This window comes from Bradyrhizobium sp. WSM1743 (assembly GCF_000473065.1).
In the GTDB taxonomy this organism is placed as follows: domain Bacteria; phylum Pseudomonadota; class Alphaproteobacteria; order Rhizobiales; family Xanthobacteraceae; genus Bradyrhizobium.
In genome coordinates this window covers 98,463-148,579 of the sequence record NZ_AXAZ01000016.1, presented here as the reverse complement: position 1 = coordinate 148,579, position 50,117 = coordinate 98,463, and the positions used below count along the sequence as shown (strand labels likewise).

The 50,117-nt window shown below is 64.3% G+C and carries 49 protein-coding genes, 1 tRNA gene and 1 pseudogene (1 of these 51 only partly in view); 22 read left to right on the top strand and 29 right to left on the bottom strand.

What is annotated here, in order from left to right:
• The first annotated feature begins 746 nt into the window (after nucleotides 1-746).
• The gene (locus YU9_RS0113625; RefSeq protein ID WP_027573343.1) at nucleotides 747-1,775 is read left to right on the top strand and encodes an alpha/beta fold hydrolase; all 1,029 of its coding nucleotides are present in this window, start codon (nucleotides 747-749) and stop codon (nucleotides 1,773-1,775) included.
• Nucleotides 1,776-1,848: 73 nt separating this feature from the next.
• Nucleotides 1,849-2,412, top strand: a complete 564-nt coding sequence (locus YU9_RS0113620; RefSeq protein WP_027573342.1) for a cytochrome P460 family protein — start codon at nucleotides 1,849-1,851, stop codon at nucleotides 2,410-2,412.
• A 36-nt stretch (nucleotides 2,413-2,448) separates the two neighbouring features.
• Here the strand turns inward: YU9_RS0113620 and YU9_RS0113615 are convergent, their stop codons facing one another.
• Entirely contained in the window at nucleotides 2,449-5,958 is a 3,510-nt protein-coding gene (locus YU9_RS0113615) for a PAS domain-containing hybrid sensor histidine kinase/response regulator (protein ID WP_027573341.1), read from the bottom strand.
• 313 nt (nucleotides 5,959-6,271) lie between these two features.
• Nucleotides 6,272-7,501 carry a 5-aminolevulinate synthase gene (hemA, locus tag YU9_RS0113610; protein ID WP_027573340.1) on the bottom strand — a complete coding sequence of 410 codons (1,230 nt, stop codon included), beginning with the start codon at nucleotides 7,499-7,501 and terminating at the stop codon, nucleotides 6,272-6,274.
• Nucleotides 7,502-7,828: 327 nt separating this feature from the next.
• Here hemA and aroQ point away from each other — a divergent pair, with 327 nt between their 5' ends.
• Nucleotides 7,829-8,260 (top strand): type II 3-dehydroquinate dehydratase, encoded by a 432-nt coding sequence (gene aroQ, locus YU9_RS0113605; protein ID WP_027573339.1) that lies wholly within the window; start codon nucleotides 7,829-7,831, stop codon nucleotides 8,258-8,260.
• Between the two features lie 121 nt (nucleotides 8,261-8,381).
• On the opposite strand, the gene YU9_RS0113600 is transcribed toward aroQ, so the two are convergent.
• From YU9_RS0113600 to YU9_RS0113585, 4 genes are all read right to left on the bottom strand, one after another.
• Complete coding sequence (locus YU9_RS0113600) at nucleotides 8,382-9,443, bottom strand: MBL fold metallo-hydrolase (protein WP_027573338.1); 1,062 nt, start codon at nucleotides 9,441-9,443, stop codon at nucleotides 8,382-8,384.
• Nucleotides 9,444-9,629: 186 nt separating this feature from the next.
• On the bottom strand, nucleotides 9,630-11,786 hold the full coding sequence (locus tag YU9_RS0113595) for a methyl-accepting chemotaxis protein (protein ID WP_027573337.1): 2,157 nt from the start codon (nucleotides 11,784-11,786) through the stop codon (nucleotides 9,630-9,632).
• A 160-nt stretch (nucleotides 11,787-11,946) separates the two neighbouring features.
• Nucleotides 11,947-12,672: an outer membrane protein gene (locus tag YU9_RS0113590; RefSeq protein ID WP_027573336.1), complete on the bottom strand. Its 726-nt coding sequence runs from the start codon at nucleotides 12,670-12,672 to the stop codon at nucleotides 11,947-11,949.
• Nucleotides 12,673-12,897: 225 nt separating this feature from the next.
• Nucleotides 12,898-13,218: a hypothetical protein gene (locus tag YU9_RS0113585; RefSeq protein ID WP_027573335.1), complete on the bottom strand. Its 321-nt coding sequence runs from the start codon at nucleotides 13,216-13,218 to the stop codon at nucleotides 12,898-12,900.
• A 193-nt stretch (nucleotides 13,219-13,411) separates the two neighbouring features.
• Between YU9_RS0113585 and YU9_RS0113580 the strand changes: the two genes are divergently transcribed.
• Entirely contained in the window at nucleotides 13,412-13,696 is a 285-nt protein-coding gene (locus YU9_RS0113580; protein ID WP_027573334.1) for a hypothetical protein, read from the top strand.
• 35 nt (nucleotides 13,697-13,731) lie between these two features.
• On the opposite strand, the gene YU9_RS0113575 is transcribed toward YU9_RS0113580, so the two are convergent.
• The 9 genes from YU9_RS0113575 to YU9_RS0113540 form a co-directional block, all read right to left on the bottom strand.
• The gene (locus YU9_RS0113575; protein WP_245266373.1) at nucleotides 13,732-14,886 is read right to left on the bottom strand and encodes an AEC family transporter; all 1,155 of its coding nucleotides are present in this window, start codon (nucleotides 14,884-14,886) and stop codon (nucleotides 13,732-13,734) included.
• A 102-nt stretch (nucleotides 14,887-14,988) separates the two neighbouring features.
• Nucleotides 14,989-15,198 (bottom strand): hypothetical protein, encoded by a 210-nt coding sequence (locus tag YU9_RS0113570; RefSeq protein WP_027573332.1) that lies wholly within the window; start codon nucleotides 15,196-15,198, stop codon nucleotides 14,989-14,991.
• Nucleotides 15,195-15,371, bottom strand: a complete 177-nt coding sequence (locus tag YU9_RS48980) for a hypothetical protein (RefSeq protein ID WP_198028238.1) — start codon at nucleotides 15,369-15,371, stop codon at nucleotides 15,195-15,197. The genes YU9_RS0113570 and YU9_RS48980 overlap by 4 nt, the downstream gene beginning before the upstream one ends.
• Before the next feature lie 46 nt (nucleotides 15,372-15,417).
• Nucleotides 15,418-15,732, bottom strand: coding sequence for a hypothetical protein (locus YU9_RS47635; RefSeq protein ID WP_156951861.1), 315 nt, complete (start codon nucleotides 15,730-15,732; stop codon nucleotides 15,418-15,420).
• A 6-nt stretch (nucleotides 15,733-15,738) separates the two neighbouring features.
• On the bottom strand, nucleotides 15,739-17,361 hold the full coding sequence (locus YU9_RS0113560) for an ABC transporter ATP-binding protein (protein WP_036017263.1): 1,623 nt from the start codon (nucleotides 17,359-17,361) through the stop codon (nucleotides 15,739-15,741).
• The gene (locus tag YU9_RS0113555) at nucleotides 17,361-18,200 is read right to left on the bottom strand and encodes an ABC transporter permease (protein WP_027573330.1); all 840 of its coding nucleotides are present in this window, start codon (nucleotides 18,198-18,200) and stop codon (nucleotides 17,361-17,363) included. Before YU9_RS0113555 ends, YU9_RS0113560 begins: the two co-directional genes overlap by 1 nt.
• Nucleotides 18,197-19,168 carry an ABC transporter permease gene (locus YU9_RS0113550; protein WP_027573329.1) on the bottom strand — a complete coding sequence of 324 codons (972 nt, stop codon included), beginning with the start codon at nucleotides 19,166-19,168 and terminating at the stop codon, nucleotides 18,197-18,199. The genes YU9_RS0113555 and YU9_RS0113550 overlap by 4 nt, the downstream gene beginning before the upstream one ends.
• Nucleotides 19,169-19,378: 210 nt before the next feature.
• Nucleotides 19,379-20,929, bottom strand: a complete 1,551-nt coding sequence (locus tag YU9_RS0113545; RefSeq protein ID WP_027573328.1) for an ABC transporter substrate-binding protein — start codon at nucleotides 20,927-20,929, stop codon at nucleotides 19,379-19,381.
• Between the two features lie 271 nt (nucleotides 20,930-21,200).
• A complete protein-coding gene (locus YU9_RS0113540; protein WP_027573327.1) occupies nucleotides 21,201-22,748 on the bottom strand; it encodes a winged helix-turn-helix domain-containing tetratricopeptide repeat protein in 1,548 nt (515 codons plus the stop codon).
• A 133-nt stretch (nucleotides 22,749-22,881) separates the two neighbouring features.
• On the opposite strand from YU9_RS0113540, the gene mddA reads away from it, so the two are divergent.
• Together mddA and YU9_RS0113530 are read left to right on the top strand one after the other, a co-directional pair.
• Nucleotides 22,882-23,670, top strand: coding sequence for a methanethiol S-methyltransferase (gene mddA / locus YU9_RS0113535; RefSeq protein WP_027573326.1), 789 nt, complete (start codon nucleotides 22,882-22,884; stop codon nucleotides 23,668-23,670).
• A gap of 89 nt (nucleotides 23,671-23,759) precedes the next feature.
• Nucleotides 23,760-24,182: a GFA family protein gene (locus YU9_RS0113530; RefSeq protein ID WP_027573325.1), complete on the top strand. Its 423-nt coding sequence runs from the start codon at nucleotides 23,760-23,762 to the stop codon at nucleotides 24,180-24,182.
• Between the two features lie 210 nt (nucleotides 24,183-24,392).
• On the opposite strand, the gene YU9_RS0113525 is transcribed toward YU9_RS0113530, so the two are convergent.
• A complete protein-coding gene (locus YU9_RS0113525; protein WP_027573324.1) occupies nucleotides 24,393-24,617 on the bottom strand; it encodes a cysteine rich repeat-containing protein in 225 nt (74 codons plus the stop codon).
• 229 nt (nucleotides 24,618-24,846) lie between these two features.
• Here YU9_RS0113525 and YU9_RS0113520 point away from each other — a divergent pair, with 229 nt between their 5' ends.
• A complete protein-coding gene (locus tag YU9_RS0113520) occupies nucleotides 24,847-25,137 on the top strand; it encodes a hypothetical protein (RefSeq protein WP_027573323.1) in 291 nt (96 codons plus the stop codon).
• A gap of 134 nt (nucleotides 25,138-25,271) precedes the next feature.
• On the opposite strand, the gene YU9_RS0113515 is transcribed toward YU9_RS0113520, so the two are convergent.
• Complete coding sequence (locus tag YU9_RS0113515) at nucleotides 25,272-27,197, bottom strand: sensor histidine kinase (RefSeq protein WP_027573322.1); 1,926 nt, start codon at nucleotides 27,195-27,197, stop codon at nucleotides 25,272-25,274.
• A complete protein-coding gene (locus YU9_RS0113510) occupies nucleotides 27,194-27,877 on the bottom strand; it encodes a response regulator transcription factor (protein ID WP_027573321.1) in 684 nt (227 codons plus the stop codon). Before YU9_RS0113510 ends, YU9_RS0113515 begins: the two co-directional genes overlap by 4 nt.
• 154 nt (nucleotides 27,878-28,031) lie before the next feature.
• On the opposite strand from YU9_RS0113510, the gene YU9_RS0113505 reads away from it, so the two are divergent.
• On the top strand, nucleotides 28,032-28,610 hold the full coding sequence (locus YU9_RS0113505) for a YdeI family protein (RefSeq protein ID WP_027573320.1): 579 nt from the start codon (nucleotides 28,032-28,034) through the stop codon (nucleotides 28,608-28,610).
• 145 nt (nucleotides 28,611-28,755) lie between these two features.
• Here YU9_RS0113505 and YU9_RS0113500 read toward each other — a convergent pair whose 3' ends face one another.
• Nucleotides 28,756-30,735, bottom strand: coding sequence for an adenylate/guanylate cyclase domain-containing protein (locus tag YU9_RS0113500; protein ID WP_027573319.1), 1,980 nt, complete (start codon nucleotides 30,733-30,735; stop codon nucleotides 28,756-28,758).
• 342 nt (nucleotides 30,736-31,077) lie between these two features.
• On the opposite strand from YU9_RS0113500, the pseudogene YU9_RS51045 reads away from it, so the two are divergent.
• Nucleotides 31,078-31,323 (top strand): annotated as a pseudogene (locus tag YU9_RS51045) (GNAT family N-acetyltransferase); the annotation flags it as partial.
• A 182-nt stretch (nucleotides 31,324-31,505) separates the two neighbouring features.
• On the opposite strand, the gene YU9_RS0113495 reads toward YU9_RS51045, so the two are convergent.
• The 4 genes from YU9_RS0113495 to YU9_RS0113480 form a co-directional block, all read right to left on the bottom strand.
• A complete protein-coding gene (locus YU9_RS0113495) occupies nucleotides 31,506-32,489 on the bottom strand; it encodes an ABC transporter substrate-binding protein (RefSeq protein WP_027573318.1) in 984 nt (327 codons plus the stop codon).
• A gap of 203 nt (nucleotides 32,490-32,692) precedes the next feature.
• Nucleotides 32,693-32,926, bottom strand: a complete 234-nt coding sequence (locus YU9_RS0113490; protein WP_027573317.1) for a hypothetical protein — start codon at nucleotides 32,924-32,926, stop codon at nucleotides 32,693-32,695.
• Between the two features lie 855 nt (nucleotides 32,927-33,781).
• On the bottom strand, nucleotides 33,782-34,084 hold the full coding sequence (locus tag YU9_RS0113485) for a hypothetical protein (protein ID WP_027573316.1): 303 nt from the start codon (nucleotides 34,082-34,084) through the stop codon (nucleotides 33,782-33,784).
• Nucleotides 34,085-34,246: 162 nt separating this feature from the next.
• Nucleotides 34,247-34,331: transfer RNA gene (locus YU9_RS0113480), tRNA-Leu, on the bottom strand.
• Nucleotides 34,332-34,485: 154 nt separating this feature from the next.
• Between YU9_RS0113480 and YU9_RS0113475 the strand changes: the two genes are divergently transcribed.
• On the top strand, nucleotides 34,486-35,025 hold the full coding sequence (locus YU9_RS0113475; protein WP_027573315.1) for a disulfide bond formation protein B: 540 nt from the start codon (nucleotides 34,486-34,488) through the stop codon (nucleotides 35,023-35,025).
• Nucleotides 35,026-35,029: 4 nt separating this feature from the next.
• On the opposite strand, the gene YU9_RS0113470 is transcribed toward YU9_RS0113475, so the two are convergent.
• Both YU9_RS0113470 and YU9_RS0113465 read right to left on the bottom strand, forming a co-directional pair.
• Nucleotides 35,030-36,115: an AbrB family transcriptional regulator gene (locus YU9_RS0113470; RefSeq protein WP_027573314.1), complete on the bottom strand. Its 1,086-nt coding sequence runs from the start codon at nucleotides 36,113-36,115 to the stop codon at nucleotides 35,030-35,032.
• Nucleotides 36,116-36,215: 100 nt separating this feature from the next.
• Nucleotides 36,216-36,521, bottom strand: a complete 306-nt coding sequence (locus YU9_RS0113465) for a PsiF family protein (protein WP_027573313.1) — start codon at nucleotides 36,519-36,521, stop codon at nucleotides 36,216-36,218.
• A 200-nt stretch (nucleotides 36,522-36,721) separates the two neighbouring features.
• Here YU9_RS0113465 and YU9_RS0113460 point away from each other — a divergent pair, with 200 nt between their 5' ends.
• The gene (locus tag YU9_RS0113460) at nucleotides 36,722-37,204 is read left to right on the top strand and encodes a hypothetical protein (protein WP_027573312.1); all 483 of its coding nucleotides are present in this window, start codon (nucleotides 36,722-36,724) and stop codon (nucleotides 37,202-37,204) included.
• Between the two features lie 124 nt (nucleotides 37,205-37,328).
• Here YU9_RS0113460 and YU9_RS0113455 read toward each other — a convergent pair whose 3' ends face one another.
• A complete protein-coding gene (locus YU9_RS0113455) occupies nucleotides 37,329-37,877 on the bottom strand; it encodes a TetR/AcrR family transcriptional regulator (RefSeq protein WP_027573311.1) in 549 nt (182 codons plus the stop codon).
• Between the two features lie 107 nt (nucleotides 37,878-37,984).
• On the opposite strand from YU9_RS0113455, the gene YU9_RS0113450 reads away from it, so the two are divergent.
• The 5 genes from YU9_RS0113450 (at nucleotide 37,985) to YU9_RS0113430 (ending at nucleotide 40,787) form a co-directional block, all read left to right on the top strand.
• On the top strand, nucleotides 37,985-38,413 hold the full coding sequence (locus YU9_RS0113450; RefSeq protein WP_027573310.1) for a thioesterase family protein: 429 nt from the start codon (nucleotides 37,985-37,987) through the stop codon (nucleotides 38,411-38,413).
• Nucleotides 38,414-38,416: 3 nt separating this feature from the next.
• A complete protein-coding gene (locus tag YU9_RS0113445; protein WP_027573309.1) occupies nucleotides 38,417-38,893 on the top strand; it encodes a PaaI family thioesterase in 477 nt (158 codons plus the stop codon).
• 44 nt (nucleotides 38,894-38,937) lie between these two features.
• Nucleotides 38,938-39,321 (top strand): CidA/LrgA family protein, encoded by a 384-nt coding sequence (locus YU9_RS0113440; protein WP_027573308.1) that lies wholly within the window; start codon nucleotides 38,938-38,940, stop codon nucleotides 39,319-39,321.
• A complete protein-coding gene (locus tag YU9_RS0113435) occupies nucleotides 39,318-40,040 on the top strand; it encodes an LrgB family protein (protein WP_027573307.1) in 723 nt (240 codons plus the stop codon). Before YU9_RS0113440 ends, YU9_RS0113435 begins: the two co-directional genes overlap by 4 nt.
• Nucleotides 40,041-40,127: 87 nt before the next feature.
• Nucleotides 40,128-40,787 (top strand): DsbA family protein, encoded by a 660-nt coding sequence (locus YU9_RS0113430; protein WP_027573306.1) that lies wholly within the window; start codon nucleotides 40,128-40,130, stop codon nucleotides 40,785-40,787.
• Between the two features lie 80 nt (nucleotides 40,788-40,867).
• Here the strand turns inward: YU9_RS0113430 and YU9_RS0113425 are convergent, their stop codons facing one another.
• The 3 genes from YU9_RS0113425 to YU9_RS0113415 form a co-directional block, all read right to left on the bottom strand.
• Nucleotides 40,868-41,074: a hypothetical protein gene (locus YU9_RS0113425; protein ID WP_027573305.1), complete on the bottom strand. Its 207-nt coding sequence runs from the start codon at nucleotides 41,072-41,074 to the stop codon at nucleotides 40,868-40,870.
• An 81-nt stretch (nucleotides 41,075-41,155) separates the two neighbouring features.
• A complete protein-coding gene (locus YU9_RS0113420) occupies nucleotides 41,156-42,226 on the bottom strand; it encodes a phospholipase (protein ID WP_027573304.1) in 1,071 nt (356 codons plus the stop codon).
• 24 nt (nucleotides 42,227-42,250) lie between these two features.
• Nucleotides 42,251-43,222 (bottom strand): S1C family serine protease, encoded by a 972-nt coding sequence (locus tag YU9_RS0113415; protein WP_027573303.1) that lies wholly within the window; start codon nucleotides 43,220-43,222, stop codon nucleotides 42,251-42,253.
• 281 nt (nucleotides 43,223-43,503) lie between these two features.
• Between YU9_RS0113415 and YU9_RS0113410 the strand changes: the two genes are divergently transcribed.
• From YU9_RS0113410 to YU9_RS0113385, 6 genes are all read left to right on the top strand, one after another.
• Nucleotides 43,504-44,922, top strand: a complete 1,419-nt coding sequence (locus YU9_RS0113410; RefSeq protein WP_027573302.1) for a M20 family metallopeptidase — start codon at nucleotides 43,504-43,506, stop codon at nucleotides 44,920-44,922.
• 262 nt (nucleotides 44,923-45,184) lie between these two features.
• On the top strand, nucleotides 45,185-46,975 hold the full coding sequence (locus YU9_RS0113405; protein WP_027573301.1) for a peptide ABC transporter substrate-binding protein: 1,791 nt from the start codon (nucleotides 45,185-45,187) through the stop codon (nucleotides 46,973-46,975).
• 30 nt (nucleotides 46,976-47,005) lie between these two features.
• A complete protein-coding gene (locus tag YU9_RS0113400; RefSeq protein ID WP_027573300.1) occupies nucleotides 47,006-47,965 on the top strand; it encodes an ABC transporter permease in 960 nt (319 codons plus the stop codon).
• A complete protein-coding gene (locus tag YU9_RS0113395) occupies nucleotides 47,931-48,848 on the top strand; it encodes an ABC transporter permease (RefSeq protein WP_027573299.1) in 918 nt (305 codons plus the stop codon). Before YU9_RS0113400 ends, YU9_RS0113395 begins: the two co-directional genes overlap by 35 nt.
• Nucleotides 48,848-49,843: an ABC transporter ATP-binding protein gene (locus tag YU9_RS0113390; protein ID WP_027573298.1), complete on the top strand. Its 996-nt coding sequence runs from the start codon at nucleotides 48,848-48,850 to the stop codon at nucleotides 49,841-49,843. The genes YU9_RS0113395 and YU9_RS0113390 overlap by 1 nt, the downstream gene beginning before the upstream one ends.
• Nucleotides 49,840-50,117, top strand: partial view of an ABC transporter ATP-binding protein gene (locus YU9_RS0113385; protein WP_027573297.1) — the 5' end (the start) only. It continues 691 nt past the right edge of the window; 278 of the gene's 969 nt are visible here — the first part of the coding sequence; the start codon lies at nucleotides 49,840-49,842; its stop codon lies beyond the right edge, outside the window. The genes YU9_RS0113390 and YU9_RS0113385 overlap by 4 nt, the downstream gene beginning before the upstream one ends.

Here is a 50,117-nt window from a genome sequence, read left to right as displayed (position 1 = left end):
GCCAAGCCCTACTTGCTGGCACACCTCTTGATCATCCTGCTGCTCGAGCCGCTTGCCCGCGACTTCGAGGACTCTCCCCGCTGGATGCAGGCCGCCTGACGGCACCTGGCGCTTGGCGTGTTTTGCAACAACTCGTTGCATCCTTGCTACAAGCGATCATTCCACAACCAACCATCCGTTGCTTCCGCCGCAGAAAGCGAGCGCTTGGGCGGCACTTGCGCGAGCCTCCTCGAAACCGTCCGTATCAATCGATGCTCGCGCTACCTTAACGCCTATGCGGCCTTCCCTGCGCCCTTTTCTTCACGGGGGCGTGACGCGAAAGCAAGCCTCGGGCGGAGCACGTCGCGAGAGGGCGAAGGCATGTCTGCAAGTCGCAATGTCCATGGGAGGATCGAAATGTCTACCCTTGCTCGTCATTGCGAGCGCAGCGAAGCAATCCAGAGTCTTTCCGCGTCGGGATTCTGGATTGCTTCGCTGCGCTCGCAATGACGAGTTCCTGGCAGCCGCGGCCCAGCAATCTCACAGCGGCGTGCGTTGACGTGGTTTCCCAAAGACCTAAGCAGGCCATGCTTTCAGATCCTTGCAAACGGGTTCTATGCCGGCTTCACAACTTCTCACAAGTCCAAACGAGCCTTTCACGGTAGGCGCTGATAGGCAGTTGCGCGACGACAAGAAGAGCCCAATCGAGCCACGCCAGTGTCGATCGATCTGACAACTCGGACGCTCATCAACAAGGCACCCAAAAGATGAAACAGATTATCGACCAGCATCGCCGCCGCTTCCTCGGCATCGCAGCCGGGACCGCCGCCGTCGGCCTCGGCGCGATCGACCTCGCGCGCGCCGAAACAGCGGCGCAGCGACCGTCAGCAGCGAATGCGTCCTTCGGCGCGATCAAGCACATCGAGGCCGGTGTCCTCAATGTCGGCTATGCGGAGGCCGGCCCGTCGGACGGTCCCGTGGCGATCCTGCTGCACGGCTGGCCCTATGACATCCACGCCTTCGTCGATGTCGCGCCGATCCTGGCGCAGGCCGGCTATCGCGTGATCATTCCTTACCTGCGCGGCTACGGCACGACGCACTTCCTCTCCAGCGAGACGCCGCGCAACGGCGAGCCTGCGGCGATGGCCGCCGATATCATCGCGCTGATGGACAAGCTCGACATCAAGAAGGCCGTCGTCGCCGGCTTCGACTGGGGTGCGCGCACTGCCGATATCATCGCCGCGCTGTGGCCGGACCGTTGCCGCGCGTTGGTATCGGTCAGCGGCTATCTGATCTCCAGCCAGGCTGCGGGCAACGCGCCGTTGCCGCCGCAGGCGGAGCTGCAATGGTGGTACCAGTTCTACTTCGCGACCGAGCGCGGCCGCGCCGGATACGAGAAGTACACGCACGATTTCGCCAAGCTGATCTGGAAGCTCGCTTCCCCGCAGTGGAGGTTCGACGACGCCACCTTCAATCGGAGCGCGGTGGCGCTCGACAACAGGGATCATGTCGCGATCACGATCCACAATTGCCGCTGGCGGCTCGGGCTCGCCCAGGGCGAGGCGAAATACGAGCAGCTCGAAAAGAAGCTGGCCGCAGCCCCGCAGATCGCGGTGCCGACGATCACGATGGAAGGCGACGCCAACGGCGCGCCGCATCCCGAGCCGAGCGCCTATGCCAAGAAGTTCTCAGGCCGCTACGAGTTTCGCCTGATCACCGGCGGCATCGGCCACAATCTGCCGCAGGAAGCACCGCAGGCCTTTGCCAAGGCCGTCATCGACGCCGACAGCGCCTGAGCCTTTGTCAACACCTCGGTTCAGCCTTGCTGGACCGAGGATCACCCGTTGATCCTCAGCTTGATGAAACATCATGACGCCCATCGAATCCAAAACGAAAAAGCGTTCCTATGCCACGGCTATCACCCTGGCCGTGCTCGTTCTCGTCGTTCTCCTGACTTGCGTGCCATACCTGGTCTCGATCGCTCTTGCCGAGGGGCCGGCGCAAAGCACCACGTCAGACGCCTCGCCGATCTTCGGCGTCACGATTCCGCCCGGCTATAAGCAGTGGGAGCTGATCGCGCCGGCCGAAGAGGCGGCGCCGCTCGACGAGCTTCGCGCTGTCGTCGGCAACCAGACCGCACTCGATGCGTATCAAGCCGGCAAGCTCCCATTCCCCGACGGCACCATCCTGGTCAAGCGCGCCTGGAAGCGGAAACAGTCGGGGGAGTTTGCGTCCGCGACCATTCCCGGCGCCGCCACCACGGTCCAGGTGATGGTGAAGGATTCCAAGAAATACGCCACTACCGGCGGCTGGGGTTTTGGCCGTTTCATCAACGGCAAGCCGGTGGACGAGGCTCAGCATCGCACATGTTTTGCCTGCCACGACGCCCGCGCCAAGGTGCACGATTACATCTTCACCCGGCTGGCGCCTTGAAGCGAAGCGTGCCGGCGCTTCGCAACAACACTGCCTCTACTCCGCTGCCACCATCTGCTGCGTGCGCCACTGGCCGAGCAGGGCGCGGAGCGAGGCCGGTTTCACCGGCTTGTTGAGCACCGCGATTTTCTCGTCCCGCGCGGCGACCTGCACGGCGGGGCTGCGATCGGCGGTGATCAGGATCGCTGGAATCGCATCGCCGAAGCGGCGGCGGATCTCGCGGATGGCGGCGATGCCGTTGCCGCGATCGAGGTGATAGTCGACCAAGAGGCCGGTGACGCGCCGTCCGGCTGTTTCGATTGCGGCGATCGCCCCTTCGGGATCGGCGACCGCGATCACCTCGGCGTCCCAGGCCTTCAAAAGCGTGCGCATGCCGTCGAGGATCGCCGCATCGTTCTCGATGCAGACGATCAGCGCGCCCGAGATCGGCGTGCGCGCCAGCGGCGTTGCGCTGGTCACCGCCGCGGTGTGGGTGATCGCCTTCGCCGTCGGCACCGTCACGGAGAATACCGAGCCGCCGCCGGCATTGGCGTCGATGGCAATGCCGTGGTTGAGCACGCGCGCCAGCCGCTCCACGATCGAGAGCCCCAGCCCCAGACCGCGCGCGATCCGCGCGCCCTGCTCGAGGCGATGGAATTCCTTGAAGATCTCGCCGCGCTTGACCGCGGGAATGCCGACGCCGGTGTCGTGGACGCAGATCCTGAGCGAGGCGCCGCGGCGGCGGCAGCCGACCAGCACGCGGCCGCGCGGGGTGTACTTGATCGCGTTCGAGATCAGGTTCTGGAGCAGCCGCCGCAGCAGGAGGCGGTCCGACTTGACCGGGAGTGAGCAGGGCACGAAGGCGAGCTCCAGGCCCTTGGCGCGCGCGATCGGCGCGAACTCGATCTCCAGCGAGCGCATCAGGTCGGCCATCTTGAAGCTCGAGATCGAGGTCGTCATCGCGCCGGCATCGAGCCTGGAGATGTCGAGCAGCGCGCCGAGGATTTCCTCGATCGCCTGCAGCGATTCGTCGATGTTCTCGACCAGCCGCGTCTCTTCGCCATTGTGCTGGCGCTCGACCAGGCTCGTGACATAGAGCCGCGCCGCGTTCAGCGGCTGGAGGATGTCGTGGCTGGCAGCGGCGAGGAAGCGCGTCTTGGAGATGCTGGCGTCTTCCGCCGCGCTCTTGGCCAGGGCCAGCTCGGAGTTCAGCCGCGTCAGCTCCTCGGTGCGGTCGCGCACGCGCTTTTCCAGCGTCGCATTGGCGCGCTCCAGCGCTTCCGCGGCTTCGAAGGTGGGCGTGACATCGGTGAAGGTGATGACGAAGCCGCCGCCGGGCATCCGGTTGGTGAGCACTTCGATCACCATGTGGCGTTCCGGCAGGCGTTCGAGATAAGGCTCGCTGTCGGTGGTGTAGGCCACGAGCCGCTGCTCGATCATCGCCTCGCGACCACTCTCATCGGCCGGATCGCTCACGCCCATGAATTCCAGAATCTCGCGCAGCGGGGTGCCGAACTGGATGAAATGCGGGGGCACGTTGAGGAGATCGCCGAACTGCCGGTTGGAGCAGATCAGTTGCAGGTCGGCGTCGAACACCGCGATGCCCTGGCGCACATGGTTGAGCGCGGTCTGGAGGATCTCGCGGTTGAAATGCAGCGCCGCATGGGAATCGTCGAGCAGTTTCAGCGCGGCCTTGGCGGACACCGTCCGCTTGCGCAAGAGCAGCGACATCACGAGGCGCGAGGACGCCGCGCCGATCGACGAGGCGATCAGGTGTTCTGCGTGCTGGAGCAGCTCGAAATCGGCGGGTGCTCCGGCTTCAAGGCGCACATTGCGGTGGGCCGAGAAAGCCTCGAACGATTGCCGCGCGCGATCGGGGCCGAGATATTGCGCCACTGTGGTCTGGATGTCCTGTACCGTGACGGTGGTGCGCCAGCGACGAAAGCTCGGCGTGATCGGCGCCAGCGTGTTGGGCACGAACAGGTCGGCCTGCACCAGTTCGATCGAGGACGGCCGTCGCGCCAGCGACAGCAGCACATAGGTGAGAATGTTGAGCGAGAGCGACCAGACCACGCCGTGCATCAGCGGCGGCAGGTCAGCGCCGAACAGCGCCTGCGGCCGCAGCGCCTCGATCCCGAACGGGCCATGCTGGAGCAGCAGGATGGCTGATGTCGACGAATCCATGAAGCTCGGGATGAAGAGCGTGTAGAACCAGACCGCAAAACCGACCAGCATGCCGCCGATCGCGCCGCGTGCGGTCGCGCGCCGCCAGAGCAGCCCGCCGAAGAAGCTCGGTGCAAGCTGGGCGATGGCGGCAAAGGAGAGCAGGCCGATCGCCGCGAGCTGGGCGTTGCCGAGCGCGCGATAGTAGAAATACGCCATCACCATGATGGCGAAGATGGCGAGCCGCCGCGAGCGCAGCAGGAAGTCGCCGAAATCGGTGGCCCCGGTGCGGCCTTCGGGCCGCCGTTGCAGCACCAGGGGCACCACGAGGTCGTTCGACACCATGATGGAGAGCGCGACGCATTCGACGATCACCATCGCGGTCGCCGCGGACAGGCCGCCGACGAACACGGCGACGCTAAGAAGTCCCGCACCGCCCTCCATCGGCAGCGCCAGCACGTACATGTCAGGATCGACCGCGCCGAACGGGAAGGTCACGAGCCCGGCGAGCGCAATCGGGATCACGAACAGATTGATGGCGACCAGATAGAACGGGAACAGCCAGCGCGCGCGGCTGACCTCGGCGTCCGAGGAATTCTCGACCACGCTGACGTGAAACTGGCGCGGCAGCAGCATGATCGCGCACAGCGACAGCAGCGTCATGGTCAGGAAGTTGCCGATCGACGGCGAGTAATCGATGGCGCGCACCGCCTCCGGCGTCCTCATCGCCCGCTCGATCAGTTCGTGCGGCGAGAACATCCAGAAGGTGACGAAGATGCCGGCGGCGAGAAAGGCGACGAGCTTGACGATGGATTCGGTCGCGACCGCCAGCATCAGGCCGTGCTGGTGCTCGGTGGCGTCGGTATGCCGCGTGCCGAACAGCACCGCGAAGGCCGCCATCGCCAGCGTCACCATCAGCGCCATGTCGCCGAGGATCGGGATATGGGAGAAGGCCTGGTCCTCGCTCAGGATCGTGCCGAGCGAGGAGGCCACCGCCTTGAGCTGGAGCGCGATGTAGGGCACCGAGCCGATGATGGCGATCAGCGCGACCGTCGCGGCCACCGCCTGGCTCTTGCCGTAGCGGGCCCCGATGAAGTCGGCGATCGAGGTGATGTTGTGGGCTTTGGCGAGCTGGATCACGCGCCTGAGCACGCCGGCGCCCAGCCCGATCATCAGGATCGGCCCGACATAGATCGCAAGGAAATCGGTCGAGGTGCGGGTGGCGAAGCCGACCGAGCCGAAGAAGGTCCATGAGGTGCAGTAGATCGCCAGCGACAGCGGGTAGATCAGCCCGGAGGCACGGCCACGCCCGGCCCGCGAGCGGCGGTCACCATGGCTCGCCACCAGGAACAGGAAGCCGATATAGCCGAAGGCGGCGGCGATCACGCCCCAGTCGTGCAGCATGGTGAGCGCGTGTCTCCCTGGGCGCGGGAACCGCGCCAGATCTCATTTTCCCTGTAAATCTAGCGCGTTGGACCGGTGGAGGCGACAGCGAAATGCCCGGCCGGGGCGGGAATCGGGGGGATCGTTAAGGTGGGAGCGGGCGCTTACCCTCCCCTGGAGGGGGAGGGTCGATCGCGCGCAGCGCGAGCGGGGTGGGGTGATCTCTCCACACGGGCAGTGTTCGAGGTGGAGAGACCGTCACCCCACCCCGCTACGCATTCCGCTTCGCTACATGCGTAGCGACCCTCCCCCTCCAGGGGAGGGTAAGGAAGACCTACTCCGCCGCGAGCGACTTCTCGCGCAGCGGCAGGCCGAGGCGGTCCCACACCTGCAGCAGCGCTTCGGCGAGCTGATCGATCAGGCCGTCGTCGTGATAGGGCGAGGGCGTGATGCGCAGGCGCTCGGTGCCCTTGGCGACGGTCGGATAGTTGATCGGCTGGATGTAGATGCCGTGCTCTTCGAGCAGGAGATCGGAGGCCTGCTTGCACTTCTCGGGATCGCCGACGAACAGCGGCACGATGTGGGTCTCGCTCGACATCACCGGCAGGCCGGCGGCATTGAGGATCGCCTTGACGCGGGCGGCGCGGTCCTGGTGGCGCTCGCGCTCCCAGCTCGACGTCTTCAGGTGCCTGATTGCGGCGGTCGCGGCCGAGCAGACCGCCGGCGGCAGCGCGGTGGTGAAGATGAAGCCCGGCGCATAGGAGCGCACGGCGTCGATGATCTGGCCGTTGGCGGCGATGTAGCCGCCGAGACAGCCGAACGCCTTTGCCAGCGTGCCCTCGAGAATGTCGATGCGATGCATGACGCCGTCACGCTCGGCGATGCCGCCGCCGCGCGGGCCGTACATGCCGACGGCGTGGACTTCGTCGACATAGGTCATCGCGCCATACGTCTCGGCGAGATCGCAGATCTTGGCGAGCGGCGCGACATCGCCGTCCATGGAATAGAGGCTCTCGCAGACGATCAGCTTCGGCCGATTGGGGCCGGCCGCTTTCAACAGTTCCTCGAGATGCGCAACGTCGTTGTGGCGGAACACCACGCGCTCGCAGCCGGACTGGCGGATGCCCTCGATCATCGAATTGTGGTTGAGCTCGTCCGACAGGATCAGGCAGTTCGGAATGAGCTTTGCGATGGTCGGGATGCCGGTCTGGTTCGAGACATAGCCGGAGGTGAACAGCAGCGCGGCTTCCTTGCCGTGGAGATCGGCGAGCTCGGCCTCGAGCTGGACCAGCGGATGGTGCGTGCCTGCGATGTTGCGGGTGCCGCCGGCGCCGGTGCCGACGCGCGTGGCGGTCTCGACCATGGCGCCGACCACCTTCGGGTGCTGACCCATGCCGAGATAGTCGTTGGAGCACCAGATCACGACGTCGCGCTTGCCCTTGGGCGAGTGCCAGACCGCGTGCGGGAACCGGCCGGCCGTGCGTTCGAGGTCGGCGAACACGCGATAGCGCCGCTCGGTGTGGAGGCGGTCGAGCGCGGTATCGAAGAACTGATTGTAATCCATCGGCAAACCTGCAACGGAGCCCGGCCATGGCGGCCGCTCATTTTTAGAGCTTTTCCAGCTCCAATGTCTATGCGCCAGCACACATTGGAGGCAAGGCGAGCGTGCCAATTGATAACCGCCGGTCCGGCGGCGATTGTTGATTGGGATCAAGCGCCTAACACGGACCTGCCGGCCGGGACCGGGGTTGCCGGGAAGGCAGGGGCAGCCGTGGACATTTTGTCCATGGCGCGCCTCCATCCATGATGGCGGAACTGGTCGCGCCGACGCCATAGCCTTGCCCGGCTGGGCTAGCGGCCGGTCGGACAGCCCATGCGAAAGGAAGCCCTGATGAAGCGCGTGATGATCCTCAACGGTCCCAACCTCAACATGCTCGGCATCCGCGAGCCGCACATCTACGGCACCACGACGCTCGCAGAGATCAATGCGAGCTGCGAGGAAGCCGCCGCCAAGCTCGGCCTCAAGCTTGCCTTCCACCAGTCCAACCATGAGGGCGTGCTGGTCGATCTGATCCAGTCGGCGCGGCAGGACGCCGATGCCATCGTCATCAACCCGGCCGGTCTCTCCTTCACCTCGGTCTCGATCATGGACGCGATCAAGACATTCGAGGGCCCAGTGCTGGAGGTGCACATCTCCAACATCCACGCCCGCGACGAATATCATCGCCGCTCGAAGATCTCATTCGTGGCGACCGGCGTGATCTGCGGACTGGGACCGTTCGGCTACATCGCGGCGCTGCACGCGATCGCGAATATGAAGTGAGATGATTGTGCTGGTCGTTCCACAAACTCGTCATGCCCGGGCTTGTCCCGGGCATCCACGAACCTGTTTTCGCGTGGAAGAACGTGGATGGCCGGGACAAGCCCGGCCATGACGACAATGCTCACGTCGTCCGGAACTGCAGCACGCCGTCTTGCATCTCGGCCGTCAGCCGGCCCTCGACGATCATGTAGTTGACGTGGGCGACCAGTTCGCCGGCGGCAAAGCCCATCTGGTGCTCGTCCAGCACGTGCTTGTTGAACACGACAGGCACCAGGGCGCGCGAGGTTTGCGGCACCTCGCGGCAGGCTTCCGCGATCAGGCGGCAGCGCTCCTCATGGTGGTCGGCGAGCTGCTTGATGCGGGTCTTCAATCCGTAGAACGGCACGCCGTGGCCGGGCAGCACCAGCACGTCATAGGGAAGCGTCGTGGTGAGGCTGGCGAGCGAGGCCAGATATTCGCCGAGCGAGTTCTGGTCGGGCTCGACCGCCCAGACGCTGACATTCGGCGAGATCTTGCTCAGGACCTGGTCGGCGGAGAGGAACAGCTTGTCGTCGGCGCAATACAGCATCACCTGGTCGAGCGCGTGGCCGCCGCCGGTGATCACCTTGAAGCGGCGCGTGCCGATCACGACGTCGTCGCCATGCGAGATGCGGCGGTAGGACGGCGGCAGCACCGAGACGCGCTTCAAATAATCCTGACCGCGGCCGAGCAGCCTTTCAGTGAGCGACTCGTCCATGCCATGGCGGCGGAAGAACAGCCGCTGCGCCTCACGCCGTTCCTCGGTGCCGCGGTTCTGGTGATAGACCGATTGCAGATATTCGACCTGCGACATCACCAGCGGGCAGTTGAAACGCTCGACGATCCACCCCGCGAGACCGACATGATCAGGGTGCGAGTGGGTGACGATCAGGCGCGTGATGTTGACGCCCTTCAGCGGTCCATCGAACAGCTTGGTCCAGGCCTCGATCGTCTCCTCGTTGCCGAATCCGGCATCGATCATCGCATAGCCGTCGCCGTCGGCGAGCAGGTAGATGTTCACGTGGTTGAGGCGGAACGGCAGCTTCAGCCGCGCCCATAACACGCCGGGCCTGACCTCCACGACCTGTTCGGGGCCGGGGTGCTGTTCCCAGGGGTAGCGCAGGGCCTCGGCCGAGGACTGCGCGGTGTCGGTTCTTGGGTTCATGCTATCGGCTTAAACCCAGCGCGCGCGGGGCGCCAGCCGAAAAAGGATGCCGGCGCGCCTCGCATAGCGGTCATTCCGGGGCAGTTTTCCGTAGCCCGGATGGAGCGAAGCGCAATCCGGGACCTCCGTGCTTCTGGCACGATCCCGGATTGCGCTGCGCTCTATCCGGGCTACAGGCGAGGGCTCTTACGCCGCCCGCATGTCGTTCAGGAACGCGTCGATCTCCCCGCGCAGCATATCGGCCTCGCGGCGGAGCGCGTCCGAGGCGCTCAGCACCTCGCTGGCCGCAGCGCCGGCTTCGGCGGACGCGGTGGAGACGCCGACGATGTTGCTGGAGACTTCGCTGGTGCCGCCGGCGGCATGCTGGATGTTGCGGGCGATTTCGCGCGTGGCGGCGCCCTGCTCCTCGACCGCGGCTGCGATCGTCGTGGTGACGTCGTTGATCTCGCCGATGATCCGGCCGATGCCCTGGATGGCGCCGACCGCGGAGGTCGTGATCTCCTGCATGCCGGCAATCTGGGTGCGGATCTCTTCCGTCGCCTTGGCGGTCTGGCTCGCCAGGCTCTTCACTTCGGAGGCGACCACCGCAAAGCCGCGGCCGGCCTCGCCTGCGCGCGCCGCCTCGATGGTGGCGTTGAGCGCGAGCAGATTGGTCTGCGAGGCGATGGTCTGGATCAGGTCGACGACGACGCTGATGCGGCTTGCGCTGTCGGCGAGGCTCTGCACGGTGGCGTCGGTCGATCCCGCTTCATCGACCGCCTTCTTGGCGATCTCGGCGGAGGTCACGACCTGGCGGCTGATCTCCTGGATCGAGGAGGACAGCTGCTCAGTGCCGGCCGACACGGTCTGCACGTTGACCGACGTCTCCTCCGCGGCGGAGGCGACCGCGTTCACCAGCGCGTTGGACTGGTCGGCGGTGTTCGACATGCTCTGCGCGGTCGATTGCATCGAATTGGCGGACTGCGCCAGATTGGCAAGCGCGGAGCGCACCGTGCTTTCGAATTCGGCGATCTTCGCTTCCATGCGCGCGGCTCGCTCGGCCTTGGCGATACGGTCCTTGTCCTGCTCGTTCGTCAGCGCGCGGGTCTCGATCATGCTCTCCCGGAACACTTGCAGCGTGTTCGCCATCACCGAGATCTCGTCGTTGTGGTTCTTCGAGCGGTAGATCTCGGTCTCGAGGTCGCCGTTCGCCAGCAGCTGCATCGACTGATGCAAGGCGCCGATCCGGCGCAGGATGTTGCGGCCCACATAGAGCCAGACGAACAGCGCCGAGCCGACCAGCATCAACGCGCCCAGCGCCAGCATGACGGACGTCGCGAGCGAAATCTCCTGCCGCGCCTGGAAGGTCGAGGCGTTGGTCTCCTTCTGCACGCCGTCGACGAGCTGCTGCACGCTGATGCCGAGGCCGACATTGAGCTTGCGGGTCTCGTCCAGGATGGTCTGACCATAGTCGATGGAGTCGAGCTCCTTTTCGCGCAGATTGAACACACCGGTCTTGCCGGTGCCGAGTGCGAGCAGCTTTTCCGCCGTCTCGCGCAGCATCTTGTTGCCTTGGTTGTCCGGCAACAGATCGAGATTCGAGCGCAGGCGTCCCTGTGCCGTCTTGAATTCCTTCTGGATGTCGTCGAGCTTGTCGCTCGTGCTGGCCGATAGCGCCGCGCTCATGTCGGCGGCAGCGAGATTGCCGCTGGCGACGACGTTGCCGAGCTGACCGACGGTCTGCGCGGCGTCGGTTGCATCCGCGGCGGACAGGTCGGCTGAACCGAGAATGGCATTGACCCGGGTCTGCGCGTCCAGCATCGCCGGGCTCGCCGCGCCGACGAATGCGCCCTGCGCGTTGCGAAGCGCGTCATATTGCTTCTCATGGAGGGCTGCGATGTCGAGCCGTTCGCGGGCGGCCTTCGCCAGGCTCTGAGCCGCCTCGTTGATGCTCTTCATCGTGTCGCTGAGCCCGGAAACAACGCTCTTGTCGGCGCCGAGCTCGATAATCTCGTTGAGTTTCTGCTGCGTCTGCTCCTGCAATTCCCTAAGCTTCTTGGTGCGTTCATTGAGGGCGTCCTCGCTTTGCGCCGCAAGCAGGGCCGGTCCCTGCGCCGCGAGGCTCGCACTCAGTGCCGACAATTGCAGGCTGGCGGAAAGGCGCGGAATGTCCCGCCCGCTGAGTTCAGTCATGCGTCCGCCGAGATTCTGCAGCGCGAGGCCAGCGCCCGCTGCGATCACGAGACCCATGCCCGCGATGACCGCAAAGGCCGCGAACAGGCTGCCGCGCACGCCCCATTTCAGCATTTTGAAACGAGGACGGAAACGGCCAAGGAAGCGGCCAAGGCCCAGACGGATCGCCATCGTAATTCCCCCAATGTTCTTCTATTTGTGGCGGCAGTATCGGCAGCACCGGTTAAAAAATCGCAATTTCTGCAATTGGTTGCGCATGTTCCGCAGGGCGAAAAAAGGAAGGGCCGGCAACCAGGCCGGCCCTTCTGCGCGATAAGGCTTTGATAACCGATCAGTAGCGCGCCACAGTCGGGCTTGCCCAGTTGAAGCGGTAGTTGACGCCGGCCTTGAAGGTATGGTCGTCGGTGGTGAAGTTGCCGGTGCCGGCCAGCGGGCCTGCGGTGAAATGCGCGTCGCCGAAATTGTAATACTGGTACTCGGCCTTGGCCGACCAGTTCGGGGCAAACATGTATTCCAGGCCGGCGCCGACGGTGTAGCCGTTGCGGTGATCGCCATCGATGATGAAGCCGGTCGGCACGCCGCCGACGGTCACCTTCTCGTTGTTGTCCGAATAGGCGTAGCCGCCCTTCACATAAAGCAGGCCGGGACCCCAGGTATAGCCGACGCGGCCGGTGATCGAGCCGAGGCCGCGCTGATCGTTGGTATAGGCGATGCCGCCCGGGAACACTGCGCCGACGCTGCCGGAGAGCCAGGAATACTGGCCTTCGACGCCGACCACGAAGTTCGGGTTGAGCTGCCAGTCTGCGCCGACCTGCACGCCGCCGAGGAAGCGGCCGTTGCCGTTGTTGCCGGTGGAGAGGCCGTTGAAATTGTTGTCGCTGGAGAACGCGCCGCCGACATGCGCGCCGAGATAGAAGCCCGTCCAATTGTAGATCGGCGCGGCGTAGGCCGGCGCGGGCGCCTTGTAGTAATTGCGGTTGCCGAGATCGGCACCGACCGCCGGCGCAGCTACGCCCACCACGAGCAGCGCAACGGTCGCAAAAAGAATCTTCTTCATCGTCTTGAACTCCAACACGTAAGGTCCCCGGCAGGCGCGCTTTCCGCGCCGTCGTTGGTTTTGCAGATAGCTCGCTTTTGACGAAAATGCTGTCACATGCGTGGCACAGCGACGGCCAACCTAACTTGTTGGGGGGTAAATGATTTTCGTGCTTAATGGCGCCTTAAGAAGTGATGAAGGAAGGCTTAACTTCGCGCGTCACAGGTAACTTGCGCGCGCCTCCTGTTAACCAAGACGCCGCCGCGCCTCATCGCGCATCTGTGCGCGAAAGGCCGCGCGCTTCGCAGGCCGGTCTTCCTCGCGCACGTCATGACGATCGAAGATGTCGAACTTCTCCAGGATCGGATAGCGCTCGCTCGCCATCGCGAGCACGCGCAGTATCTTGGTCGCCTCCGGCGTCGGGCCGCTGACCTCCCAGCGACGGATGGTGTCGGCGCCGCCTCTCTCCGGCAATCCGCACAGCTTGGCCATGTCGGCCGCAGTGAGCTTGCGCTCGAGGGCATCCGAGAGGTCGTTGCGAAGCTGCTTCAGTTCGGCGCCGGTCATGCTGCTTGCGTCCAGGGAAATCACGGAACGCAACGCACTACCGCTGATTCGGGTCCATCCGAAGGCGGCGGTTGCATGCCCCGCGCTCCGGCACCTTCGCCCGCGCACGGAGTTATGAACGGAGACCTATGGAAATTTCCCGATGAGTGAACAGTTGGCATGTCGGGGCGCGCTCCGGGCGAAAGGATCAGCCATGAGAACCATCAAACTCGCGATCGCCGCGCTCGTCACGACCGGACTGCTTGCCACGCCTTTCGCGGCTGAAGCAAAGAAGGTCCGCTCGAGCCGGCATTACAGCACCGGTGTGATGGCGCCGACCTATGGCGGTGTCGGCGTGTCGGCCGTGCAGCCAAGGGGGCCCTACGGGTCATCCGGACAGACGGTCGGCACCGTCACCGCGCCGTCGATCGGCTCGTACAATTGGCCCTCGGTCGGCGTGACGAACGCGGTCCCCACCTGGAGCAACACCACGAGATAGCGAGCGCTTCCGCGAGATGGACGCCGCTCTCCGGATCAACGCGTGCCGCTCGCCGATGCGGAGAGCAGATAGAGCGCAATCAGCAATGTCGCGACCGACAACATCGTCGTGATCGAGACCGTGGCCGCGACCAGCTTCTCCTCGACCTTGTGCTCGTGGGCGAGGACATAGACGGTTTTCGCCGTCGGCACGGCCGCGCAGACGACGGCGGCAACCGTATAGAGGGGGGTGAGGGCCAAGATCACACAGAGCCCGTAAACGATCAGCGGCATGACCACCAGTTTCACCGCCGCGAGTGCAAACGCCGCCTTCAGGCTGGATCGCAGGCCCTCGACGGACAAACCAAGGCCGATGGCGAACAGCGCGCACGGCGTGAGCGCGCCGGCGATCATGTTGAGATAGGCCGCGACCGGCGCCGGAATCGGCAATCCCGTTATCGCCCATGCAAGGCCTATGAACGTCGACAGCACCATGGGATTGTGCAGGATTTGCTTTGCCAGCCCCGTAGAGCGTGCGGATGGCCCGCGGGCATCGCGCTTTTCCAGCAGAATTACCGTGATCGGAAACATCACTGCGGCCACGAACACCGTCGCTACAGCTGCAGGCAGGACGGCGGGTTGGCCGTAGATCGCATGCAGGATCGGCAGCGCGACAAACCCGGTGTTGGTCATCGCCGCCGCCATCCCATGGATGGTGCTGCTGGCGAGATCGTGTTTGCCACCTGCGCGGACCGGCAGGAATACCAGCGCGAAGCAGATGAGTGAACCGCCGCCGAATGCGAGCAGAAAGCGCCATTCCAACAGATTGCGCGCCGGCTCCTGGGCGATCGTGACGATCAGCAGCGCCGGCATCGCCACGTTGTAGGCAAAGTGGACCAGGGCGTCGGCAAGCGAGCGGGAGAGATAGCCAAGCTCGCCCGCGAGCCAGCCGGTGACGATGATCGCAAATACGGGAAGAACGAGGCTGGCGACCTCCATCCGGCTTCCCCATGCTGCCAATGGCCGCAACAAGAGGTTACCCCGGCGAAGGACTGCCGTCACTGCCCAACGTTCAGCGAGGCGCAGGCTTGGTGGCGTGTCCCGGACGCGCGAAGCGCGAGCCGGGACCCAGGGACTGCAAGACTCGGGGCTGCGATGGGCCCCGGCTCTGCAGCGCACCGCTGAAGAAGCGCTGCGCTGCGTCCGGGGCACGAGAACGGCCTACTTCGCCTCAGTCGCGCTGTTCCAGACTCGAGAGGTCCTTTCGATCTGTCACGCCAACGCGCCAAGCCGCCGAAAGCAAGACGTCCGGGCTTAGATCCCGCGGCCGGTCTGTTGACCGATCACGCAGCGCCATGCCGCCAGTCGCTCGGCCGGATGCTGGTTCATCCATTCGGCGAGCTGCGGCGCGCCCATCAGGCAGGACTGCACCGAGACCTGCGCAAAATCCGAGCTGGTGACGAGCTGCTCGTGGCAATTGGAGGGAGAGGCGAGGCTGCAGAGCACGGCGATGATTTTGATCACGACAGGTTACCCCCGTCGCGGCCGATGAATGCGCGGCCGATCGCCGGCTTGTCCTGCCCCTCGCTGGCCGGATCGGCCGGCGGGAAGATGCTGTCGTAGATCGCGCGTGCCTCCTCGATGAGGCGGGCTCGCTCGCGCTCGGATTTCGAGACAAATCGAATAACTTCGCCCATGTTGGCTCCGAAGTCAGCTAGTTGAGTCGTCATGAGATGACGTTAATCATTCCATCGTCATGTATGGTGCCGCATTTGACTTTGAAGCGGCGCGGCGATCACGACCGAATAAAAAGCGCGTGACCGCGCCGCGGAATCCCAACGTCCGGCGTTTTCTCACGCGCTGGGTTGTAAGACCGTCCACCGCTTCATGCCAGTTGCGCAGCTTCAGCAGCCGAGCAGGCGAATGCGGGTGTCGGCCTGTCCTCGCATCGTCAGCAAGGAAAGTCTCACGAAGCAAATGCCGTTGGATCGAATATGTTTCGCCTCTTGCAGCGAGCAAGTTTTTGGAACCATCACAAAGATTGACGAACGATGACAAGCCGCATCAGGCGGCCGGCGCGCGCTCCTTCCGTCCCGGCACGGCCGACAGCAGCTCGCGCGTATATTCATGCTCGGGCGCCGCGAACAGCTGCGCGGTGGGCTTCAGCTCGACGATGGCGCCCCGTTGCATCACCGCGATGCGGTCGCAGATCTGGGCGGCGACGCGCAGATCGTGGGTGATGAACAGCATCGACAGTCCGAGGCGCGCCTTGAGGTCTTCCAGCAGCCTCAACACCTGCGCCTGCACCGAGACGTCGAGCGCGGAGACGGCTTCGTCTGCGACGATGATCTCCGGCTCGAGCGCGAGCGCGCGGGCAATGCCGATGCGTTGGCGCTGGCCGCCGGAGAATTCATGCGGATAGCGCTCGAGCGCGCCGGCATCCAGGCCGACCATCTTGAGGAGATCGCGGGCGCGATCGAACGCGATGTTCGGATCGGTACCGGCTGCGATCGGCCCGTCGGCGATGATGTGGCCGACCTTGCGGCGCGGATTGAGCGAGGCGAACGGATCCTGGAAGATCATCTGGATACGGTGACGCTCGGCGCGCAGCGCCTTGCCCGAAAGCGAGGTCAGGTCGGTCTCGCCGATCCGCACAGTGCCGCGGTCGCCTTCGATCAGCCGCATCACCAGGCGTGCCACCGACGATTTGCCGGAGCCGGATTCGCCGAGCAGGCCGAGCGTCTCGCCCTTGAGGATGTTGAAGTTGACCGCGCGCGCCGCATCGACACGGCGATCCTCGCGGAACCAGCCGCCCGATGTGACGTAGGTCTTGTCCAGGCCGATCACCTCGACCGCCCTGGCCTGATCGTCGAGCGCCTTTCGCGGCGGCGGATCCATCGACGGCACGGCGGCAAGCAATGCCTTGGTGTAGTCGTGCTGCGGCTCGTTGAAGACGGCCGTGGCGGGACCTTCCTCGACGACCTTGCCGTGCCTGAGCACCACGACCTGGTCGGCGATGTCGGCGACGACGCCGAAATCATGGGTGATGAACATCACCGCCATGTTGCGATTGCGCTGGAGGTTGCGGATCAGCTTGAGGATCTGCGCCTGCGTGGTGACGTCGAGCGCGGTGGTCGGCTCGTCCGCGACCAGCACTGCCGGCTCGAGCGCGAGCGCCATCGCGATCATGGCGCGCTGGCGCTGGCCGCCGGAGAGCTGGTGCGGATAGGCGCGCACGATGCGCTCGGGGTCGGGCAGGCCGACCTCGCGTGCCAATGCGAATGCTTTCGCGCGCCGCTCCTTCGGCGTCAGCAGTCCGTGCGCCTCGAACATCTCCGCCATCTGGTCGCCGATGCGCATCAACGGATTGAGCGCGGTCATCGGCTCCTGGAAGATCATCGCGAGACGGCGGCCGCGCAGATCGCGCCAGCCGTCGTCATCGAGCTTGAGCAGGTCGCGGCCTTCGAACTGGATCTCGCCGGAGGCGACCGACACGGTGTCCGGCAACAGGCCCATCAACGCATGCGCGCACATCGACTTGCCGGACCCGGACTCGCCGACCACGCAAACGATCTTGCCGGGCCGCAGATCGAGCGAGACGCCGTCGACGGCGAACGGACGCTCGGCGCCCTCAGGCAGCGCGATCCGCAAGTTCTTGATGGAAACGGCGGGTGGCGCGGTCGTCATCAGCGGCCCTCCCGCGACAGGCGCGGATTGAGCGCGTCGTTGAGACCTTCGCCGATCAGGTTCAGCCCGAGCACCGAGATCAGGATGGCGACGCCGGGAAACACCGTGATCCACCACGCCTGCCGGATCACGGTGCGGCCGGCGCCGACCATGTAGCCCCAGGAGATCAGATTGGGGTCGCCGAGGCCGAGGAATGACAGCGAGGATTCCAAGAGGATCGCGGTCGCCACCATCAGCGAGGCCAGCACGATCACGGGCGACAACGCGTTCGGCAGGATTTCGCGCAGGATGATCCAGCTGTTGCTCTGGCCGGTCACCACGGCGGCCTGGACATATTCGCGCGTGCGCAGCGACAGCACCTCGCCGCGGACGAGGCGGGCGACCGGCGGCCAGCTCACCACCGCGATCGACGCGACGATCGAATAGATCGAGGGCTGCAGGATCGCCACCAGCACGATCGCGAGCGCGAAGCTCGGGATGGTCTGGAAGAACTCGGTGAAGCGCATCAAGGCGTCGTCGACCTTGCCGCCGAAATAACCGGCCATGGCGCCGATCGGCACACCGACGACCAGCGCGACCAGCGTGGAGACGAGGCCGACCAGCAGCGACACCCGTGCGCCGAAGATCATGCCGGCGAACACGTCGCGGCCGAGCGCGTCGGTGCCGAGCGGCACGTTCGAGAGCGTGAATGGCGGCAGGAAGGGCCGCTGCACCATGCGCCAGGGCGAATTCGGGAACAGCATCGGTCCGAACACCGCGACCGAGATCGCGAAGAGGAGGATGACGAGCCCGATGACGCCGCTCGGGCTCTTCAGCATCGATTTCCAGAACTGTTTCATGAGGCGTATTCGATGCGCGGGTCGACCAGGCGATAGACGAGGTCGGTGATGAGGTTGAAGATCAGCACCATGGCGGAGCAGATCACGAAGACGCCGAGCAGCAGATTGTAATCCCGCTGCAACAGCGCGTCGTACATCAGGCGCCCGATGCCGGGCCAGGCGAACACGGTCTCTGTGATGACGGCGCCGCCGATCAGCGTGCCGGAATGCACGCCGGCGAGCGTCACCACCGGCAGCAGCGCATTGCGCAGCACGTGGCGGCGCTGGATCACGGCATCGGAGAGGCCTTTGGCACGCGCCGTCTTGACGAAGTCGAGCCGCTTTACCTCCAGCATCGAGGCGCGCGTCATGCGGGTGTACGTCGCCATGAAGAACAGGCCGAGCGTCATCGCCGGCATGATCAGATGTTTTGCGACGTCGACCGCATGGGCAAGGCCGGTGAGGTTGGCGCCGACCGTCTCGTAGCCGAAGCTCGGCAGCCAGTCGAAGGTGACCGAGAACAAGAGGATGCCCATCAACGCCACCCAGAAGATCGGCATCGCGTAGAAGATCAGCGCGAATATTGTGATGCCGGTGTCGAGAAAGGTTCCGGCAAAGCGCGCAGCGAAGGTGCCGAACAGGATGCCGAGCGCGAGCGAGATCGCGAAGGCGGTCAGCGTCAGCAGCAATGTCGCCGGCAGCCGTTCGCCGATCAGCTTTGCGACCGGCGCCTGCTGGCGGAAGGAGAAGCCGAGGTCGAGGGACACGACGCCCTTGACGTAGATGAAGAGCTGCTCGGGCAGCGGCTTGTCGAGGCCGAACTTCTCCCTGAGCTGCTTGACGAAGACCTGATCGCTGGCCCCAGCCTCACCCGCCATCACGACCGCGGGGTCGCCTGGCGCCAGCCGGATCAGGAAGAAATTGAGGACCACGATCGCGAGCAGGACGATCACGCCCTTGGCGACACGCTGAGCGACGAAGGAGAGCATTTTAGAGGTTCTTATAGGGTGACGAGACCTTTGGCCACTGGGGCGGTGCACTCCCTCGCCCCGCTCTTGCGGGGAGAGGGTTGGGGTGAGGGGCCTCTATCCACGCATGAGAATGCCATAGATCTGTACCCCCCTCGCGCGCGCGAGACGATGCTTCGCATCGCTCGGGGCGCGTCGGCCTCTCCCCGCAGGCGGGGAGAGGTAAGAGGCTCACTTGTCGAGCCATGCGTCCTTGAAGCCGTCATTGACCCCGATCCCCGTGGTGATCAGGTTCTTGACCTTGCAGCGCATGATGGTCGGGAATTGCAGCTCGAGCATCCAGGCCACCGGCACGTCCTCGACCAGGATCTTCTGCGCCTTGTCGTAGATCTCCTTGCGCTTGGAATCCGGGGTCGCGGTCGCGCCCTCGGCGAACAGCTTGTCGATCTCCGGGTTGGAATAGCCCTCGACGTTGTTGAAGACCTGCCCCTTCGCGATGTTGCTGGAGATATAGTTGCGGCCGACCCCGAGCGCGGGATCGCCGTACTGGTAGAGATAGGTGAAGGCGATGTCGTAGTCCCAGTCGCCGATCTTCTGGTTGCCGCCGGCGACGTCGGTGGCGATGGTCTCGATGGTCATGCCGACGTCCTGGAGGTTCTGCTTCACGGCTTCACCCCAGCGCTGCCAGGTCTCGCCATAGGCGAGCGGCAGCAGGCGGATCTTCTCGCCCTTGTAGCCGGCTTCCTTCAGCAGCGCCTTGGCCTTGGCCGGATCGTAGGGATACTTCCTCACGTCGTCGGTGTAGTACTTGATGGTCGAAGCCGACGGGCCGGTGGCGACCTTGCCGAGCCCGTTCCAGATCACGTCCTTGGCGAAGTCACGGTCGATCGCATACATGATCGCCTGACGCACCCGCTTGTCCGCGAGCGGCCCCTGGCGGTTGTTCAGCCACAGCCAGGCCAGCGGCGAGAAGAACTCCCAGCCGGCGCCGGTGACGCAGGTGTCCTTCAGCTTGGACAGCCGCGGCACGTCGAAATTCTCGACCGAGCCGCCCGGCAGCACGTCGACCTTGCCGGTCTCATACGCCACCGAGCGCGCGGCGGCGTCGGGGATGATCTGCCAGTAGATCTCGTCGAGATAGGGCTTGCCCCTCTCGTAGTAGTTCGGGTTCTTGACCAGGCGGATGAACGAGCCCTTCTGCCACTCCTTGAACATGAAGGGGCCGGTGCCGACAGGCGCGTTGTTGTAGGGATTGGTCTTCCAGTCGGTGCCTTCATAGAGATGCTTCGGCACCATCGGCATCGAGCCGACCTCGAAGATGCCGAGGAACGGGCCGAACGGCTGCTTCAGCGTGAACACCACGGTGTAATCGTCCGGTGCCTCGACCTTGTCGACCTGCGCGAGGTTGGTGCGGGCGCGCGCATGGGTCTGCTTCAGCATCTCGATCGAGAACAAGACGTCGGCGGCGGTGAAGGGCTTGCCGTCATGCCAGGTCACGCCCTTCCTGAGCTTGAAGGAATAGGTCTTGGCGTCCTCGCTGACGCTCCAGCTTTCGGCAAGCTCCGGCTGCGGGTCGAGCTTGGGGCTGTAGCGCAAGAGGCCTTCGAAGATGTTGCCCGATACCATCTGGGTCGGACCGTTCTGGACCAGCGCAAGCATCAGGCCGGGCGGCTCGGGCTGGATCACGGCATTAATCACACCCCCCGTCTTCGGCTCTTGCGCTAGCGCCGAGGCCGTGAGGCCGCAAGCCAGGAGGAGACCAAGCAACACTCGTTTTGGCATGTCGTATCTTTCTCAAGCGAGACCAGCCGTAAACGCTTCGCACGTCATGGCGCGCAAAGCTACGGTCGGCCCATCCCAGTCCCCATCCGATATCGAGGCTCACACAGTCTCGTTCGGCGCTGCAAGATGAAAGTCTCGACAATGTTCGCACAAAAAATGTACAGCCCGTCCTGTTTTGATGGATTGGCCTCTCATCACGGGGTAGCCCTCATATCGGCCATTGGCCGAGATGACCGCTGCGAGGAGCGACACAGCGTCGCGGCAGGCCCCGTCACTGCAATCCCGCCCGGCGGAATCCCTCCAGATAATGTTCGCGATCCCCGTCATTGGCCCACGGCAGTTGCGTCGCGATCCAGTGCAGCGAGATGCCCGGCTGGGTGCGGCGGAGCTCTCCGAGCGCCGTCTCCGCAAGCATTCTGTCGCCTGTCATGCCGGCCGAAACGGCGAGCACGCGGTAGGCGCCGGTGAGGTCGCCGCGGTGGCGGATCGCCTCGCGTGCGAGCGCGATGGCCTCGTCATAGCGCCGTTCGGTGAAGCGGGCATAAGCGGCGATGCCGTGATAGATCGCCAGTGACGGGTCGCGCGGTGACAGCCGGATCGTCTTTTGCGCAGCCTCGAACGAATCCTTCGTTCGTCCGGCGTAGGACAGCGCCAGCGCGTAATAGCCTTGCGCCAGCGAGAAGTTCGGATTGAGCGCGAGCGCCTGCTCGAACTCCGACAGCGCATCCGCAAGCCTGCGGGTCGAGAAGCAGACGCTGCCGAGCGCGGCATGCGCCCAGGCATCCTCATGGTCGCAGCGCACAGCGGCCAGCGCGGCAGATTCCGCGGCCGGCGCAACCGCGGCCAGCTCGGCCCAGCCGAGATGCACGCCGAACATATCGTTGACGGCCAGCAGCGACAGCGCCTGGCCGTAATTCGGATCGATTGCAATCGCGCGTTCGAGCAGTGCCCGCGCCGCCTCGTGATCCTGCCGGGTCACGCGCCAAAAATGCGACAGCGCGCGCATCAAGAGGTCCCAGGCGTCCAGGCTTGCAGGCGGCTTGCGATGGCTGCGAAAATTTTCCGCCGCGTGGATCTGCGGCTCGATCGCCGCGGCGATCGCGTTGGTGATCTCGTCCTGCACGGCGAAGACGTCGACGAGCTCGCGGTCGTAGCGCTCGGCCCAGAGATGGTTGCCCGACGCGGCGTCGTTGAGCTGCGCGCTGATGCGCACCCGGTTGTCCGCTTTGCGCACGCTGCCTTCGACGATGTAGCGGACGCCGAGCTCCTCGGCGATCTGCCTGATGTCGACCGCGCGTCCCTTGTAGGTGAAGGACGAGTTGCGGGCGATCACCATGAACCAGCGCTGCTTCGACAGCGCGGTGAGGATGTCCTCGCTGATCCCGTCGCCGAAATAGTCCTGGGCGGGATCGCCGCTCATGTTCTCGAAGGCGAGCACCGCGATCGCAGGGCGGTCCGCCGCGCGCGGGGGAGTGGGCTTGGCTTCCGCCCGCGCGGCGGATGCCGCCACGTCTTCCCGGACCTCGCCGACGAAACGAAAGCCCTTGCGCGGAATGGTCTTGATCAGGCGCTGGGTCGCGCCGTCGTCGCCCAGCGCCTTGCGTGCGGCGTTGATCCGGCTGTTCAGGGCGGAATCCGAGACGATGCGGTCGCTCCAGATCTGGCTGATCAGGTCATCCTTGCTGACCACACGCGCCCGTTGCGTAACCAGATAAAGCAAGAGATCGAACACTTGCGGCTGCAACGGAACGGGCGCCCCATCGCAAGTGAGCTCCCGAAGGTCGCCGTCGAGCACGTTGTTTTCAAAGCGAAATCGCACGTTTTCGTCGTCTCAAGCAAAAATCAAAGTCGTCTCAGGCGAAAATCAACCGTCCGCGAAAGTCAGGGGACGTCCGACCCGGCATGGTGCGAAGACCAAACCGTGTCGATGCCTCGGCACTACGGAGCGTTCTATGACCCAACTTGATCACCAGGTTCATTCCATCGGGCCGGAACTTGCGGGCTCTCGTATTTTCAAGTTCATCGCCTTTCTGTACGGAATTGCGGCGTATCTCGTGTTTTTCGTCACCATTCTCTATGCCATCGGCTTCGTCATGGGCGTCATGGTGCCCAAGACCATCGATACCGGAGCCGAAGCGCCCGTCGTCCGCGCGGTCATCATCAATCTGCTGCTGATGTCGCTGTTCGCGGTTCAACACAGCGTGATGGCGCGCCAGCAATTCAAGGCGTGGTGGACGCAGTTCGTCCCCAAGCCGGTCGAGCGCAGCACGTATGTGCTGCTCGCGAGCCTGTCACTGCTCCTCCTGTTCTGGCAGTGGCGTCCGCTGCCCGAAGTCATATGGAATGTCGAGAACCCGGATCTTGCCGTGACGGTGGTCACGCTGTCCTTCGCCGGCTGGGTGCTGGTGTTCACCTCGACCTTCATCATCAATCATTTCGAATTGTTCGGATTGCATCAGGTGACCAACCATCTCGTCGGCAGGGAAGCCGCGCCGCCGCGCTTCAAGACGCCGCTGCTCTACAAGTTCGTCCGTCATCCGATCTATCTCGGCTTCATCATCGCGTTCTGGGCGGCGCCGACCATGACCGCGGGGCATCTGCTGTTCGCGGCCGTGACCACGCTCTACATCTTCGTCGGCATCGCGCTGGAGGAGAGCGATCTCGTCGATCTCTTCGGCGACGAGTACCGGCAGTACAAACAACGCGTCTCCATGCTTATTCCCTGGCGCCGCTCGGTATAGTCTCGGTCTCGTCCCGCGCGCCCCCGAAAGGAGGACGTGCGGGGCGCCGACGCGCGATAACGATCCCTTCATAAAACGGAGACGTCCAAATGAAACATGTCGGAAATTGCTTCTGTGGCGCGGTCACGGTCGAGGTCACGGGCGCGCCGGAGGCGATGGGCTATTGCCATTGCCGCTCCTGCCGCTCCTGGTCGGGCGGTCCGGTCAACGCCTTCAGCCTGTGGAAGCCCGAAGCGGTACGCATCACCGAGGGCGCGCAGCATGTCGAGACCTTCGCCAAGACGCCGCTCAGCCAGCGCAAATATTGCAGGAAGTGCGGCGGCCATCTCATGACCAACCATCCGCCGCTCGGTCTGGTCGACGTCTTCACCGCCACCATCCCCACACTCGCCTTCACGCCCGGCGTCCACGTCAACTATGCCGAGACCGTGCTGCCGATGCGCGACGGCTTGCCCAAGCTGAAGGATTTTCCGGCCGAGTTTGGTGGCAGCGGCGAGATGATGCAGGAGTAGCGGCCTTCATTTGGGGGGCGCTTCCCGCGGCCATCCTTCGAGACGCCCGCCTTTGGCGGGCCCTCAGGATGAGGATCGAGTGTGCGGCCCCAGCTTCAACGGGCGCCAATGCCGATCAGCCTCATCCTGAGGAGGCGCGTCAGCGCCGTCTCGAAGGACGAGGCGTGCGCTCGGAGAGGGCGGCAGCGCGCCGCCCTCCTAATTGAAAGACTAGCCTCCGCGGGATTCAACGACCTTGCGGCAGGACTCCGAAAGCTTGGCCTTGTTCTCGCGCAGGCAGGCATTCATCTGCGGCGGCTTGCCGATATGTTCGGCGCAGAATTTGCTGGCGTCGCCGCGGCAGGCCATTTGCTCCTGGGGTGATGGGCCGGACTGTGCAGCAGCGGGCAGGGCGGTGGCGGCAAGCAGCAGCGCGGCAAGAACCGAAATCTTCATAAAGCACCTCTTTGGAATCATCGTTGGTCCCGACCGGGATCAATCGGGCCGGACCATCTCGCAAGGTCCGGGCGCGGGTCCATGCCATGTTCATGGCACCGGCCAGTCCTCCCGGTACCCCCATCTTCATGGCATGTATCCGCGCGCCGACTTTTGCCATTCAGGCTGCACCTCGGCTGCGAGACCCGGTGATTGCGCCGGGACGCCGAACGGGAAGCAGGAGAGCAAGATGTCGAAGAGAGCTGGAGCGCTGGGCGCCGGGCTGACGATCATGGCCCTGGCGGGCGCGGCGATGGTGTCGCTGGGCACGAGCCCGGCGCAGGCGGTGGTTTATTGCAAGACCGTCGGGGTGCCCAAGGGCTGCGTGGTACGGCCGACCGCCGCGGTGGTGGTCGCGCCGGGAGCGCCGGTTGCGCGCGCAGCCGTCGCAACGCCCGGCGTCGGCGCGCCTGGCGTCGGCGTGCGCGCCGGCACGCCGATGAATCGCGGCGGCCCCGTCAATCGCGTCGGCGTGCGCTGATATTCCATTCAATTGATTTGATTGCATCGCTTCGGGCCAACGGGGCCTGCGGACGAACCCCCCGTCCTCCGCAGGCAAATCACCCGGCCCGTCCCCTCTCTCCGTGCGCCCCACACGTTCGGGGAGGGGGCCTTTCAGCCCGCAGCCATGTCGCTGTCGGGAAAACGCTGCGGCAATTGCAGCCGCACGCGCGTGCCTGAGGCATCCGAGCTCAGATCGAGCACCGCGCCGCAGCGCGCGGCGCGGCTTCTCATGTTGCGCAGGCCGCGCGCGGTCTGGCCCGCGCCCGCGGCCTCGCCATTGCCGGACAGCGCAAAGCCGCGGCCGTCGTCCGTCACGCTGATCACGCCGTAAGGTCCCAGGCCGCCGTCATGCGTCTCGATGGTGACCGCGACCTGGCGGGCCTGTGCGTGCTTGACCGCGTTGGTCACGGCCTCGTCGAGGATGCGCACGATCTGGATGACGTGCCACGGCCTGAGCTCGGGATGCAGCGGCAGGCCCTGCGGCGTCGCCACGCGCCAGTCGAGCGCGATGTCGTGCGGCCGCAATTGGGCCGTGGCGCGCTCGCGCCAGGAGCCGAGGGCGAGCATCAGGTCGCCGCCGATGTCGTCCATGGAATCGATGACGAGACGCAGATCCTTCAGCGCCGCGCGGGCGGCATCGGTGATGGTCGCGCCCGCACTGCCGCGCTCGGACAGTGCGACGATGCTGACGAGCTGGCCGCCGAGGCCGTCGTGGAGGTCTCGCATCAGGCGCGTGCGCTCGTTGGCGAGCGCGGCGGCGCGGGCGCGCTCCTCCTCGCGGGCAAAGCTCGCCTTCAGCCGCTCCTCGGCTTCGCGCACCCGCGTCACCAGCTGGCCGGCAAAGCTGTCGACCTGGTTCAACGCGCGGGCAAAGCGCCAGGTCAGCCCGGCGCCGATCGCGACCAGCATCGCCGAATAGGACAGGCGCGAGACGAAGATGCGATCGTTGCTCACGATCTCGAGCACCGTGAGCATGTCCTGGACCCAGCAGACCAGCACGATGGTCACCGCGCAGCCGATCGTGAAGCTCGCCGCGTCCTGCCGTCGCACCACCGCGGTTGCGGTGACGCAGGCCATCAGGAACAGGCAGAGCCCGACGGTGGGAATGCCGAGCACCAGGAACAGGATGCGCGGCAGCGGCGGGCCCCCGATCAGCCCGACCACGAACACGAGGATGCCAGGCACGAACAGCAGCGTGCCGTAGCGCGGCCAGCGCCAGCCGAAGAACAGCACGCCGAACACGACGATCAGCGCGCTCTCGATCGGTGCGGACGCCAAGAGCACCGCGGCGAGCCGGGATACCGCGGCCGGCGGCACCGGCGGCGGCGCGAACGCCTGCACCACTCCGAGCACCATCGCCGTTGCCAGCACGCCATAAACCGGTTCGTGGCGCCGCATCAGCCACATGATCGCGAGGATGACGGCCAGGATCGCCTGCCAGGCGGAGAACACCACCGGCAGCGTGACGAACAGCAGCGTGCGAGTCTCATAGGCCGGGCGCAAGGCGATATCCGGCCCGACATAGACGGTGTCGAGAAAGCCCTTGAGCGGGCCCCACACGAACAGCCGCACCGTGATCTCGTTTGCGCCCTCGCGCAGCAGCGAAGCGGGGATGGCTGCGATCTCAGGCGTGTTGCGGTCGGGCCGGTTGGCGTTGGCATCGCGCCGGGAGTCCAGCACGATGATGCCGTTGACGGCGACCTCCACCGCGTTGCTGAAGCGCGGCAGGAAAACCGACCAGCCCGAGGCCGCATTGGCGCTCCGGAACGTGAAGGCGCCGGTGTAGAATGGCGGGTCGGCCAGCGAATAGCGCGACGACGTGAAATGTGGCAGCGTCACGGGACGCGTCAGACCGTCCTCCCGCGCCGAAAAATCGCTCACCGCGAAGTCTTCGGGGTCGTTCGGCTGCAGCAGCCGAATCCCCAGGATCGTGACGATCACGATCAGGGCCTGGAGCAGCAGATAGGGCACGAGGCGCGAAGCCAGCAGCCGGCGCCGCGCGGGTTTGAGAGCCGCCTTCGCCGCGATCTCGCTCACAGCTTGATCAGGCCCTGCTGCACCGCCTCGAACACCGCTTCGCTGCGCGTGTGCACCTCGAGCTTGCGATAGATGTTCTTGATGTGGCCGGGCACGGTCTGCTTGGACAGGCCGAGATGGCTGGCGATCTCGGCATAGCTGAAGCCCTTTGCGATGCCCCACAGGATGTCGATCTCGCGCGGGGTCAGCTTGGCCGTGTTGAGCGCAGGTCCAGGCGGCGGCTCCGCAGAATTCTGTGCGGCACCTTGTGTTCTGCGCACGATGAAACGGGCGATCGAGGCCGAGATCGGCGAATGTCCGGCGACCAGGTCGCGCACGGTGGTGGCGATGTCGGTGGGGAAGGCGTCCTTGAGCAGATAGCCGGTGGCACCGACCGTAATCGCGGAGATCACGCTTTCCTCGTCGCCGAGCGCGGAGATCACCATGATCTCGGTGTCCGGAGAGCGCTGCCTCATCTCGCGGATCAGCTCGACGCCGTGGCCGTCGGGCAGCCGCAGGTCGGTCAGCAGCACGCGCGGCGCGCCGACGCTCAGGACCTGCCGCGCCTCCGCGAGCGTCCCGGCGCTGCGCACCTCGTACCCGGCCTTGACCAGCGCATCCTGGAGCCGCCAGCAGGTCGGCGCGTCGTCCTCGACGAGGAGGATGGTGATGGCTTCACCCGTCTCGCCCTGTTCGGTCATGATCATCGTCCCGCGACCCGCGTGTCCCCCGCGGCGCGAGGGCAAGTCTAGCCGCAGCACGGAGGCCATGACACCCATAATCATGGGGGCTGAGCTTGCCACTGGGCTTGTTGTCCGCAGATGGAGGCTTTGTGCCTACGTGGTAAAGTGGCCTATGGTTAGCAAAAAGCAGCAAGCCCCGTTGGCATTTAAGAACGCATCCAGGCTTGGGGACTGGCTTGAGAAGCACCATGGCACTGCGACCGAACTCTGGGTGCGGATATTCAAATCAGACACGGGCGTGCCGTCGGTGACGTGGAACGATTGCGTTATTGAGTCCATCCGCGTCGGTTGGATCGATGGCCAGATGAAGCCTTTCGACGACATGTCGTACTTGCAACGACTTACCCCGAGGAAGGTGAATTCCAATTGGTCGGCCAAGAACTGCCGTCATGCAACAACCCTGATCGCTGAAGGGCGGATGCTTCCCGCTGGATTGGCTCAGGTCGAAGCGGCCAAATCGGATGGACGATGGGACACTGCATACGCAGGCTCAGCGGACATGACTATCCCGCGAGACTTTCTCGACGCCTTGGAGGACATGCCCGCGGCGAAAGCGTTCTTCGCGACACTCGATCGTAGGAATCTCTATTCAATCTACTATCGCCTTCATACAGCGAAGAAGCCGGGGACGCGCGCCAGACGGATCGCGCAAATTGTTGCGAAACTGGATCGTGGCGAGAAGTTTCACTGACCCATGCAGCCTCTCGGAGCCAGCCCGTAGAATGGGTTGAGCGGAGCGATACCCATCGATTTCCGCCGCATGGGTGATGGGTTTCGCAACGGCTCAACCCATCCTACGGGCTAAGGGCCAGAAGGAGACCTCGAGTCCTGTCATCTCATTGCTCGCGAACGCCAGCTTTTCTGAGTCCCTCGACGATGTCGTCGTACTCACGACGAAACTGCGGATTGCTCGACCGTGCGTAGCCTATTTTCTGGAACCACTGGACCGTGAAGTCCTGTCGGATTGCAGTCAATTCCGTCAACATTTGCTGGGCCATTTCCAATTGACCAGTGGCTCCATAAGCTGAAACCAGATCCGCATATGGAAGCCAGTCCAACTTGTTCAAACTGATCGCGCGCCTACATTCCTCAATGCCTTCCGTATATTGATGCAGATGCACGTGAGCATGACAGAGAAAAAAGCGCCAAGTGCCAGCGGCCGGATCTTTGGGGCTTAAGCGCAACGCGATCTGAACGGGAGAAAACGCTTCGCGAGCGCGTCCCGCAGTGATAAGTGTGATCCCTTTTGATGCGTATGCTACCGGCGAATTAGGGTCGATTTCCAAAGCTGCGTCCAATTCAGACAGCGCTCCTTCGGGACTTCCGTAGTTCAAAACGCTTCCCATGACTACGTGCGCGTTTGCAGTCGCCGGGCGTTTTGCAAGAACTTGATCAATCAGTTTGGTCGCGGTCTTTTTGTCCTCGACGACGGAGGTTGACCATCCGTTGTTCACGCGACTGGCTAAGCACCACGCTTTCCCGAGCATTGCGTCAATGTTTCCCGGATCGAGGCGCAACGCACTGTCGAACAAGTCCATTGCCTGCGCGTTGGTTGCTTTTGTCTGAGGCCCATATACTTTCGTCCAGCCGCGCATGCTGAAATCCACAGCATCTGGATTCGTTGACTGGTCCATTTGGCTGCGCCGACTTTCAGCCTGGACGAGTTGGACGTTGAGAGAGCGGGCGAGCCGCGCAGTGACCTGCTCCTGCAGGGCGGCGAGATTCGTCCGATCCCCGCCAAAACGGTCTGACCAGACGTCGCGGCCAGTTGACAGGTCGGCAAGCGACACATTCATCCGGACCTGATCTCCCGCCCGCTGCACGGCGCCCTGCACGGCCCATCGAACGCCAAGGTCCTTGCCGAGCGTCTTAAGATCGACCTGCTTGTTCTTATAGGTAAAAGCCGTCCCACGCCCGATCACGAATGCACCAGGCATCTGAGCGAGGTCGGTCGTCAGGTCAGTCGTGATACCGTCCGCGAAATAGTCCTGCTCGGGATCGTTGTTAAGGTTCGCAAAGGGCAGGACGATAAGAGACAAGCGGGGAGCGATATCGGGACGGGCCGTTGCTTCTCTCTGTGTCTTTTGCCCTTCCTGCAAAGCATAATTGCGGACGGTCTTTCCGACGTTCCAATAGACGACGAGGCTCCCGGCCACCGCGCCGACGACCGCAATTGAGGCAATCGCCGCCGAACGGACTCGGATCCGACCAGTGAAACGAATCGGCAGTGAAAGCGGGCTTTGACTTGCGCGTTCAGTCCGGGTAGTCGGGCCGGGTCCATCGCTGATCACGGCATACGCCCGAACCGGGCGGTCGATATTCTTGAGGTTCTGCTCGCCCAGATCGGCGAACTCAACGCGGACCTTGCCCCGGACTTGATCGTAGGCAGAGGCAGAGATGCAGATGCCGCCCGGTTTTGAGATACTTTCAAGGCGCGCCGCAATGTTAACGCCGTCTCCAAAGATGTCGTGGGGCCCGAGAATTACGTCCCCGATATTGATGCCCACACGGAAAGTAATGCGCCTATCTTCAGCATCTCCGATTGTCAGTTCGTCGACGCGGGCCTGGAATTGTACAGCAGCTCGGACGGCTTCGACTGCGCTCGAAAATTCCGCCAAGAACCCGTCGCCAGTGTTCTTCACGATGCGGCCACCGTGGTCGGCAATCGCCGGTTTGACACCGTCCATTAGGAGAGTGGCCAGTCTGGCGTGGGTCGCCTCTTCGTCATGGTGCATGAGCCGCGAGTAGCCAGCCACGTCGGCGACCAATATCGCCGACAACCTGCGCTCGACCCGGTCTGGCCGCTCTTGCACCATGCCTGCGATCCAACCTACACGCGATCTTATACAACAGGTCACATGGGATGCCCATACGAGCCAATGTCGCAATTGGGTCAAAAGCTACGGTCACCACGTCCGTCCTCTCAGGTCCGGTCTCCCTCAGGCAGCCTGATGTGGCGGCAACTCGTTCAGTATTCAACTCAGGGGCAGAAGCCGAGCTGTGTAGTTTTGGTGTTTGTCGTTCGCAATTACTGCGTTGGTCTGAATACATGGACATCCCACCCTTGTCAGCCGACCTCCGCTTTCGACTTCTAGCAAACTCGGCAAAAGACATCGTGTTTTCGTTCGAAGTCAAAAAGGCGGCGATGCGTCCGCACATTGCCCAAAAGTGGGGATGGGGATGAAGAGTATCAATTCAAGGTTCACCTCGACCATTTCAGGAAAAAGCCCTTCTTCGCGATTGAGTGCAGCGAGGCGAAGATCGGCACTCTTTCGTTGATGCAGCAGGACGGCTTCGCTCGGTTTGGAGAGTTTTACATCTTTCCGGAGGAGCAACAGCGCGGGCTTGGCACGCGCATTCTTAGGCACGTTTTACAGGTCTCCGATGAGCTGTCTCTGCCAGTGAGGCTGGAATACCTCAAATGGAATCCAGTCGGCTCCCTGTATAAGCGTCACGGGTTCGCTATCATTGGCGAGACAGACATTCACTGGCTTATGGAGCGTCCTTCGGCAGTTCCCGCTGCGCAACGACCCGCGGGCCGGGCAGCGATGGGCCAGTACCGGACTCATGCACCACAGCAATCATCTCATTCGATGACCTCGTCGGCGTGGGCGAGCAAGGTTGGCGGAACAGTGATGCCGAGCGACTTTGCGGTGGTGAGATTGATGATGAGTTCGAATGTCTTTGGCAGCTCGACTGGTAGATCGCTTGGATGCGTACCCTTTAGAACTCTGTCGACATAATAGGCCGCGCGGCCATAGTTCTCACAAAAGTTCAACCCATAGGACATCAAGCCGCCGGCTTCGACATATTCTCTGACCTGGAAGATCGTCGCCAATTGGTTTTGTACCGCAAACTCTGCGATCTGCTTCCGATAGGCAAAAGTGAGCGCCTCCTGTAATGTAATGAGTGCGTGGCAACGGAAATGCGAGCCCGCAGACAACAGCCGCTCCAGATCGTCAGTTGACCGGACTTCAATCGGCTCGATAAAGACCCCGGAGGCCTGTCCACCGATTTTGAGCTCTTGAAGTTCCAACATCTTGCCGGCGTTGCCGGGATTGTGCAGGACACATACGCGCGTGAGGTTCGGCGCGACGGCCTTCAACAATTCGATCAGTTTGGCGCTTGTTGACGGCAGGAAATTCGATACTCCGGTGATATTTCCGCCGGGACGGGCCAAGCTCTCGACGATACCGCTGGCCACAGGGTCACTTACCGCCGCAAAAACGATCGGAATACGGGTCGTTGCCCGTTTGGCGGCCTGGGCTCCAGGTGTAGATGTTGCGACGATCAGGTCCGGATTCAATCGGACAAGCTCGGCGGCGAACTGGGAATATCGATCGACGATGCCTTCGGTCCACCGAAGCTCCAGCTTGAAATCTTGTCCCTCAGTCCAGCCAAATTTGCGCAAACCGGACAGAAAACAAGCAAGCAGAGTCTGGCCGACAGGCGACGACGTACCGCCAAGAAATCCTACTCTCGCCGGTACTGAGCGCTGCGCCCGCGCAACGAATGGCGACACTGACACGCATGCGGCGCCAACCAGTCCGATGAACTCGCGACGTCCCATGTCGGCCTCCCGACTGCGCCGGCAACATCAGAGCAGGCTGACGATACCATAAGTCGCTGCTAGAGAGTAAGGCTCTCAAGCCCCTTACGCATAATTGGTCGCAGCGAGCGACTGTCCCCTATGTGTCACGAGCCGCCGATCACGCTCAAGCGGGGGCGACTTCCGCTTAGCCTTGCGGAGCCGAGTACACACCTTAGCCCGGCTCACGAGAGATCAACCCGCGGCGGCGGATAGCGCCGGGCCAGCACCGACAAGGATAGATGACGCTCGTCTTCCGGCAGCTCCAGATAGGCCAGCACGAGCGGCCGCTTCCAGTCACCGACGCCGAAATCCATCGTCATCCATTTCTGCGGCTCGGGTCCATCGAGGCCCCGGACCCAGACGAAATAGCGGGGAAGGTCGTCGGCGTCCGCTTCTGTCGTGCGTCGTCTGGCCATCAATGTTGCCCGCTGCATCAGATCGGTTGCCACAGGATATAGGGGCTGGCGCGGGGAAGTCGAATGCCTCCGGACGCAATCTCTCCTCCTCCTCATTGCGAGGAGCTCTTGCGACGAAGCAATCCAGACTATCTCCGCGGATGCATTCCTGGATTGCTTCGCTGCGCTCGCAATGACGAGGAGGAGAAGGGGGCAAGTATGAAGCTCTCGGGCTGAAGAGGATTCCCACCGGAACAAAGTCTATCCAAACGCTGCCGGGCCGTAATCTCAAAATTCCGATTGACCGAAATTCGGAAATATCGTATGTGTCGCTCATCCTGGCCCATGGATAAGGGGCGTTTCGCGATCGTCACGATACGCGGGCCGGGTGGCGGTGGGCGTGGAGCGCATCGGCGCGCATGCGATCGCAGGGCGGGTTTGGCCCGTGAGCGGTTGAGCGGCGCGCACACGACCGGTGCGTTCCACGTACGGCAAAAGCGTGTGGTCCTGACGCCCGGGGTCTGTGCGTCAAGGCTTGCGGTGGTGAAGCGGCCCGACCGGGTGCGCGCATCAGTCATCCGCAAGGCGACGGGGGCAATAGTGCATCGCTCCCCGGGGAGAGCGCGCCATAAGCCGTCAAACCACTGCGCAGGGAAAGGCCGGGATGTCCAGGCTGCCCTGTATGCCGCTGTGCATCTGTCTTCGCGCAATTTGCGCACAGCGGACCGCGGGTGCCAGCCGGCGCCCGGCCTTCCCTGCGCCCTTTCCAAAGGAAGGGGCGTCAAGAGAAGCACAAGACTCGGGCGTCATGCGTCGCGAGGCCGAAGAGGCGTGTCTTGCTGTTTGAAAATGAAGTGGCTCCGCTCCTCCTGCGGATCACCGCCACAAGTCGCAGGTCGCCACACGGTTGAGGTCGGCGAGGCGGCGGTCGGCGCTTCCATGCAGATCGAGGCTGGCGAGCAGGGTCAGCAGGCGCCGGTAGGCGCGGTCGGCAATTTCGACCGGCAGCGGGGCCTCGTCAAAAGCCTCGACATAGCTGCCGACGATACCGCTGAGCAGGCGGCACAGGCCGCGCTGTGCGGGATCGTCCCGGCCGAGCGTTTCGAGCTTTTGCTGAAAGGTCTGGAAGGTCCGCAAGCCGTGGTGTTGCTGCGAAAGCCACGCGTGCAGGTCGTTCATGTGAGCTCCTTCGGGTCATGGAAGAAGCTGCCGGTTTATACAGTGGGAATGGGGAGATGGCTAGAGCGCACCTGAGCCAAGGCTTCGGCGGGAGCCTTCGCTGCTTCGCATGGATAGGCTTGCGCGCGGCTTGCCCAGCCGTAGCTGCGAAGCAGCGAAGGCTGGTGCCCCTGGCCGGAATCGAACCAGCACTCCTTGCGGAACTCGATTTTGAGTCGAGCGCGTCTACCAGTTCCGCCACAGGGGCCCTCGGTCGGCCTTGAGGCGGCGTCGCGAAGCCGGCGGACTATAGCCATGGACAGGACGGGGTCAACCCGCGCCAAAGTGATCCCGGCCGTTCTCGACAGCCGCATGGGCCGGGGCTAGAGGCTTAGGGCGCCAGATATGCGAAAGAGGCTGCCGTGACCACCCCGAGTGCCGCCATACCTGCGTTCAAGCCGGCCGCCACGAGCCCCGCACTGACCACCTCGGTTCTCGTCACGCTGATCGCCACAGTCACGATCGCCGGCGCCTGGTTCTTCCAGCTCGTGCTGGAGATCCTGCCCTGTCCGCTATGTCTGGAGCAGCGATACGCCTATTACCTCGCAATTCCGCTCGGTGCGCTCACGGCGATTGCGGCTCGAAGCGGCGCACCGCGGCCGCTGCTGCTGGCGGGGCTGGCGATCCTCGTGCTGGCGACGCTCGCCAACGCCGGCCTCGGCGCCTACCATTCCGGCGTCGAATGGGGTTTTTGGAAAGGGCCGACCGATTGCTCCGGCCCCGTCGTCAATCTCGGCAGCGCTGCTGATCTCTTGTCGAAGCTCGACACCGTGAAGGTGGTGCGCTGCGACGAGGTGCAGTGGCGCTTCCTCGGCCTGTCGCTCGCCGGCTACAACGTGCTGATCTCGCTCTTGATGGCCGCGATCGCCGCCTGGGGATTCGTGCGGACGGCGAAGCGCTAAGGGCCTAGTCATCCACATCGTCCTGCGTGCGCCCGAACAGGTGCACGATGCCGGGCGTTGCGATCGTCACGAAGACGAAACGCGACAAATGATGGGCGCCGACGAAGATCGGGTCGATGTGCAGCGTCAGCGCCAGCGCCAGCATCGCGTCCATCGCGCCCGGCGCGAACGCGACGACGACGTCGGAGAACTTCACTTGTGTGGTCAGCGCCACGATGCCGACGAAGATGGCGGAGACGGCGATGGCCACCGCAAACGAGCCCAGCGCCGCGCGGAGGTGGCCGGCGAGCGTCTTGATCCGCATCCGCGCGAAACGGCTGCCGATCAGTGCACCGATGCCGATCAGCGCCACGCCGCGCACCCAGTCCGGCAGGCCGCCCTCGACCCATCCGGCACCATGCAGCACGCTGGAGGCGATCATCGCGCCGAACATCCAGCTCGCCGGAAACTTGATCAGCCGCAACACGAGCGCTGCGGCCAGCGAGGCCGCGGCCAGCTCGAGCAGGTCGAGCGGCGAGGCGATCGTCGTCGTCAGCGACGGCGCAGCCGAGGGCGCGACGCCGGCGAGGGCCAGCACCATCGGCAGCGCGGCGGTCAGGATGATGACGCGCATGGTCTGCACCACCGCAATGCCCGGCAGGTCGGCGCCGCGCTCGACCGCCAGGATGGTGATCTGCGACAGCGCGCCGGGGCTGCCGGCCAGGAAAGCCGAGGTGCGGTCCCAGCCGTGGATGCGCTGGAGGTAATAGCTCGAGCCGAAGGTCGAGCAGAAGGTGGCGAGCGCAAGCAGGCCGATGGTGAGGGGATAGGCGCTGACCTGCTGGAGCAAATGGCGCGAGACGACCGAGCCCAGCGAAATGCCGAGCAGCACCAGCACGGTCTGGGTCAGGATCGGCGGCAGCGCCAGCTGGCGGCCGGCGATCGCGGCGATCCCGACCGCGATCATCGAGCCCGAGATCAGCCCGCCGGGAAGGCCGGCGAGCAGAAACACGAGGCCGCCGGCGGTGCCGATGACGAGCGTCTCCACCGTACTCAAGATCTCGGCACGGCTCGGCCATTCGAACGGCAGGGAGGCGGTGATTTGCTTCACACCACCTTATCGCAAATCGGCGGGAGGCGCACAATTGCAGGCTCGTCATGCCGCAATGCGCGACGCCTCCCGCGGATGCTCGCAGGGGACAGTGACGAACTTATTTCTTGTCTGCGGCAGGGGCGGCAGGAGCGGCGGTGCCGGCCTTCGCTTCCTTCATGCACTCACGGCGAAATTTCTTGCGTTCCTTGCCTTTCAATCCCTTGGCGTCCGCCTGCTTGGAGCATTCGAGCGATTCCGCCGAACGCTCCTTCGGCGCCTTCTTGTCGGTGGTGGCAGCGGCATCGGTCTTCGTCTCGGTCTTCGTCTCGGTCTTGGCTGCCGGCGCGGCGGTCTGCGCGAAGGCGGTGCCGGTGACGAGCAGGGAGGCGAGAGCGGCGGCGGCGAGGCGGGACGTGAGGGTCATGTGGTGCACTCTGCTTGCGAGAATTGCGAAGGGCTGGAACGTCGGCTCGCGTTGCTGAACGCGACATGAATGAGTTGAGCTGCAGGATCACTATATTTTCGCCACCGCAACCCATCGCATCCTTGTCGCAAGCGGCCGGCACGCTAGGATAGCAATCCTCGTTTCACTTCCGTCGGGAAGACCAAGGAGGAGACCAAGGGATGACCATTCAGACAAAATTGTTGTGTGCGATTGCAGCGTCCGGTGTCGCAGCGTTGCTGGCGAGCGCGCCAGCGCAGGCACTGACCGCGCAGGAGTGCAGCGCGAAATATCAGGCCGCCAAGAAGGACGGCTCGCTCGGAACCATGAAGTGGAATGATTTCCGCAAGGCCCAATGCGGTGCCGACGCAACGCCTGCCGCTGCGCCCACCGCGGCTGCGCCGACCGCTCCTGCCGAGCCAAAGCAGGCGAAGAAGGAGGCGGCACCCGCCGCCGCGCCGGCCCTGCCGGCGGGACCCGCGGTCTATCCGAACGCGGTCGATCCGAAATATGCCAAGGAGACTCCCGGCAAGGCGCGCCTGCACACCTGCGTCGACCAGTACAATGCCAACAAGGCCACCAACGGCAATGGCGGCTTGAAGTGGATCCAGAAGGGCGGCGGCTATTACAGCGAATGCACCAAGAAGCTGAAGGGCGCCGCCTGAGCTTCGAATTGGTACGATGGCCGGAGCAACGCTCCGGCCATTTCGCTCGAATTTTTCGAGCATGTCTTTTCGGAAAACCGCTGCACACTTTGCGCTCACGCGGCCCCGCGGGTCCGGATCATGCTCAGTCGAGCAGCTTCTCGGCCGATTTCGCCACGAGCTGCGACCGCTTGCGCGGACTGCTCTCGACGAACAACAGGCTCTGGCCGAAGATGAAGCAGTAGAACAGGAAGGCCTGCGCGTCGGCCTCCTCGGCCGCAAGACCGGTCGCGCGATAGAGTTCGCCGACGTGCTTGAGCCGCGCCGCGTCGACGCTCGCCACCGCCGCCGCGGCGTTCCCGTCCGAGCGGGCCCATTGCCGGATCGCGAGCTCGATCGCCATCCCTTCCGGGTTGAGACGCTCGGAATAGAGCTGGATCACCGCCCTCAGCCGCTCGCGGGGCGCTTGCCCGGCGAGACTTGTCTGCTGGGCGATCGCGGCGATGCGTCCCTCGCGCCAGGCTTTCAGCATGGCATCGAGCAGCGCGGCGCGGTCGGCGAAGCGTCGGTAGAAGCCGCCCTTGGTGACGCCGAGGTTCTTGGCGAGAACCTCGACCCGCACGCCCTCCACCCCCGCGCGGGCGAGCTCGGTGAATCCCGCCTCGACCCAGACATCGCCCTTGCCGTCGCTCATGAAGGAAGCCTCACCCGATCTTGATACGGTACCGTATTGCTAACGCGACACGGGTTTGATACGCTACCGTATCAACGATCAAAGACGGAAATGCGGGAGGAAAGGCGATGGAGCAGGAGGCGACCTATCGCGGCACGGTCTATCCGTGGCAATGCGACCATGTCGGGCACATGAACATCATGTGGTATGTCGGCAAGTTCGACGAGGCCAACTGGAATCTGTTCGCCCGCCTTGGCCTGACGCCGAGTTACTTGCGCAGCTCCGGCCGCAGCATGGCCGCCGTGCAGCAGAACATTGCCTACAGGCGCGAGCTGCTCGCCGGCGACATCGTCGAGATCCGCAGCCATCTGCTCGAGATCAGGGACAAGTCGATCCGCTTCCGGCACGACATGACGAACGCCGAGACCGGCGAACTCGCAGCGACGTGCGAGATCACCGGCGTGCACATGGACCGCCAATTGCGGAAGTCCGCACCGTTCGCCGATGCCATCCGCGAAGTGGCCTTGAGGCATCTTGCCGAACCGGCCGAGGTGTGAGCCATGACTGCCTTCGAGCCGAAAAACCCGGGCTATCGCGCGGCCTCCATCGCCATGTTCGATGCCCAGCCGGCGATGCGCACGCTCGGCATCGTGATCGTGCGTCTCGTGCCGGGCGAGGTCGAGCTGGCGATGCTGCACGCGCCGGCTCTCACACAGCAGAACGGCTTTATCCATGCCGGCATCAACACGGCCGGGCTCGACAACGCCTGCGGCGTTGCGGCCTTCAGCTTGATGCCGCCGGCGGCCGATATCCTCACCGTCGAATTCAAGGCTACGCTGCTCGCGCCCGCCCGCGGCGAGCGTTTCGTCTTCAAGGCCGAGGTGGTCAAGCCCGGCCGCACACTCACCTTCTGCGAGGCAAAGGCCTACGCCGAGCATGACGGCAAGGTCACGCTGATCGCCACGATGACTGCGACCTTGATGGCGATGCTGCCTCGCCCTGCGACGTCGCATGAATCGCGCGCGTCCCGCGCATAGCGGCGATTGACAAGCGAGCCAGCGCATCCCTTGATGCGGTGGTCATGCTTGCAAGTCTCGGCCTCATCCTGCTCTGCCAATTGATCGGCGAAGCCGTCGTGCGCGGCCTCGGCCTGCCGTTGCCGGGACCAGTGCTGGGCCTCCTGCTGCTCCTGATCCTGCTGATGACGCGGGACCGCTTTGCGCTGCTCGCGCGCGGGCCGCTGCGCAATGACGGTGTCGAGACGGCGAGCAAGGGCCTGCTGGCCCATCTCTCACTATTATTCGTGCCGGCCGGCGTCGGCGTCGTGCAGAAGCTCGACCTGCTCGCGTCTCACGGCATCGCCATCACCCTCGTGCTCGCGCTGTCCGTGGTCGTCACGCTGCTCGCGACCGTGCTGACCTTTCGCCTCGTCAGCCGCCTGTTGAAGCAACAGGACGCGCGATGAAGGACAATCCGTTCTCGCTGTGGGTCTATCTTTCGCAATCGCCACTGCTGTGGCTGACCGTAACGCTGCTGGTCTATGCGAGCACGGACGCGGTCTCGCTGGCGACGCGGCGCCATCCGCTGGCCAATCCCGTGCTGCACGCGATGTGGATCATCGGCGCGTTCCTGCTCCTGACCGGTACCTCCTACACGACCTATTTCGCCGGCGCCCAGTTCGTACATTTCCTGCTGGGTCCCGCCACCGTCGCGCTCGCCGTCCCGCTCTATGAGAACCGCAAGCGCGTGGTCGCCTCGATCGTGCCGATGCTGGTGGCGCTGCTCGCGGGATCGGTTACGGCCGTGGTGTCGGTGGTGCTGCTGGCCGAGTTCGCCGGCCTGCCGCGCGATGTCGTGCTGTCGCTGGCGCCGAAATCGGTCACCGCCGGCGTCGCCATGGGCATCGCCGAATCCCTGCATGCCGATCCTTCGCTGGCGGCGGTCGCCGTGATCCTCACCGGCATCATGGGCGCAATCATCGTGACGCCGCTGATGAATCGCACCGGCATCATCGATTACCGGGCCCGCGGCTTTGCCGCCGGTCTTGCCGCGCATGGCATCGGCACCGCCCGCGCGTTCCAGGTCGACGAGATCGCCGGCGTCTTCTCCGGCATCGCCATGAGCCTGAACGCTCTGGTGACCTCGTTCCTGGTGCCGCTGGCGGTCACACTGCTGGTGCGATGACATCGCCGCCGCGACACTCTATATGAGCTGTAACAATTGCCGGTCTCGATCCGTATCGATAGAGATGGGACCGAAACGGGACGAGATATGGCTGGATTTGGGAATAAGGGCCTTGTGCCGACGCGACGCGTGGCGCTGACGCTGATCGGGGCAGGTGCTCTCGCGGTGGGTGGGATCGCCTCGGCGCGCGCGGCGACCGGCGATGACGAGGTGCTGACCGAAGCCAAGGTGCTGCGCGATCCCGATACGCCCGTCGCAGGCAATCCCGACGGCAATATCACCATCGTCGAATGGTCCGACTACAATTGTCCCTATTGCCGCAAGCTCGAGCCCGAGCTGCGCCAGGTCGTCCAGGACGACGGCAAGGTGCGGCTGGTGATGAAGGACTGGCCGATCCTTGGGCCGGTTTCGGTCACGGCGGCGCGGACTGCGCTCGCGGCCAAATTCCAGGACAAGTACCACCAGGCCCATGACGCCATGATGGGCGTCAGCTCGCGCCTGACCGAGCCGCGCATCAACGAGCTGCTCGCGGCTGCTGGGGTCGATATGGACCGGTTGAAGCGCGATCTCACCGGCCACGCCAAGGAGATCGACGCCATCCTCAAGCGCAACAACGACCAGGCTGAAGCCTTCGGTTTCCGTGGCACCCCGTCCTTCATCGTCGGCAAGTACCGCGTGCCCGGCGTGCTCAGCATGACCGAGTTCGAGCAGGTCATCGCCGACGCCCGCAAGGCCAAGATGAACTGACGCGCGTATCGTTGACTGTGGTCAGCACAAAGGCGCCGCCGCGGAGTTCGCGACGGCGCCTCGTTCATGATACGGCGTCGTTACTTCGACGAGATCCGAACCCAGTCCTTGTGCGCGCGATCGCGCAGCGCATCCCAATCGGCCTTGGCGACGTCCCAGTTCACGATGGTGCGATTGGTGATCGCGACCTCGCCATTGGCGACTGACGACGTCTGCATGGAATCATAGACATAGACGCCGCCCGCGAGCAGCAGCGCGCCCAGGATCATTCCGAAAAAAGTCTGCATGGCGAACCTCCGGTGACCGGCAACAACGTCGGCCTGGAGTGATGGTTCCGCAGCCATGCGGCGCATCTAAGGAGAGGTTGTTCATTTGCCATTCAGCCATTGCAGCAGCTCCGCGTTGATCTCGCGCGGATAGGTGTGGCTGAGGTCGTCGACCTCGCGATAGCTGACGTCGGCGCCGGCGGCGGAGAGCGCTGCCTGCGTCTGCCGCGCGGTCTGCGCCGGAAACATCCAGTCGAGCTTGCCGTGAGTAATGAAGACCGGCAGGCCTTGCAGGCGCGTTGCGTCCGCCATTTCCGCCATCAGCGGATGGAAGGTCGCCGAGACTGGCGCGAGGTGGGTGAAGGGCGAGGCGCGCTCGAGTCCGGTGACGTAGCAGAAGGTGCCACCGTCGCTCATGCCGGTCAGAAGCATGCGCGAGGCATCGATGCTCCAGCGGCTGCGCACCGTCTCGAGGATGCGCATGAGGTTCGGCGTGTCGGCGTCATCGCCCATCAGCGCCCAGGTCGGGCCGGTCGCGGTCGGCGCCACCAGGATCGCGCCGAGACTGCGGGCATCGCGCAGCCAGCTCCAGAGGAAGCCGCGGCCGTTGCCGCTGCCGCCATGCAGCGCCATCACCAGCGGCATTGGCCGGTCGGGCATGTAGTATTCGGGGACATAGACCGAGAAGCCGGCGCGGCTGCCGGGCTCGTTGTGGTCGTGGAAGATGCCGGTGTGCTCGCCTGCGCCGACTTGCAGTCGTGAGAGCAGATCCTCATTCTCGCGATTTGCGGTGTTAAGGAAGAAGCCGCTCACCGGCGGAAACTGCACCGCCAGGGGATACAGCGCCTCCAGCGCGCGCGGCACGTGGCGCAGCGCGCGAAACACGGCGACGAGATCGCCATTGCCGCGCTCGACCTCGCGGATGCCGGCAAAGGCGGCGAGCGTGTCGCTGCAGGCGCGGCCGAGTCGTTCGCGCAGCCCGGCGAACTGCTCCGGCCATTCGCCGATCGCGGCGAATGCGGCCTGCAGCGCCTCGTCCGGTGTGCCGATTGCGTTCATCACGGAGGCGAAGGCCGGCGGGTGCAAATGCCGCTGGAAGAAGCCGAGTGCTTCCAGCGCATTGAGCAGCGGCGGCAGCACGGCCACGATGTCGTCCACCACGGCCTCGGTCATCGCCCGCTTCCTCAAGCCCTGGGATCAGTGCAGCTTCGGCGCCTTCAGGAGCTTGAAGCGATCGGTCGAGGTCACCGTGACGTCGAAGGTGACGCCTTCATGGTGAACTGTGAGCGGCACGTCGACGCCGGCGGCGCCGAGCGCCCACATCTTCCTGTAGAAGGCGCTCTGGCTCGTGACCTTGTCGCCGTCCACGGCGAGGATGACATCGCCGGTCTTGAGCTCGGCGCGGGCGGCCGGGCCGTTGGCGGAGATCCCGATCACCACCACGCGGTTGTCGATCTCGGTCGAGAAGAGCCCGAGCCAGGGCCGCGCCGCCTTGTTGACGCGGCCGAATTTGCGCAAGTCCTCCAGGATCGGCTTCAAGAGGTCGATCGGCACGATCATATTGACGTGCTCGGCCTTGCCGTCCCGTTCGCGCTCGAGCTGGAGCGAGCCGATGCCGATCAACTCGCCGCGTTCGTTGAGCAGCGCCGTGCCGCCCCAGTTCGGATGGGCCGGACAGGTGAAAATGGCCTCATCCAGCAGATATTCCCAGTAGCCGGCGAATTCCTGCTTGGCCACGATCTGGCTCGCCACCGAGCGCGTGCGTCCGCCGGCGCCGCCGACCACGACGCGGTCGCCGATCCGGGTTGCCGCCGACGAGCCGAGCGGCAGCGGCGCGATGTCGAGCCGGCCGAGCGCTTGCACCAGCCCGAACCCGGTCTCGGAATCGAAGCCGAGCGCATGTCCCTCCACCACGCGTCCGTCGGCGCGATGCAGCCAGACCGACTCTGCCTCGGTGATGAGATAACCTATCGTGAGCACCAGGCCGTCGTCGATCACGACGCCGTTGCCGGCGCGTTCGGTGCCCAGCGTCTCGGCGCTGAAGGCGTCCGGTGGGATGATGGCGTGCAGGCCGACGACGGAGCCGAGCGCGCGGTCGAGATCGAAACCATAGTCGCTCGTCCGCGGCTGGTTCGCCGGCGGCACTCTCCATTCGGTCAGAGTGCTCATGGAGTTCTCCTGGCTGAGAGCATCACTCCGGCGGCTGGCGGAACGACGCGCGAAGCTCGCATAATTTAGGCCGGAGCAGGCCGTCTTGAAAGCCTCGTTCCCAACTATTCGTGAGAACGCCGCGTGAAATCTTCGAAAGGCACGGAAACGCCTCTTGCACGGGGGCGTCGTGCGATCCGGCACCGGCCGCATGGCTGCTGTCCGGCGGGATGCTAGGCGCCGCACAGCGAAGCTGCTAACCATTGCCGCTTCGTTTGACCTTGGGATCACGGACGACAAGCATGGACAACCGCAGCGACATCTGGCGTGGCATCGACACGATCAAGGCACGTTTCATCGATCTCAGCGACAGGGTCTGGGGCACGCCTGAGGTCTGCTACACCGAGGCGCGGTCCGCCGCCGAGCATCTTGCCGAGCTGCGCCATCAGGGATTCCGCATCACCGAGAACGTCGCCGGCATCCCGACCGCGCTGATGGGCGAGTGGGGCGAGGGCGGCCCGGTCATCGCCTTCATGGGTGAGTACGACGCGCTGCCGGGCCTCAGCCAGGAGGCGGGTGTCGCCGAGCATCGCCCGATCGAGACCGGCGGCCATGGCCATGGCTGCGGTCACAATCTGCTTGGTTCCGCCGCGCTGCTCGCCGCGACTGCCGTGAAGGACTGGCTGGCCGAGAACAAGGTGCCCGGCCGCGTGCGCTATTACGGCTGCCCTGCGGAAGAAGGCGGCGCGGCCAAGGCCTTCATGGTGCGCTCCGGCGCGTTCGAGGACGCCGACATCGCCATCACCTGGCATCCGCACAGTTTCTGGGAGGTGGCGGTGACGCCGTCGCTCGCGAATACGCGCGCCGACTTCATCTTCACCGGCCGCACCTCGCATGCGGCGGCCTCGCCGCATCTCGGCCGCTCGGCGCTCGACGCGGTGGAATTGATGAATGTCGGCGTAAACTACATGCGCGAGCACATGCCGAGTGACGCGCGCGTGCATTACGCCTTGCTCGACACTGGCGGCATCGCGCCCAACGTGGTGCAGGCCCATGCGCGCGTGCGCTATTCGATCCGCGCCCGTGATCTTCCCGGCATGAATGAGCTGGTCGAGCGGGTGTCCAAGATCGCGCAGGGCGCCGCATTGATGACCGAGACCAAAGTCGAGATGAAGATCATCTCCGCGGTCTCCAACATCCTGCCGAACGCGCCGCTGGAGCAGGCGCTGCACCAGGTGATGGAAGAGCTCGGACCGCCGCATTTCGACGATGCGGACAAGAACTTTGCCAGCCAGATCCGTGCGACGCTGAGCGACAAGGACATCGCCTCGGTCTATTACGCGATCGGCATGGAGCCGACAGATCGGCCGCTGGCCGATTTCCTGGTGCCGCTCGATGCCAAGCGCAACCCGCTTGTCGGCTCGACCGATGTCGGCGACGTCAGCTGGGTGGTGCCGACCGTACAGGTTCACGCACCGACGGTTGCAATCGGCACGCCCTTCCACACCTGGCAGGTAGTGGCGCAGGGCAAGAGCTCGCATGCGCATAAGGCCATGGTGCAGGCGGCCAAGGCGATGGCCGGGCTCGGCATCAAGGCACTGACGGATCCGGAGCTGATCAAGGCCGCCAAAGCCGACCTTCAGAAGCGCACGGCCAAGACACCTTACGTCTGTCCGCTGCCCGACCACGTCGCGCCTCCGCTCGACATGTCCGTGGCGTAGAATTTCGCCTCGATACTTCGTCTGATCCGGCGAACAAATTTTCCGCAGTGCAGCGCGGTTTCCGGCGTATTTTGGCGCCGGATTGCCGATCGCTTGGGCTGCGGAACACGGTTTTGCCCAACGGACAGCCAGAAGACCGTTTGCATACACACGGTCCCAGTTGACGTGCACCCCATTCGGTGTGCCATCTACCGCCAGCCAAACCCGGCGACCGCCTCTTGCGGCCGCCTGCATCCATACGGGAACCAGACGGGGGACAACCATGCTGGATAAAGAACTGCGTTCGATGATCGGCCAGGTGAAGGACGGGCGGATGGACCGCCGCGCCTTCATCAAGCACATGGCCGCGGTCGGTCTCACCGCCCCCCTGGCCAACCAGATCCTCGCGCTCGGCGGTGTCGCCATGGCCGAGGGCGCCTCGACCTACAAGCCGACCAAACGCGGCGGTGGCGGTGCGCTGAAGCTGTTGTGGTGGCAGGGTCCGACCTTGCTCAACCCGCATTTCGCCACCGGCACCAAGGATCAGGACGGTGCGCGTTTGTTCTACGAGCCGCTCGCCTGTTGGGATCCCGATGGCAACATGAAGCTGGTTCTCGCCGCTGAAATTCCCTCGATCCAGAACGGCGGCTTGGCCGCCGACGGCAAGTCGGTGACCTGGAAGCTCAAACCCGGCGTCAAATGGCATGACGGCACGCCGTTCACAGCCGACGACGTCGTGTTCAACTGGGAATATGCCAAGGATCCGGCGACCTCGGCACTGACGATTGCGACGCTCCGCGACATCACGGTCGAGAAGGTGGATGACCTCACGGTCCGCATCCTCTTCAACAAGCCGACGCCGTTCTGGGCCGACGCCTTCGTCGGGGCGCCCAACACCATCATCCCGAAACATCTTTTCCAGGACTACAGAGGGTCCAAATCGCGGGAGGCGCCGACCAACCTCTCGCCGGTCGGTACCGGCCCCTACAAGTTCGTCGAGTTCAAGCCGGGCGATCTCGTCCGCGGTGTGATCAATCCCGATTATCACATGCCGAACCGTCCCTACTTCGACTCCGTCGAGATGAAGGGCGGCGGCGACGCCGTCTCGGCCGCGCGCGCGGTAATCCAGACCGGCGAGTATGATTTCGGCTGGAATATTCAGGTCGAGGATGACGTGCTGCTGCGTCTGGAGAAGGGCGGCAAGGGCAAGACCGTTTATGCGGTCGGCGGAGACACCGAGTTCATAGCGCTCAACTTCACCGATCCCAATACCGAGGTCGACGGCGAACGCTCCTCGATGAAGACCAAGCATCCGTTGTTCTCCGACCCCGCCGTGCGCAAGGCGCTGTCGCTGCTGATCGATCGCGAGTCGGTCAAGAAGGCGATCTACGGCCGCGCCGGCCGCACCACGGCCAACTTCCTCAACGGTCCCGAAAAGTTCGTCTCCAAGAATACCTCGTGGGAGTTCAGCATCGAGAAAGCCTCGAAGATCCTGGACGATGCCGGCTGGAAGCCGGGCGCCGACGGCATCCGCGAGAAGGACGGCAAGAAGCTGAAGCTGCTCTACCAGACCTCGATCAACGGTCCGCGCCAGAAGACCCAGGCGATCGTCAAGCAGGCCTGCCAGAAAGCGGGCATCGACGTCGAACTGAAATCGGTCGTCGCCTCCGTGTTCTTTTCTTCCGACGTCGGCAATCCCGACACTTATTCCAAGTTCTACGCCGACATGGAGATGTTCCAGATCCCGCTGAGCCAGCCTGATCCGTCGCAGCACATGCGTCGCTATCTCTCGACCCTCGTCGCCACCAAGGAGAACAAGTGGCAGGGCACCAACTTCCCGCGCTGGGTCAACAAGGAGTACGACGCGACCATCCAGGCTGCAGACGGCGAGATGGATCCGGTCAAGCGAGCTGCGCTATACATCAAGGCTAACGACCTCATGTACCAGGACACGGTGTTCATCCCGGTGCAGCATCGCCTGAAGGTCGAGGCGGCGGCCAACAATTTGCGCCCGGTCGTTTCCGGTTGGGCCAACGAGACCGACAACCTGTTCGACTGGTACCGCGAGGAATGATCCCCCAACTCTAGACGGGGCCCTTCCCTCATGAGTCAATACGTCCTGCGTCGCCTGCTGATCGCGATTCCGAGCCTGCTCGGAATCTCGGTCGTGCTGTTCGTCGTGCTTGCGCTCGCCCCCGGCGACCCATTCTCTGAACTGGCGACCAACCCGAACGTGCCGCCTGAAGTGCAGGCCGCGCTTCGGGCCAAGTTCGGCCTCGACGATCCGATTCACCTTCGCTACCTGCACTGGCTCAACGCCATGCTGCAGGGGGACTGGGGCTTCTCCTTCGTCAGCCGGATGAACGTCGACACGCTGATCCTCCAGCGCTTGCCGGCGACGCTCTACGTGATCGGCTCGGCGCAGATCCTGGCGCTGCTGATCGCGATTCCGGTCGGTGTCTATGCCGCGACGAAGCCTTATTCGCTGTTCGACCAGATCGCCAACACGCTCGCCTTCGTGGGCTTCTCGCTGCCGACCTTCTTCACCGGCATCCTGTTCATCCTGATCTTCTCGGTCACGCTGGACTGGCTGCCTTTCGTCTATACGACCGACATCAAGGCAACGGGCATCCGCTGGGTGCTGGAGATGATCCGGCAGGCGATCATGCCGGTGGCGGTGCTCGGCCTGTTCCAGGCCGCGTCGATGACGCGCTTCGTGCGCTCGGCAATGCTCGACGTGATCAGGCTCGACTACGTCACCACGGCGCGCGCCAAGGGCCTTGGCCAGGCCAAGGTCATCGTCAAGCACGTGATGCGCAACGCCATGATCCCGGTCGTGACGCTGATTGCGTTGCAGATGCCTGCGGTGTTCGGCGGCGCCATCGTCACCGAGCAGATCTTCCGCATCCCCGGCATCGGCTCGCTGCTGATCTCCTCCATCCTTTCCAACGACACGCCGGTGGTGATGGCCGTCACTTTCGTCTTCGCGTGTCTCGTCGTGCTGTTCAATCTCATCGCGGACGTCCTTTATGGCTGGCTTGACCCTCGCATCTCCCTCCGCTGAGCGGGGTGTCTACTCGCCCTGGCGCGAGACGTGGCGGCGTTACAGCCGTCACAAACTCGCCGTGGTCAGCGCGTTCCTGCTCCTCATCCTGGTGCTGGCGGTGGTGATCGGCCCCTTCATCTGGCGCATCAAGATCAACGAGATCGACATCGTCGCGGGCATGCAGGGGCCGTCGCTCGCGCATCCCTTTGGCACCGACGATCTCGGCCAGGATATCCTCGCCCGCATGATCTATGGCGGCCGGATCTCGCTCGCGGTCGGGCTCGCCGCGATGCTGGTCTCGGTCTTCATCGGCACGCTGATCGGCGCGCTCGCCGGCATGTCGCGCGGTGCGCTCGGACACGGCCTGATGTGGCTCACCGACCTGTTCCTGTCGCTGCCGCAGCTGCCGCTGCTCCTGCTGCTGATCTATCTCTTCCGCGACGGGCTGAAGCAGGTGTTCGGCCCCGAGGGTGGCATCTTCATCCTGATCGTGCTCGTGATCGGGGGCCTGCGTTGGATGCCGGTGGCGCGGCTCGTGCGTGCGCAGTTCCTGTCGATCCGCGAGAAGGAATTCGTCGAAGCCGCGCGCGCGCTCGGCGCCAGCCCGGTGCGGCAGGTGGTGCGGCACATCCTGCCCAATGCGGTCGGCCCGGTGATCATCGCCGGCACCATCGACGTCGCCGCCGCGATCATCGCGGAATCGACGCTGTCCTTCCTCGGCCTCGGCTTCCCGCCGGACACTCCGACCTGGGGCCGGCTGCTCTATGATGCCAAGGACTTTCTCGACATCGGCCCGCACTGGGCGCTGTTTCCGGGCGGCGCGATCTTCATCGCGGTGGTCGCCATCAACTTCATCGGCGACGGTCTGCGTGACGCGCTCGATGCGCGACGGGTGATCTGATGGCGCCGCTGCTCGAGATCAAGGGCCTGAAAACCCACTTCTCCACCGACGACGGCATCCTCCAGGCCGTCGACGGCGTCGACATCTCCATCAACAAGGGTGAGACGCTTTGCGTCGTCGGCGAATCCGGCTGCGGCAAGACCGTGACCGCGATGTCGATCCTGAAGCTGATCGCGATGCCGCCGGGGCGCATCGCAGCCGGCCAGATCATCTTCGAGGGCCGCGATCTCGTGCCGCTGACCAGCAATCAGCTCGACGAGATCAGGGCCAAGGAGATCGGCTTCATCTTCCAGGAGCCGATGACCTCGCTCAATCCGGTGCTCACGATCGGCGAGCAGATCGCCGAGAGCCTGCGGCGGCATGAGAACGTCACCAGGAAGCAGGCGCTCGAGCGCACCATCGAGATGCTGAAGCTGGTGCAGATCCCCAACGCCGAAGGCCGCGTGCACAATTATCCGCATCAGTTCTCGGGCGGCATGCGCCAGCGCGTGATGATCGCGATGGCGCTCGCCTGCAAGCCGAAGCTGATCATCGCCGACGAGCCGACCACCGCGCTCGACGTCACCATCCAGGCGCAGATCCTCGACCTGCTGCAGGACATGAAGGAGCGTTTCGGCATGGCGGTGATGCTGATCACCCATGCCATGGGCGTCGTCGCCGAGACCGCGCAGCGCGTCGTCGTGATGTACGCCGGCAAGGTGGTGGAGGAGGCGCCCGTCGACGAGCTCTTCGGCAATCCCCGTCATCCTTATACACAAGGGTTGATCCGCTCGATCCCGCGCATCGACCTCGACAGCGAGCACAAGACGCGGCTCGAGGCGATCGGCGGCTCGGTGCCGATCCTGATCAATCCACCGGTCGGCTGCCGCTTCGCGCCGCGCTGCAAGTTCGCCATGAACGTCTGCACCGAGAAGGAGCCGCTGCTGCGCGAGGTCTCGCCCGGCCATCGCATGGCCTGTCACTTGGGAGATACAAGCGTGGGAGCCGCGTCATGAGCGAACCTTTGCTCCGCGTCAGCGGCCTGAAGAAGCATTTCCCTGTGCTCGGCGGCCTGTTGTCGCGCCAGGTCGGCACCGTCTACGCGGTCGACGGCGTGTCGTTCTCGGTCAATCGCGGCGAGACGCTGGGCCTCGTCGGCGAGTCCGGCTGCGGCAAGTCCACCACGGGCCGCTGCGTGCTGCGCCTGATCGAGCCGACCGACGGCGAGGTCACCTTCGACGGCCAGGACGTGCGCAAGCTCGGCGGCCACGATCTGCGCGCGATGCGGCG

What these genes read in the sequence shown, in the direction of transcription:
- mddA (WP_027573326.1), top strand. Translation starts at nt 22,882, where the DNA reads ATGACCCAACTTGATCACCAGGTTCATTCCATCGGGCCGGAACTTGCG.
- YU9_RS0113555 (WP_027573330.1), bottom strand. Translation starts at nt 18,200, where the DNA reads ATGAAACAGTTCTGGAAATCGATGCTGAAGAGCCCGAGCGGCGTCATC.
- YU9_RS0113455 (WP_027573311.1), bottom strand. Translation starts at nt 37,877, where the DNA reads ATGAGCGACGGCAAGGGCGATGTCTGGGTCGAGGCGGGATTCACCGAG.
- YU9_RS0113410 (WP_027573302.1), top strand. Translation starts at nt 43,504, where the DNA reads ATGGACAACCGCAGCGACATCTGGCGTGGCATCGACACGATCAAGGCA.
- YU9_RS0113420 (WP_027573304.1), bottom strand. Translation starts at nt 42,226, where the DNA reads ATGACCGAGGCCGTGGTGGACGACATCGTGGCCGTGCTGCCGCCGCTG.
- YU9_RS0113450 (WP_027573310.1), top strand. Translation starts at nt 37,985, where the DNA reads ATGGAGCAGGAGGCGACCTATCGCGGCACGGTCTATCCGTGGCAATGC.
- YU9_RS0113440 (WP_027573308.1), top strand. Translation starts at nt 38,938, where the DNA reads ATGCTTGCAAGTCTCGGCCTCATCCTGCTCTGCCAATTGATCGGCGAA.
- YU9_RS0113525 (WP_027573324.1), bottom strand. Translation starts at nt 24,617, where the DNA reads ATGAAGATTTCGGTTCTTGCCGCGCTGCTGCTTGCCGCCACCGCCCTG.
- YU9_RS0113460 (WP_027573312.1), top strand. Translation starts at nt 36,722, where the DNA reads ATGACCATTCAGACAAAATTGTTGTGTGCGATTGCAGCGTCCGGTGTC.
- YU9_RS0113485 (WP_027573316.1), bottom strand. Translation starts at nt 34,084, where the DNA reads ATGAACGACCTGCACGCGTGGCTTTCGCAGCAACACCACGGCTTGCGG.
- aroQ (WP_027573339.1), top strand. Translation starts at nt 7,829, where the DNA reads ATGAAGCGCGTGATGATCCTCAACGGTCCCAACCTCAACATGCTCGGC.
- YU9_RS0113430 (WP_027573306.1), top strand. Translation starts at nt 40,128, where the DNA reads ATGGCTGGATTTGGGAATAAGGGCCTTGTGCCGACGCGACGCGTGGCG.
- YU9_RS0113445 (WP_027573309.1), top strand. Translation starts at nt 38,417, where the DNA reads ATGACTGCCTTCGAGCCGAAAAACCCGGGCTATCGCGCGGCCTCCATC.
- YU9_RS0113505 (WP_027573320.1), top strand. Translation starts at nt 28,032, where the DNA reads ATGGTTAGCAAAAAGCAGCAAGCCCCGTTGGCATTTAAGAACGCATCC.
- YU9_RS48980 (WP_198028238.1), bottom strand. Translation starts at nt 15,371, where the DNA reads ATGGGCGAAGTTATTCGATTTGTCTCGAAATCCGAGCGCGAGCGAGCC.
- YU9_RS0113615 (WP_027573341.1), bottom strand. Translation starts at nt 5,958, where the DNA reads ATGCTGCACGACTGGGGCGTGATCGCCGCCGCCTTCGGCTATATCGGC.
- YU9_RS0113600 (WP_027573338.1), bottom strand. Translation starts at nt 9,443, where the DNA reads ATGAACCCAAGAACCGACACCGCGCAGTCCTCGGCCGAGGCCCTGCGC.
- hemA (WP_027573340.1), bottom strand. Translation starts at nt 7,501, where the DNA reads ATGGATTACAATCAGTTCTTCGATACCGCGCTCGACCGCCTCCACACC.
- YU9_RS0113415 (WP_027573303.1), bottom strand. Translation starts at nt 43,222, where the DNA reads ATGAGCACTCTGACCGAATGGAGAGTGCCGCCGGCGAACCAGCCGCGG.
- YU9_RS0113530 (WP_027573325.1), top strand. Translation starts at nt 23,760, where the DNA reads ATGAAACATGTCGGAAATTGCTTCTGTGGCGCGGTCACGGTCGAGGTC.
- YU9_RS0113550 (WP_027573329.1), bottom strand. Translation starts at nt 19,168, where the DNA reads ATGCTCTCCTTCGTCGCTCAGCGTGTCGCCAAGGGCGTGATCGTCCTG.
- YU9_RS0113495 (WP_027573318.1), bottom strand. Translation starts at nt 32,489, where the DNA reads ATGGGACGTCGCGAGTTCATCGGACTGGTTGGCGCCGCATGCGTGTCA.
- YU9_RS0113405 (WP_027573301.1), top strand. Translation starts at nt 45,185, where the DNA reads ATGCTGGATAAAGAACTGCGTTCGATGATCGGCCAGGTGAAGGACGGG.
- YU9_RS0113595 (WP_027573337.1), bottom strand. Translation starts at nt 11,786, where the DNA reads ATGGCGATCCGTCTGGGCCTTGGCCGCTTCCTTGGCCGTTTCCGTCCT.
- YU9_RS0113400 (WP_027573300.1), top strand. Translation starts at nt 47,006, where the DNA reads ATGAGTCAATACGTCCTGCGTCGCCTGCTGATCGCGATTCCGAGCCTG.
- YU9_RS0113625 (WP_027573343.1), top strand. Translation starts at nt 747, where the DNA reads ATGAAACAGATTATCGACCAGCATCGCCGCCGCTTCCTCGGCATCGCA.
- YU9_RS0113395 (WP_027573299.1), top strand. Translation starts at nt 47,931, where the DNA reads ATGGCTGGCTTGACCCTCGCATCTCCCTCCGCTGAGCGGGGTGTCTAC.
- YU9_RS0113620 (WP_027573342.1), top strand. Translation starts at nt 1,849, where the DNA reads ATGACGCCCATCGAATCCAAAACGAAAAAGCGTTCCTATGCCACGGCT.
- YU9_RS0113490 (WP_027573317.1), bottom strand. Translation starts at nt 32,926, where the DNA reads ATGGCCAGACGACGCACGACAGAAGCGGACGCCGACGACCTTCCCCGC.
- YU9_RS0113390 (WP_027573298.1), top strand. Translation starts at nt 48,848, where the DNA reads ATGGCGCCGCTGCTCGAGATCAAGGGCCTGAAAACCCACTTCTCCACC.
- YU9_RS0113545 (WP_027573328.1), bottom strand. Translation starts at nt 20,929, where the DNA reads ATGCCAAAACGAGTGTTGCTTGGTCTCCTCCTGGCTTGCGGCCTCACG.
- YU9_RS0113465 (WP_027573313.1), bottom strand. Translation starts at nt 36,521, where the DNA reads ATGACCCTCACGTCCCGCCTCGCCGCCGCCGCTCTCGCCTCCCTGCTC.
- YU9_RS0113560 (WP_036017263.1), bottom strand. Translation starts at nt 17,361, where the DNA reads ATGACGACCGCGCCACCCGCCGTTTCCATCAAGAACTTGCGGATCGCG.
- YU9_RS0113590 (WP_027573336.1), bottom strand. Translation starts at nt 12,672, where the DNA reads ATGAAGAAGATTCTTTTTGCGACCGTTGCGCTGCTCGTGGTGGGCGTA.
- YU9_RS0113580 (WP_027573334.1), top strand. Translation starts at nt 13,412, where the DNA reads ATGAGAACCATCAAACTCGCGATCGCCGCGCTCGTCACGACCGGACTG.
- YU9_RS0113585 (WP_027573335.1), bottom strand. Translation starts at nt 13,218, where the DNA reads ATGACCGGCGCCGAACTGAAGCAGCTTCGCAACGACCTCTCGGATGCC.
- YU9_RS0113520 (WP_027573323.1), top strand. Translation starts at nt 24,847, where the DNA reads ATGTCGAAGAGAGCTGGAGCGCTGGGCGCCGGGCTGACGATCATGGCC.
- YU9_RS0113500 (WP_027573319.1), bottom strand. Translation starts at nt 30,735, where the DNA reads ATGGTGCAAGAGCGGCCAGACCGGGTCGAGCGCAGGTTGTCGGCGATA.
- YU9_RS0113425 (WP_027573305.1), bottom strand. Translation starts at nt 41,074, where the DNA reads ATGCAGACTTTTTTCGGAATGATCCTGGGCGCGCTGCTGCTCGCGGGC.
- YU9_RS0113435 (WP_027573307.1), top strand. Translation starts at nt 39,318, where the DNA reads ATGAAGGACAATCCGTTCTCGCTGTGGGTCTATCTTTCGCAATCGCCA.
- YU9_RS0113510 (WP_027573321.1), bottom strand. Translation starts at nt 27,877, where the DNA reads ATGACCGAACAGGGCGAGACGGGTGAAGCCATCACCATCCTCCTCGTC.